At 46.6% G+C, this 55,245-nt stretch carries 54 protein-coding genes; 30 read left to right on the top strand and 24 right to left on the bottom strand.

The window, feature by feature from the left end:
* Positions 1–148 precede the first annotated feature (148 nt).
* From PMG71_RS05220 to PMG71_RS05235, 4 genes are all read right to left on the bottom strand, one after another.
* Positions 149–1,720, bottom strand: a complete 1,572-nt coding sequence (locus PMG71_RS05220; RefSeq protein ID WP_283752590.1) for a glycoside hydrolase family 3 protein — start codon at positions 1,718–1,720, stop codon at positions 149–151.
* Between the two features lie 17 nt (positions 1,721–1,737).
* On the bottom strand, positions 1,738–2,139 hold the full coding sequence (gene rbfA / locus PMG71_RS05225) for a 30S ribosome-binding factor RbfA (protein WP_283752591.1): 402 nt from the start codon (positions 2,137–2,139) through the stop codon (positions 1,738–1,740).
* Positions 2,140–2,186: 47 nt separating this feature from the next.
* On the bottom strand, positions 2,187–2,390 hold the full coding sequence (locus PMG71_RS05230; protein WP_283752592.1) for a DUF751 family protein: 204 nt from the start codon (positions 2,388–2,390) through the stop codon (positions 2,187–2,189).
* A 79-nt stretch (positions 2,391–2,469) separates the two neighbouring features.
* Positions 2,470–3,384 (bottom strand): metallophosphoesterase, encoded by a 915-nt coding sequence (locus tag PMG71_RS05235; RefSeq protein ID WP_283752593.1) that lies wholly within the window; start codon positions 3,382–3,384, stop codon positions 2,470–2,472.
* 140 nt (positions 3,385–3,524) lie between these two features.
* Between PMG71_RS05235 and leuB the strand changes: the two genes are divergently transcribed.
* The 6 genes from leuB to PMG71_RS05265 all read left to right on the top strand — a co-directional run bounded on the left by leuB (position 3,525) and on the right by PMG71_RS05265 (position 8,739).
* A complete protein-coding gene (leuB, locus tag PMG71_RS05240; protein WP_283752594.1) occupies positions 3,525–4,607 on the top strand; it encodes a 3-isopropylmalate dehydrogenase in 1,083 nt (360 codons plus the stop codon).
* Positions 4,608–4,733: 126 nt separating this feature from the next.
* A complete protein-coding gene (locus PMG71_RS05245) occupies positions 4,734–5,504 on the top strand; it encodes a Uma2 family endonuclease (RefSeq protein ID WP_283752595.1) in 771 nt (256 codons plus the stop codon).
* A 13-nt stretch (positions 5,505–5,517) separates the two neighbouring features.
* Positions 5,518–6,225, top strand: coding sequence for a Uma2 family endonuclease (locus PMG71_RS05250; protein WP_283752596.1), 708 nt, complete (start codon positions 5,518–5,520; stop codon positions 6,223–6,225).
* A 13-nt stretch (positions 6,226–6,238) separates the two neighbouring features.
* A complete protein-coding gene (locus PMG71_RS05255) occupies positions 6,239–8,008 on the top strand; it encodes an N-acetylmuramoyl-L-alanine amidase (protein WP_283752597.1) in 1,770 nt (589 codons plus the stop codon).
* Positions 8,009–8,153: 145 nt separating this feature from the next.
* The gene (locus PMG71_RS05260) at positions 8,154–8,405 is read left to right on the top strand and encodes a hypothetical protein (protein WP_283752598.1); all 252 of its coding nucleotides are present in this window, start codon (positions 8,154–8,156) and stop codon (positions 8,403–8,405) included.
* Entirely contained in the window at positions 8,380–8,739 is a 360-nt protein-coding gene (locus PMG71_RS05265; protein WP_283752599.1) for a type II toxin-antitoxin system PemK/MazF family toxin, read from the top strand. Before PMG71_RS05260 ends, PMG71_RS05265 begins: the two co-directional genes overlap by 26 nt.
* 360 nt (positions 8,740–9,099) lie before the next feature.
* On the opposite strand, the gene PMG71_RS05270 is transcribed toward PMG71_RS05265, so the two are convergent.
* From PMG71_RS05270 to PMG71_RS05280, 3 genes are all read right to left on the bottom strand, one after another.
* Positions 9,100–9,519, bottom strand: coding sequence for a hypothetical protein (locus tag PMG71_RS05270; protein WP_283752600.1), 420 nt, complete (start codon positions 9,517–9,519; stop codon positions 9,100–9,102).
* Positions 9,520–9,639: 120 nt separating this feature from the next.
* Positions 9,640–11,214, bottom strand: a complete 1,575-nt coding sequence (locus PMG71_RS05275) for an AAA-like domain-containing protein (RefSeq protein WP_283752601.1) — start codon at positions 11,212–11,214, stop codon at positions 9,640–9,642.
* Positions 11,215–11,218: 4 nt separating this feature from the next.
* On the bottom strand, positions 11,219–12,559 hold the full coding sequence (locus PMG71_RS05280; protein WP_283752602.1) for an AAA-like domain-containing protein: 1,341 nt from the start codon (positions 12,557–12,559) through the stop codon (positions 11,219–11,221).
* A 194-nt stretch (positions 12,560–12,753) separates the two neighbouring features.
* Here PMG71_RS05280 and PMG71_RS05285 point away from each other — a divergent pair, with 194 nt between their 5' ends.
* From PMG71_RS05285 to PMG71_RS05295, 3 genes are all read left to right on the top strand, one after another.
* Positions 12,754–12,948, top strand: a complete 195-nt coding sequence (locus tag PMG71_RS05285; RefSeq protein WP_283752603.1) for a hypothetical protein — start codon at positions 12,754–12,756, stop codon at positions 12,946–12,948.
* Positions 12,948–13,091, top strand: coding sequence for a hypothetical protein (locus PMG71_RS05290; protein ID WP_283752604.1), 144 nt, complete (start codon positions 12,948–12,950; stop codon positions 13,089–13,091). Before PMG71_RS05285 ends, PMG71_RS05290 begins: the two co-directional genes overlap by 1 nt.
* 89 nt (positions 13,092–13,180) lie before the next feature.
* The gene (locus PMG71_RS05295) at positions 13,181–13,441 is read left to right on the top strand and encodes a hypothetical protein (protein ID WP_283752605.1); all 261 of its coding nucleotides are present in this window, start codon (positions 13,181–13,183) and stop codon (positions 13,439–13,441) included.
* 44 nt (positions 13,442–13,485) lie between these two features.
* On the opposite strand, the gene PMG71_RS05300 is transcribed toward PMG71_RS05295, so the two are convergent.
* Genes PMG71_RS05300 through PMG71_RS24080 form a run of 3 tightly spaced genes read right to left on the bottom strand, consistent with a single transcriptional unit; the run spans position 13,486 to position 14,166 of the window.
* Positions 13,486–13,794 (bottom strand): PIN domain-containing protein, encoded by a 309-nt coding sequence (locus PMG71_RS05300; protein WP_283752606.1) that lies wholly within the window; start codon positions 13,792–13,794, stop codon positions 13,486–13,488.
* Positions 13,791–14,039 carry a UPF0175 family protein gene (locus PMG71_RS05305; protein WP_283752607.1) on the bottom strand — a complete coding sequence of 83 codons (249 nt, stop codon included), beginning with the start codon at positions 14,037–14,039 and terminating at the stop codon, positions 13,791–13,793. Before PMG71_RS05305 ends, PMG71_RS05300 begins: the two co-directional genes overlap by 4 nt.
* Positions 14,020–14,166 carry a DUF2281 domain-containing protein gene (locus PMG71_RS24080; protein ID WP_430540995.1) on the bottom strand — a complete coding sequence of 49 codons (147 nt, stop codon included), beginning with the start codon at positions 14,164–14,166 and terminating at the stop codon, positions 14,020–14,022. Before PMG71_RS24080 ends, PMG71_RS05305 begins: the two co-directional genes overlap by 20 nt.
* Before the next feature lie 426 nt (positions 14,167–14,592).
* Here PMG71_RS24080 and PMG71_RS05310 point away from each other — a divergent pair, with 426 nt between their 5' ends.
* Positions 14,593–15,747 (top strand): UDP-sulfoquinovose synthase, encoded by a 1,155-nt coding sequence (locus tag PMG71_RS05310; protein ID WP_283752608.1) that lies wholly within the window; start codon positions 14,593–14,595, stop codon positions 15,745–15,747.
* 176 nt (positions 15,748–15,923) lie between these two features.
* Positions 15,924–17,054, top strand: coding sequence for a glycosyltransferase (locus PMG71_RS05315; protein ID WP_347179207.1), 1,131 nt, complete (start codon positions 15,924–15,926; stop codon positions 17,052–17,054).
* Positions 17,055–17,570: 516 nt separating this feature from the next.
* Here the strand turns inward: PMG71_RS05315 and PMG71_RS05320 are convergent.
* The 5 genes from PMG71_RS05320 to lysA all read right to left on the bottom strand — a co-directional run bounded on the left by PMG71_RS05320 (position 17,571) and on the right by lysA (position 24,074).
* Positions 17,571–19,025: a M16 family metallopeptidase gene (locus tag PMG71_RS05320; RefSeq protein WP_283752610.1), complete on the bottom strand. Its 1,455-nt coding sequence runs from the start codon at positions 19,023–19,025 to the stop codon at positions 17,571–17,573.
* A 203-nt stretch (positions 19,026–19,228) separates the two neighbouring features.
* Positions 19,229–20,785 carry a M16 family metallopeptidase gene (locus PMG71_RS05325; RefSeq protein WP_283752611.1) on the bottom strand — a complete coding sequence of 519 codons (1,557 nt, stop codon included), beginning with the start codon at positions 20,783–20,785 and terminating at the stop codon, positions 19,229–19,231.
* A 59-nt stretch (positions 20,786–20,844) separates the two neighbouring features.
* On the bottom strand, positions 20,845–21,609 hold the full coding sequence (uppS, locus tag PMG71_RS05330) for an undecaprenyl pyrophosphate synthase (RefSeq protein WP_283752612.1): 765 nt from the start codon (positions 21,607–21,609) through the stop codon (positions 20,845–20,847).
* Positions 21,606–22,529 (bottom strand): diadenylate cyclase CdaA, encoded by a 924-nt coding sequence (cdaA, locus tag PMG71_RS05335; RefSeq protein ID WP_283752613.1) that lies wholly within the window; start codon positions 22,527–22,529, stop codon positions 21,606–21,608. The genes uppS and cdaA overlap by 4 nt, the downstream gene beginning before the upstream one ends.
* 138 nt (positions 22,530–22,667) lie before the next feature.
* Entirely contained in the window at positions 22,668–24,074 is a 1,407-nt protein-coding gene (gene lysA, locus PMG71_RS05340) for a diaminopimelate decarboxylase (protein WP_283752614.1), read from the bottom strand.
* A 111-nt stretch (positions 24,075–24,185) separates the two neighbouring features.
* Between lysA and rimI the strand changes: the two genes are divergently transcribed.
* Positions 24,186–24,713, top strand: a complete 528-nt coding sequence (gene rimI, locus PMG71_RS05345; RefSeq protein WP_283752615.1) for a ribosomal protein S18-alanine N-acetyltransferase — start codon at positions 24,186–24,188, stop codon at positions 24,711–24,713.
* An 83-nt stretch (positions 24,714–24,796) separates the two neighbouring features.
* Here the strand turns inward: rimI and ftsH3 are convergent, their stop codons facing one another.
* Positions 24,797–26,635 carry an ATP-dependent zinc metalloprotease FtsH3 gene (gene ftsH3 / locus PMG71_RS05350; protein WP_283752616.1) on the bottom strand — a complete coding sequence of 613 codons (1,839 nt, stop codon included), beginning with the start codon at positions 26,633–26,635 and terminating at the stop codon, positions 24,797–24,799.
* A gap of 273 nt (positions 26,636–26,908) precedes the next feature.
* Between ftsH3 and PMG71_RS05355 the strand changes: the two genes are divergently transcribed.
* From PMG71_RS05355 to cbiE, 3 genes are read left to right on the top strand one after another with little or no spacing between them, the layout of a single operon-like run.
* On the top strand, positions 26,909–32,188 hold the full coding sequence (locus PMG71_RS05355) for an AAA family ATPase (protein WP_283752617.1): 5,280 nt from the start codon (positions 26,909–26,911) through the stop codon (positions 32,186–32,188).
* Entirely contained in the window at positions 32,185–32,784 is a 600-nt protein-coding gene (locus PMG71_RS05360; protein ID WP_283752618.1) for a precorrin-8X methylmutase, read from the top strand. The genes PMG71_RS05355 and PMG71_RS05360 overlap by 4 nt, the downstream gene beginning before the upstream one ends.
* Before the next feature lie 8 nt (positions 32,785–32,792).
* Positions 32,793–34,052 carry a precorrin-6y C5,15-methyltransferase (decarboxylating) subunit CbiE gene (gene cbiE / locus PMG71_RS05365; RefSeq protein WP_283752642.1) on the top strand — a complete coding sequence of 420 codons (1,260 nt, stop codon included), beginning with the start codon at positions 32,793–32,795 and terminating at the stop codon, positions 34,050–34,052.
* Here cbiE and PMG71_RS05370 read toward each other — a convergent pair.
* Both PMG71_RS05370 and PMG71_RS05375 read right to left on the bottom strand, forming a co-directional pair.
* Positions 34,029–34,976 carry a CPBP family intramembrane glutamic endopeptidase gene (locus tag PMG71_RS05370; RefSeq protein ID WP_283752619.1) on the bottom strand — a complete coding sequence of 316 codons (948 nt, stop codon included), beginning with the start codon at positions 34,974–34,976 and terminating at the stop codon, positions 34,029–34,031. The two genes, cbiE and PMG71_RS05370, sit on opposite strands and share 24 nt — an antisense overlap.
* Positions 34,945–35,355, bottom strand: a complete 411-nt coding sequence (locus PMG71_RS05375) for an AbrB family transcriptional regulator (protein ID WP_283752620.1) — start codon at positions 35,353–35,355, stop codon at positions 34,945–34,947. The genes PMG71_RS05370 and PMG71_RS05375 overlap by 32 nt, the downstream gene beginning before the upstream one ends.
* Before the next feature lie 467 nt (positions 35,356–35,822).
* On the opposite strand from PMG71_RS05375, the gene PMG71_RS05380 reads away from it, so the two are divergent.
* Complete coding sequence (locus PMG71_RS05380; RefSeq protein WP_283752621.1) at positions 35,823–36,803, top strand: succinate dehydrogenase/fumarate reductase iron-sulfur subunit; 981 nt, start codon at positions 35,823–35,825, stop codon at positions 36,801–36,803.
* 19 nt (positions 36,804–36,822) lie between these two features.
* Positions 36,823–37,092: a hypothetical protein gene (locus PMG71_RS05385; protein ID WP_283752622.1), complete on the top strand. Its 270-nt coding sequence runs from the start codon at positions 36,823–36,825 to the stop codon at positions 37,090–37,092.
* Between the two features lie 84 nt (positions 37,093–37,176).
* Here the strand turns inward: PMG71_RS05385 and PMG71_RS05390 are convergent, their stop codons facing one another.
* The 5 genes from PMG71_RS05390 to PMG71_RS05410 all read right to left on the bottom strand — a co-directional run bounded on the left by PMG71_RS05390 (position 37,177) and on the right by PMG71_RS05410 (position 41,006).
* The gene (locus tag PMG71_RS05390; RefSeq protein ID WP_283752623.1) at positions 37,177–37,695 is read right to left on the bottom strand and encodes a TolB family protein; all 519 of its coding nucleotides are present in this window, start codon (positions 37,693–37,695) and stop codon (positions 37,177–37,179) included.
* A gap of 21 nt (positions 37,696–37,716) precedes the next feature.
* Positions 37,717–38,250, bottom strand: a complete 534-nt coding sequence (locus PMG71_RS05395) for a TolB family protein (RefSeq protein ID WP_283752624.1) — start codon at positions 38,248–38,250, stop codon at positions 37,717–37,719.
* Positions 38,251–38,264: 14 nt separating this feature from the next.
* Positions 38,265–39,113: a Ycf66 family protein gene (locus PMG71_RS05400; RefSeq protein WP_283752625.1), complete on the bottom strand. Its 849-nt coding sequence runs from the start codon at positions 39,111–39,113 to the stop codon at positions 38,265–38,267.
* 425 nt (positions 39,114–39,538) lie between these two features.
* Positions 39,539–39,658 (bottom strand): photosystem II reaction center X protein, encoded by a 120-nt coding sequence (psbX, locus tag PMG71_RS05405; protein ID WP_283752626.1) that lies wholly within the window; start codon positions 39,656–39,658, stop codon positions 39,539–39,541.
* An 88-nt stretch (positions 39,659–39,746) separates the two neighbouring features.
* Positions 39,747–41,006, bottom strand: a complete 1,260-nt coding sequence (locus tag PMG71_RS05410; RefSeq protein WP_430540996.1) for a PQQ-dependent sugar dehydrogenase — start codon at positions 41,004–41,006, stop codon at positions 39,747–39,749.
* 123 nt (positions 41,007–41,129) lie between these two features.
* On the opposite strand from PMG71_RS05410, the gene PMG71_RS05415 reads away from it, so the two are divergent.
* The 10 genes from PMG71_RS05415 (at position 41,130) to PMG71_RS05460 (ending at position 51,016) form a co-directional block, all read left to right on the top strand.
* Entirely contained in the window at positions 41,130–41,414 is a 285-nt protein-coding gene (locus PMG71_RS05415; protein WP_283752628.1) for a YggT family protein, read from the top strand.
* A gap of 44 nt (positions 41,415–41,458) precedes the next feature.
* Complete coding sequence (locus PMG71_RS05420; protein WP_283752629.1) at positions 41,459–42,313, top strand: alpha/beta hydrolase; 855 nt, start codon at positions 41,459–41,461, stop codon at positions 42,311–42,313.
* A gap of 54 nt (positions 42,314–42,367) precedes the next feature.
* Entirely contained in the window at positions 42,368–43,687 is a 1,320-nt protein-coding gene (locus tag PMG71_RS05425; RefSeq protein WP_283752630.1) for an adenylosuccinate synthase, read from the top strand.
* A 73-nt stretch (positions 43,688–43,760) separates the two neighbouring features.
* Positions 43,761–44,354 carry a 50S ribosomal protein L25/general stress protein Ctc gene (locus PMG71_RS05430; protein WP_283752631.1) on the top strand — a complete coding sequence of 198 codons (594 nt, stop codon included), beginning with the start codon at positions 43,761–43,763 and terminating at the stop codon, positions 44,352–44,354.
* 99 nt (positions 44,355–44,453) lie between these two features.
* Positions 44,454–45,452, top strand: a complete 999-nt coding sequence (locus tag PMG71_RS05435; RefSeq protein WP_283752632.1) for an adenosine kinase — start codon at positions 44,454–44,456, stop codon at positions 45,450–45,452.
* Between the two features lie 197 nt (positions 45,453–45,649).
* Positions 45,650–47,056, top strand: coding sequence for a cytochrome ubiquinol oxidase subunit I (locus PMG71_RS05440; protein WP_283752633.1), 1,407 nt, complete (start codon positions 45,650–45,652; stop codon positions 47,054–47,056).
* 27 nt (positions 47,057–47,083) lie between these two features.
* Complete coding sequence (cydB, locus tag PMG71_RS05445; protein WP_283752634.1) at positions 47,084–48,097, top strand: cytochrome d ubiquinol oxidase subunit II; 1,014 nt, start codon at positions 47,084–47,086, stop codon at positions 48,095–48,097.
* A gap of 216 nt (positions 48,098–48,313) precedes the next feature.
* Positions 48,314–49,096 carry a 30S ribosomal protein S2 gene (gene rpsB, locus PMG71_RS05450; protein ID WP_283752635.1) on the top strand — a complete coding sequence of 261 codons (783 nt, stop codon included), beginning with the start codon at positions 48,314–48,316 and terminating at the stop codon, positions 49,094–49,096.
* 80 nt (positions 49,097–49,176) lie between these two features.
* Entirely contained in the window at positions 49,177–49,836 is a 660-nt protein-coding gene (gene tsf / locus PMG71_RS05455; RefSeq protein ID WP_283752636.1) for a translation elongation factor Ts, read from the top strand.
* 139 nt (positions 49,837–49,975) lie between these two features.
* A complete protein-coding gene (locus PMG71_RS05460) occupies positions 49,976–51,016 on the top strand; it encodes a hypothetical protein (RefSeq protein WP_283752637.1) in 1,041 nt (346 codons plus the stop codon).
* Positions 51,017–51,273: 257 nt separating this feature from the next.
* Here the strand turns inward: PMG71_RS05460 and bchI are convergent, their stop codons facing one another.
* Positions 51,274–52,383, bottom strand: a complete 1,110-nt coding sequence (gene bchI, locus PMG71_RS05465) for a magnesium chelatase ATPase subunit I (RefSeq protein WP_283752638.1) — start codon at positions 52,381–52,383, stop codon at positions 51,274–51,276.
* 188 nt (positions 52,384–52,571) lie between these two features.
* Here bchI and PMG71_RS05470 point away from each other — a divergent pair, with 188 nt between their 5' ends.
* The 3 genes from PMG71_RS05470 to PMG71_RS05480 are packed head-to-tail and all read left to right on the top strand — an operon-like array spanning position 52,572 to position 55,070.
* Positions 52,572–52,811 carry a hypothetical protein gene (locus PMG71_RS05470; RefSeq protein WP_283752639.1) on the top strand — a complete coding sequence of 80 codons (240 nt, stop codon included), beginning with the start codon at positions 52,572–52,574 and terminating at the stop codon, positions 52,809–52,811.
* The gene (locus PMG71_RS05475) at positions 52,799–53,239 is read left to right on the top strand and encodes a type II toxin-antitoxin system VapC family toxin (protein WP_283752640.1); all 441 of its coding nucleotides are present in this window, start codon (positions 52,799–52,801) and stop codon (positions 53,237–53,239) included. Before PMG71_RS05470 ends, PMG71_RS05475 begins: the two co-directional genes overlap by 13 nt.
* A 37-nt stretch (positions 53,240–53,276) precedes the next feature.
* Positions 53,277–55,070 carry a DNA polymerase III subunit gamma/tau gene (locus PMG71_RS05480; protein ID WP_283752641.1) on the top strand — a complete coding sequence of 598 codons (1,794 nt, stop codon included), beginning with the start codon at positions 53,277–53,279 and terminating at the stop codon, positions 55,068–55,070.
* Positions 55,071–55,245: the final 175 nt, after the last annotated feature.

Below are 55,245 nucleotides of genomic sequence, written 5' to 3' on the forward strand. Positions count from 1 at the left end.
TGAAAATTTGTTAAGAAGCGGGCAAGATGCCCGCACTCCTCGAATTCTTTGATCTGACTGGAGTGGGAGCATCTTGCTCCCTGGATTTTTAATTAGGGTATTTCCGCTTCGCGGACATGAATAAGCGAACTTGATATAACAGGAACGTTCAAAACCCTAGGGTTTTCAGGGCGATCGCCTGAGCATCCGGCATTTGTCCGTAACTAAACACATAAGGCACATCCTTCGGCAGTTGGGGACGTAGCATTTCCAGGATATAGGGACTGCCATAAATCACCAAGGCTTGCAAACGATCGGCTTTGAGTAAGGCTTCAAACCAGGCGATCGCCGTTTCATTCAACGTGGAACTGCCCCGAAAGGGATGACCCCGAACGAACAATTGTAACAAAGTTGGCTCTTGACCTGGGCTGGCTGAACTGGGGGTATGACGGTCTACTAGCTTAAACTGATATCCCTGAGATTCGGGGATCGTAATTGCGGGCGCTGGTTTAGCCAATACGGAACAATCCAAAGCATCATCGACTACAATTAAATTACAGCCCCCTAGAGGATTAAGGGGGAGATTACCGCCCGTTTCCTGGGCATCCCGAAGAATAGATTGCACCACTTGGCGAGTTTCTGGGGTTGCCAAAGCCTGGGGAAATTGCGGAGAATTGGGTCTCGGTTTAACTTTTTGTTTCGCTTGAAAAATGCGTTCTACAGAAGCTTGAATGCTCTCTGGGGGGATGGTTCCCGCTCTGACGGCGGCACAAACGGCGGCGATCGCCCCTGGAGGATCTTGGGGCATCAAGAGGATATCTGCACCCGCTTGCACCGCTAAAACGGCGGCTTCGTTGCTGCCATAATGTTTGGCGATCGCTCCCATCACCAGAGCATCGGTAACAATTAAGCCCATAAATCCCAACTCTTGCCGCAATTTCTGGGTGAGGATTTTGGCCGATAATGTGGCTGGGTACTGCTCATCCCAAGCCGGAATCAGCAGATGGGCGCTCATAATGCTATCGACTCCAGAGGCGATCGCCCCCTGAAACGGCGGTAGCTCAATTTCCCCTAACCTCGCTGCTGAATGGGGAAGCACCGGCAACTCCAGATGGGAATCTACGGCTGTATCCCCATGGCCGGGAAAATGTTTGGCCGTGGTTAAAATCGGATAGGGTTTAGCCCCCTCAATATAAGCAGCCGTTAACTGACTCACCCGTTGCGGTGTCTCCCCAAATGCCCGCACATTAATCACGGGATTTTGAGCATTATTATTGACATCAACCACCGGTGCATAGAGCCAATTCAAACCGATCGCCACCGCTTCTTTCGCCGTCATTTCCCCCATCTGTTGAGCATAATGGCGAGCCGCTTGGGGGGATTTTTCGGCGATCGCCCCCAAAGCCATGGGGGGCGGGAAATGGGTAGCTCCACTAAAGCGTTGTCCTACCCCTTCCTCCACATCTGCCCCCACCAACAGGGGAAAGGTTGCCCAACTTTGCAAACTGTTAATGCGATCGTGGAGTTCTGCCGCACTCCCACCCACGAGGATGACTCCCCCCACCCCCCACTGGGCGATCCAACGTTTCAGCGTCTCATTCGGCGGTTCCCAGTCCGGATAACGAATTTGATAATCGAACAAATAACCACTCGCTCGAATCACCACCATTTGGGCAACCTGTTGTTCTAAGGACAGAGAAGCTGGATCGGGCAGAGGAGAAGCAGGGGTTGGATCTGACATAGCTCTACACCACAGTGTTACTCATTGTCTTCAGCGACCCTATTTTCCGAGTCTTCCTGGGGGGGATGCTCGTGGGAAATCTGGTTAATCAGATGCAACAGGCGATCGCCTCTTTCCAAAGATTTATCTTCCAAAAACACCACCTCTGGAGTCCGCCGTAACTGCATCCGATGGCCCAGTTCATATCGAACAAAGGAAGTTGCAGACTGTAAGCCTTCCATGGTTTCCGCTTTGGCTTCTTCCGTCCCGTAAATACTGACGAAAATTTTCGCATGTTGCAGATCTCCAGAGACATCCACATCCGTAACACTGACCATACCCGCCCCTACTCGGTCATCTTTAATGTCATGAAGCAACATTTGGCCGACTTCGCGTTTAATTTGGGAGGACACGCGAGACACACGACGACTGTTAGCCATAAGACTTCCTCCACACTTTAGGGTAATTAGGGGTTATCTTCTCTAGTTCACACCGGAGATAATCCTAGCATAGCCCGTAATGTCAGGGTTAGGAAAACAAAGCCAGAAACTAACAGTCCCAAAGTGGCGATCGCCGTTACCGGATTCTTAAACAGGGGTTGAATGGCTTTGAACAGAAAGAAGAAAATGCCAAGGGTAAAGGTAATCAAATACCGAGGATACCGTGATACGTTCTGAAAGAAATCTCCCATGGGATTAGTTAAATTGCCAAAATTGAACAGGTCTCTGGCTATTCTACCGTTGACAGGGAACACTCACCATCCCTTCTTCCTAGGAAACCGAAACCGCACCTCGATCGAACACTTGACCATCGGTTCCGATACCCTGGATAACCAGGCGATCGTCATACACAGTATGGGCCGCAAAACTCAGACGAGAAGCAGAATAGGCCGTCCATTCTGAATGTCCCACATCCCGCAAGCCTGCCCCTGCTCCACAAATCAGGTAAGTTGTACCATTAATCGCATAGGTGCGTTCATAGACATGATCGTGGCCATTGATATACAATTGCACCCCATATTTTTGAAACAAAGGCGTGAGGGTGGTAATCAACTTCCTATTTAAGCCATAGTGGGCAGAAGAATAGATTTGGTGATGGCCAAACACGATTTTCCAGAGGGCATCTGATTGTTTTAAGCCTTCCTCTAACCAAGCCAGTTGATTCACCCAATCTGCATTACCATTCGTATCTAAAGCCCAGAATTGCACCTTACCCCGACGGAAGCTATAGTAACGCTTTCCTCCCATATTGAAGAGAGGATATTGGGTTTGAGGCACACCATTATCCGTGCGAATATCATGGTTTCCCAAACAGGCATAAAAGGGAATTCCTTGTTGCAAGAGAGGGCTATAGGGGTCTTCAAAAACTGCTTTGATTTTCTCAATTTCGCCATTATTGTAAATATTATCACCAGCTAAAACCACTAATTCGCAGGGAAAATTCTGGCCATACTCAGTCATCGCTGAGGCCACTGCATATTGACCCCGGGCCCCGGTTCCCGTATCGGCAACAGAGAAAAATCGCAACAGGGGAGTTTGATCCGGAGTATTAGGGGGTAAGTTATTTTGGGCGATCGCTATTTCTAAGGGAGGTTGAGAGCGATTCAATACAATTTTTTTCCCGATTACCCATCCTAGGGCAATTCCAGCTCCCCAACGCAGCAGTTCACGACGTTTAATATTCATTAGGGTTTGGGTTAATTCACGATTGGTGATATTTAGACAGTATAACTTGACTTTCTTTTGTGCTTACGGCTAATTAGAGTCGAGATTAGCGCTATATTTAAACCTTGCAAACCTTCTGCAACAAATAAACCCATAAGGTTATGACTGAGCATTATCGGATTACACTCCTTCCAGGAGATGGCATTGGGCCGGAAATTATGGCGGTGATGGTGGATGTCTTAAAGACGATCGCCCCCAAGTTTGATTTAGAGTTTAGCTTTCAAGAAGCCCTGATCGGTGGAGCGGCGATCGATGCTACCGGTAGCCCCCTCCCGGAAGAAACCCTCAATACCTGTCGTCAAAGTGATGCGGTTTTGCTGGCAGCCATTGGGGGCTATAAATGGGATAATTTGCCTCGTCAGCAACGACCGGAAACAGGTTTATTGGGGTTGCGATCGGGGTTAGGATTATTTGCCAATTTGCGACCGGCAACCATTTTACCCCAACTGATTGATGCTTCTACCCTGAAACGGGAAGTGGTGGAAGGCGTTGATATTATGGTGGTGCGAGAATTGACCGGTGGGGTCTATTTTGGCGAACCGAAAGGCATTTTTGAGACCGAAACTGGGCAAAAACGGGGCGTGAATACCATGGCCTATACGGAAGGGGAAATCGATCGCATCGCCAAAGTTGCGTTTGAAATTGCCCAAAAGCGCAACAGTCAACTCTGTTCGGTGGATAAGGCCAATGTACTGGAAGTATCGCAACTTTGGCGCGATCGCGTCACCGCCATGGCCGATGATTATCCTGATGTGCAACTGTCCCATCTCTATGTGGATAATGCCGCCATGCAACTGGTGAGAGCGCCCAAACAATTTGATACCATCGTCACCGGTAACTTGTTTGGGGATATTCTCTCCGATGCTGCCGCCATGTTAACCGGCAGTATTGGCATGTTACCCTCAGCCAGTTTAGGCGCATCGGGCCCTGGAGTCTTTGAACCCGTCCATGGATCAGCCCCCGATATTGCCGGACAAGATAAGGCTAACCCCCTGGCTCAGGTTCTCAGTGGAGCGATGATGTTGCGCTATGCATTGAATCAGCCCCAAGCAGCGCAGGCGATCGAAGATGCAGTACAAACCGTTTTGAATCAAGGTTATCGCACAGGCGATATTATGTCTGAAGGACAGAAGTTAGTGGGATGTCGGGAAATGGGAGAAGCGCTACTAAAGGCTCTATCATGACAGGGGAGTAAGGGAACCTGGGCGCTCCCTGGAACAGCGAGCAAGAGGCTCGCACTCCCTAGTTCCCCCCATCCCCCCATCCAAACTTGATATAATAATCAACGACCCTTCCCAGTACCTGAAACCATGATAGCCACCTCCTCAGCCTATAAAATTACTTGGGAAAAACTACCGGAGGACTTTATACTCCCCGACGATCCCGTGGATAATATTCATCAACCCGCCCTAGCTGCTGCCCTCACTGAAAGCTTAGACCAAGCTGGAAAATTACCCGAAAAGGCCCTAACGCCCACCAACTATGGCATCTGTGCCACCGTCAATGGCAAAATGGTCGTTAAAGCTCCCGATTGGGCTTATATCCCCCAGATCAGCGTTGAGCGTCCAGAAGTAATCCGCAGTTATACGCCAAACCTACAAGGAGATCTGCCGGTTATTGTCCTAGAATTTTTATCGGATACTGACGGGGGGGAATATTCGACAAAAGCTACCTATCCCCCAGGCAAGTATTTCTATTACGAACAAATCTTGTGCGTGCCAAATTACGGCATTTTTGACCCGAAAACGGGAGAATTAGAACTCTATCGTTTAGGCAACCAGCAACGCTATACTCTGCAATCTCCGAATCCAGACGGACGATTTTGGATACCAGAAATGGGTTTATATCTGGGAGTGTGGCAAGGGAGTCGAGAAAATCTAGAGAGCTATTGGCTACGCTGGTGGGATGAACAGGGTAATCTCTTGCTGTGGGGTAAAGAGAAAGTCGAGCAAGAGCGATCGCGAGCCGATGCTGAACGGCAGCAAGCTGAAACTGAACGACAACGAGCCGAAACTGAACGACAACGAGCCGATCGCCTAGCCGCCCAATTGCGAGCCGCCGGTATTGAAATCAATGAATAATGAACCATAAACCATGATAGCCACCTCCTCAGCCTATAAAATTACTTGGGAAAAACTACCGGAGGACTTTATACTCCCCGACGATCCCGTGGATAATATTCATCAACCCGCTCTAGCTGCTGCCCTCACTGAAAGCTTAGACCAAGCTGGAAAATTACCCGAAAAGGCCCTAACGCCTACTAACTATGGCATCTGTGCCACAGTCAATGGCAAAATGGTCGTTAAAGCTCCCGATTGGGCTTATATCCCCCAGATCAGCGTTGAGCGTCCAGAGGTCATCCGCAGTTATACGCCAAACCTACAAGGAGATCTGCCGGTTATTGTCCTAGAATTTTTATCGGATACTGACGGGGGGGAATATTCGACAAAAGCCACCTATCCCCCAGGCAAGTATTTCTATTACGAACAAATCCTGCAAGTGCCAAATTACGGCATTTTTGACCCGAAAACGGGAGAATTAGAACTCTATCGTTTAGGCAACCAGCAACGCTACGATCGCCAGTCTCCGAATCCAGACGGGCGATTTTGGATACCAGAAATGGGTTTATATCTGGGAGTGTGGCAAGGGTGTCGAGAAAACCTAGAGAGCTATTGGCTACGCTGGTGGGATGAAGAGGGTAATCTTTTGCTGTGGGGTAAAGAGAAAGTCGAGCAAGAGCGGCAACGAGCCGATCGCCTAGCCGCCCAATTGCGAGCTGCTGGCATTGAAATTAATGAATAATATTGATAATCCTGTGAAATTTATTTTATCTTCTATTCTGGTTCTGAGTACGGTGGCGATCGCCGCTCCTGCTGTTGCCAATTCTGATATCTTTATTGCCTATCCTGGCGATCGCCATCAAACCACCGCCGATCGCATCTTCCTCATTGGCACAGCTCCCATTGGCGGCGAAGTTCGGGTCAATGGTGAGGTCATTTCCCGCTCCCCTGGAGGCCATTTTGCCCCCAGTTTCCCCCTGGACATGGGCGAGAATACCTTCACCCTGCGCCATGGGAACCAGGAAAAGCAGATTACCATTATCCGCAACTCTGCCCTTCCACCTGCTCCCGTTGGTCTCAACTTTGCCGAGCGATCGCTCACTCCCCAAGTGAACATCGCCAAACCCCCCGGAGAACAAGTTTGTTTTTCCGCCATTGCTCCTAACCAAGCCACCGTCACCGTTACCCTAGGGCAACAAACCCTACCCCTAACCCCCCTCTCCTCCCTAACCGAACTGCCCCCCAACTCTGCTGTCCTCACCGGAGAAAACCAACCCACCACCCTCGAAAGCACCACCTATAAAGGCTGTGCCACCCTTCCCCTCATCTCAGAGAGTCAAAACCTGGGCAAACCCCAATTTACCCTGACTCTGAACGGCCAAACCCTGAGCCAAAGCGCCCCAGGACAAATTTCTATCCTTTCCCCTGTCGAATTTCAAATTGCCGAAGTCACCGCCGAAAATGGAGTCGCTCGTACCGGCCCCAGTACCAACTATTCCCGGTTAACCCCCCTTCCCAAAGGAACCCGCGCCCAAATTACCGCCGAAGAAGGGGAATGGCTCAGATTAGACTATGGAGCCTGGATCAAGCGCGAAGAAACACGGATCTTTTCCAGTGCCGCCCCTCCTGTTTCCCTGATTCGCAGTATTCGCGCTCGTCAAATTCCTGGATGGACGGAAATTGTCTTTCCCCTGCAAGTAGCGGTTCCCGTCAGCATTCAGCAGCGCCAAAATAGTATCACCCTGAGTTTGTATAATACGACCGCCCAAACCGATACCATCTATCTCAATGATGACCCCCTGATTAAGCGCCTAGATTGGGAACAAGTTTCACCGACCCGCATCGACTATACATTTGCCCTCAAAACCGAGCAACAGTGGGGCTACAAGCTCCGTTATGAGGGCACAACCTTAATTTTGTCGTTACGCCATCCTCCCCAGGCTTCTGGCTCATCCTCGCAACCCTTGCAAGGGATGAGAATTTTGCTCGATCCGGGCCATGGGAGCGAGAATGATTTGGGCGCAAGGGGGCCAAACGGCTATCCAGAAAAAGATGTGAATTTGGTAGTCTCTAAGCTGTTGCGGGACGAGCTACGGAAGCGGGGAGCCACGGTATTAATGACCCGCGAAGGGGATGATGACCTCTGGCCCCATGACCGGGTAGAGATCATTGAAGCGCAAGAACCGGATCTCGCTCTGAGTATCCATTATAATGCCTTACCTGATGCCGGAGATGCGGAGAATACGGCGGGGGTGGGCATGTTTTGGTATCATCCCCAAGCTCATAGTTTGGCGGTATTTTTACATCAGTATTTGGTGGATGAGCTAAACCGGCCCTCCTATGGGGTATTTTGGAATAACTTAGCTCTGGCTCGTCCGGCGATCGCCCCTTCCGTTCTGTTAGAATTAGGCTTTATGATTAATCCCCTAGAATTCGAGTGGATCGTCGATCCCCAATCTCAACAAGAACTCGCCAACACTCTCGCTGATGCCATTGTTGTTTGGGTGAGTGAAAGTCAACAGTGAGATGACCGGGTGAGGGCAGGTTCAGGACATTGATGGGTTGGTATCCTAGATATGGGTAAAACCCGCCCCTACAAAACTTTTTATTTTTAATTGAGCAGTTGGATGGGTATACTTTTCCTAACATTTGCAGTTTTGAGAAGAGGCAATGGTTACTCAGGTTAAAGGGATTTATCACCAGGGATGGATAGAACTGATTGAACTGCCTGATGATTGGGTGGAAGGGAGTTCAGTTGTCGTGACGTTTGTAGGCTCCAATGACATTAACCTAGAGGCTCAGGGAATCACTCAGGAGGAAGCGGGACGTTTACGAGGAAGTCTAGCCTCATTTGCAGAAGATTGGGAGAGTCCAGAAATGAGTGTTTATGACAACTATGACGCAGCCAAAACCAACGGTTAGTCGGGGTGATATGGCCTTAGTGCTTTTCCCAAATTCTAATCTGACTTCTGCTAAAACTAGACCGGCTTTAATCGTGCAAGCGGATCATTTACAAACGGGGTTATCACAGATTATTGTGGCTATGGTGACTAGCCAAATGTTTCGAGCGGGTCATCCGAGTCGGGTGACTGTTTTACTCAATTCTCCTGTAGGAGGGCAGTCGGGTTTACTGACTGATTCGGTGATTATGACGGATAATTTAGCAACCATATCTCTGGCTGCGGTTTATCGCATTATTGGTGCGATTCCGACATCAGAAATTGATATAGCATTGAGGCATACACTGGGATTGTAAAGAGAGAAAACCGATGGACATAACATCAAAAGAATGATTCCCAATTCTTGTAGGGGCAGGTTTAACCATATTCCCCATATCCCATCCATAACTTCTGTAAACCTGCCCCACCCCTACCAAAATGGTGAGGGCGGGTTCAGGACCTTAATTTATGGGTTTCCTAAATGTTGGTATAACCCGCCCCTACAACATCGATAATTCCCCATTCTTGTAGGGGCAGGTTTAACGATATCCCCCATTTCCCATCCATAACTTCTGTAAACCTGCCCCACCCCTACCGAAATGGTGAGGGCGGGTTTAGGACATTGATTTATGGGTTTCCTAAATGTTGGTATAACCCGCCGCTACAACATCAATAACTTATGTAAACTCAATAAACTTTTTAGCTAATTCAATCAATTCATCCTTATATCCACTAATACAAGAGCGATGTAGGTTTAAGTTCATCTCATCGTCCTCAAGATCCCCTGAAAAAATTAGGGCAGTATTGTCTACCACATGCACGACAGTCCAAGCAATTAACTTGCCCTCTTCTTCAATCATGCAAGTGATATCCTTCAAATTTGAACTATCACCAAAGCTATTTTTTGCTGTTTGAAAAAAATTATTCGCCAATGTAGCAGCAATCCTTTGATCGATTTTCTGGTCTGATGTCAGCACCACTCCTCTATTATAAATCAAACCCACACTATCAATATTATTCCGATTTTTGGAACACTTATTGAATACTTTTTTCAGTGCGGCTTTGACATCATCAAGATCTTTGTATTCATTAGCCATGATCCCATCCTCATCTATGTACTTAAAATAAGACGCTTGTATTGTAATATTTGTAACAAATTTTTGTCAATAATCTTTGGGTTAACTTTTACATCTTCACACAAAAAACAGCAATTGAATTCACCTATGAGAAAACAAACTTGAAATTTGTTGATAGAGTTGATTCTTGTAGCTGAAATAAAGGGCGTGTTGACTATCATTGCCATCTTTTTCCGGTAGGTTAGACCAAAAAATAATTAAAACTTTATGCTGGTTCAGATCGAAAACATAAAAAGTTAATTGTTCAATAGTCGTTTTTCGATCTAACTGTATATCAAAATAACGAAGCCATGACTTATGCCAATCACTCCATATATCTGCGACTGTTTTCAAAACTCTATCTATAATTTTCTCAGTCTCATTGATGTCCTCTTTAAATAGCTGTTTCTTGACTTTGAGGTTGTCAATTCCCTCCGATTCAGAACACAGAGCAACAACCATCCCATCAATATATCTTGACTTTAAGCCCTTGAACAATATAGGATCGAGATCCTCTGGGATTTCTGGCTCAGACATGGGTTCTGAGATAAGAAAGCTCAGGGTTTCCTCTATCCATCTCTGATTAAACACCTTTTGATACAGCCGGTTGGAAACGTTAATATAATCTTCAGATTTGGCTGCTAAACCTGATACAATCAAGTTGATTTGCTCTTCACGACCTCCATCAAAGTAAATTTTATTGACTTGTTTTAACAATTGTTTATATAGCTCTAGAGCGCGGATTCGCTCCTCAACCGTAGTATACCCGATTCTATACCATCGTTCCACTTCTTGGAAATGCGAGAGGGTGTCATGACTGCGCCAATTATTAATCAGTTTCTGTTCAAGCAGCTCTTGCACGGCTGTAGAAATATTGTCATCTCCAGTAATGTTAAGTTCTTCAATACAGAGATTACAGACAAATTGAGTTAAAAATGGCTTACCACCTGTCCAGATGAGAATTTCTTGAAATAGCTGTTCAGGATCGCAATTTAATCCGGCTAATCCTTGAATTAAGGCGCTACAGTCCCCCTCATCTAACCGTCCTAATTCAATTCCTTTAGCTGTGTTGAACGCCACGGCCGGATCGGTTAGAATATCTGTAGGTTTGGCCACCCCCAAAAGCACAAACTTAACCGACTTCAAGGTTTCCTCTTGCCCTAAAGCTCTGAGCAAACCCAGAAAACTATTTTGCAGCTTCCAAGAGATCAAGTTCTGGATTTCATCCAAGAAAACAATCAGTTTTTCCGTCCCTTTGTCCCGCAGATACTCCATCAGGTATTTCAGGGATTCTCGAAATTGTAAAGCGGAAGGATAATTAGCCATCTCTTGCGAACGCTGCTCGATATTCTGAGTCAGCATTCGAGCTTCAGGTGCGGGAAATGTAGCCGCAATCTCCCAGAGTAAACTTTGGCAAAGTGAGGCTTCATTAACTGTTGAGCCAAACCCTTGTAAATTCATCGTCACGCAATGATAACCAGCATCTTGTAATTGGTCAGCAATGCGAATCATTAAGGAAGTTTTACCCGATTGTCGTGCGGCGAGAATATAACAACATTGTTGCGTCGTCTCTTGGGTTAAAAATTTATAGAGTGCCCAGTCAGCAAGACGCTTAATATAGGTTGATGCTTCTAAGGATAATGCTCCTCCTTTGACACCTTGATAGTATTGTCTCATTTCCTTAACCCTCATGATTAACCAGTGGATGTTCTTGGAAATATTCCTGATACAGCCTGCAACGCACCTGATATTGACCATTTTCCAGTTTAATTAACCCAGCTTTTTCCAGTTGAAACTTAGCAAATTGATTCACACAGGGTTGCTTTTGCAGAATTTGTTCAAAGCATTGAGCGAGGTTGGGGTGGTCTTGCAGTAATTTAAGTTTCTTTTGCAAATGCCCAATTAAAGGGCTATCCGGTTGTTTTACTTTGGCTAAAAAATCATTAAGGTTCAGTCCTTCTCGTTTAATATGATAAAAAGCATGATTGAGTAACTCTGGATATCCTCCTAGCCAGTCTTTGAGTTGAAGGACTTCCTGTTTTCTCCACCTCAGATCGTACTTTTGAGCTAGAGTTTCAATTTGATTATCTGTGAATTCATGAAGCTCTAAAGGCAAGCCTACATTGTCCAAAGGACTGCCAGATAACTCATATTGGGCATAGGGTTCTGTGCTATAAGCCAGCAATAGATTAGGGAAGACTAACTGCTGATCGCGACTATTTTTCTTCATGTGCTGTTCATGCCATGAGCGGAGAAGTTGAAGAAATGGAGATTGAATTAGTTTCAAACCAATGACTTTATCAAGTCCGTCAATAATTAGGGTTTTAGGATCGGGCACTTTAGAAAAAACAAAAGCTTCTAAGTAGTCCGTGCAACGAATGCCTACAGCGATTTTCTTTTGCCAAAATTCATCTAAACCATCGGACTTACATCTAAATGCTTGAGTGACTATATAAGTAAAATTATATAAGAATGTCTCCAAATCTTCAAAAACTGTATCCTCAAGATTCGATAAATCAATACGGGCAACTTGATGTTTACACTCAGTTGATAACCATTCTTCTATTCGCAGTAATAAACTTGACTTTCCTAAACCCTGTGCGCCCTTGATCCGTAATAATAATCGCTGATCCTCTGGAAGATTTCTAAACTCCAGCTCAATTCTACTTTGTATGTTTCGCTGTACATAACGAGGAGAATCAACAGTAACAACCCCAGTTAACAAAGGGATAGTTAGCTCTTGCTGTATCTTCGCCCTCAACGGATGATTCTCCGCCACCATATCGGGGCAATGTTGAAGAAAGAGATTCAGTAGCTTGGGTTGCTTGTTTCCCTTACCTAGGATCTGGAAATATTTGTACACCTCTGATAAGTGCTTTCTCACTGTTCCACCAGCGAGATGCTTGGCTTGAGCGATGTCTTTGGCTGACTGTCCGGCTAAAAAGCTCCGAAGGATCTCATACCGTTCTGGCGCTGAGTCCTCTAGCTGCTGGAGTAGTTTGTCAAATTGGCTTTTGTCCATACGCGGATTATATCATAATGTAAGATGCGTAGCTTATAAAATGAAGTGCGTCGTCAATCTCTTGACATGCGTAAGCCAGTACGATAGTCTTGAAATAAGACTAGACAACAAAAAAGCCCAAGACAATTGGGTTATTGTCTCAGGCCTTAAATTTTTATTACTTATCGACCATCATAGCATGATGGTCTCCAACTATGACACATATCAAGAAGGATCGGTATTTGAAGCTTCAGATTCCTTTCTGGACGCTTCCGCACGCTTTACCTGTACTGCGGCAAATTGGCCAAACTTTTGGGGGATTTACTCTTTACCTCTCCCTTGGAGGATGGCAAAATCCCGACGGTCTCCTGGTTTGGGATCTCAATTGGGTTGTGGAGGTCTACTATTAATGAACAATCTGTTTTCCTCCAATGAAGAGATTTTAGACCTGCTCTATCAACTCTTACAAGACTACGGAAATAAAGCACGGCAGGAAGCCATTTATCTAGAAGTGAATGGGGATGTTTTTATTGTCCTGATCGCTTCTAGCTAATCTAGTGCCTAATCCCTCTTCTCAAAGCCTTACCAGAAGAGGGGTTTCCCCAAGTTTTACCCTATCCATGAGCAAGGAAACAATCAATCATGTCTAATCACAATCAAGCTTGCTGCTGCCGTTGTCCCCATCAAACCCAGTGTTGTCCACAAGTTAAAAACCAACAAGCCATTTATCCCTTGTGGTTTTTCGGATTGGTAATCATGGTAACGATCATGAGCATCCGGGTTAATCCTGCTCCCCAAGTCCAAGAAACTCAACAGATGAGTCCGACTTGGATCAGCGATACCAAAGACAAAGAAGATGACGGTGGCTTAGTTCCCACGAACTACCCGCCCACCCAACGTTAGAGGAGGACTCACTTCAATACCATTGTCGGTTTTAAGAATAACGCTTATAAGGGCGATCGCGCGATCGCCCTTTCCCTTTGCCCTCTCTTTGTGGCGATCGCCTCAGATTCCCCAGCATCTAGCCTAACCTCATATTGCAGATGGTTAACTTGCTCCCGGTTCACAACAGAGCGAACCTGAAACCAAGAAACCGTTTGAACTTCAAGGGTTCCGGGAACCGGGGGATCGATATCTGCCAGTTCCCGATATACGGCTTCTGGAATAATGATGGGACTGTAGAGTTGAGGTAACAGGTGTAAATGGGCGATCGCTGCCAAATTCGTTATCACTGAAGTATCGCTAACAACAATCACAAGCGCCCCAACTCCCGCAGGTTTCTGACATCCAACTCAAAATCCTCCACATCATAGGAATAAAGCGGGATCTGGCGCTGCTCTAGAAGCTGACGGAACTGATGCAGTGACAAATTAGCCAACTGAGCTGCATAACCTACAGTTAAGCGTCCGCTTTCAAACAAATGCAACGCAATTTCCTGACGAAACTCATCAGGAGTCAGTCGAGAAGCTTGCAGGATTTCATCAGAAATAACAATACTCATAAGACAACATTTTCATCTCTTTATCTTGAGACTTGATTATCAAAAACTCAATAAAGTTATTAACTTCATGTACTAATTCTTCTGGTAGATTTTCAATATTATTAATCGCTTGCTCACGGAGGTTCATCGTTGTTTATCCCCAATTTCGACTAAACGCAATTAACTTTGTTTATATCTGTATTATACAAAATTATACAATGATAGGGTAAACTAAATTACTCGTGTGGCGATATCCGTAGAGCCATTTTCAGAGCGATCGCCCCTAACCACCCCAATCAACCCCCATTGCTTCTTGTAAATCCCCTTCAATCACAACCAACACCCCCCATTTGCCCAGATTTTGGGCGCACCTACCACTTGTTGAAGTCCCAAAAGCCCTTTGACCCCAATTACCCGATCGCCTCCCCGATCGCCTCTCCTTGACATCCCAGGCACTGTCTATGATGATCGAGAAACTACCAATAGCAATATTTCTTTAAGAAATGTGTCACAGGGGACACAAACCTGATACATTGACCGAGTATCGGTAAATGATTTTGAATCGAGTTACGTTATGAAAGTCCTGGTTATTGGTGGTGACGGCTATTGTGGGTGGGCTACCGCACTCTATCTGTCTGACCATGGTTATGAAGTAGGGATTCTGGATAATCTCGTGCGCCGTCATTGGGATCAACAACTCTGTGTTGAGACTCTGACACCGATCGCACCTATTCAGCAACGGTTACGCAAATGGCATGAATTAACTGGCAAAAAGATCGATCTGTTTATTGGCGATATCAATGATTATGACTTCTTGATTCGCTCCTTGCGTCAATTTGAACCAGAGGCGATCGTCCATTTCGGAGAACAGCGCTCTGCTCCGTTCTCCATGATCGATCGCGAACATGCGGTCATGACTCAAACCAATAATGTGGTTGGAAACCTGAATCTTTTATTTGCCATGAAAGAAGAGTTCCCAAACACCCATTTGGTGAAATTGGGAACCATGGGTGAATATGGAACCCCCAATATCGATATTGAAGAAGGATATATCGAGATTAACCACAATGGCCGTAAAGATCTACTTCCCTATCCGAAACAACCGGGAAGTTTCTATCATCTTTCTAAGGTTCATGATAGCCACAATATCCATTTTGCCTGCAAGATTTGGGGTTTGCGAGCCACGGATCTAAACCAAGGGGTAGTGTATGGCGTGCATACAGACCAAACCCGACGAGATGAAATGCTGATCAACCGCCTAGATTATGATGGGGTATTTGGAACAGCGCTCAACCGCTTCTGTATTCAAGCGGCGATCGGTCACCCCCTCACCGTTTATGGTAAAGGTGGACAAACCAGAGGATTTTTAGATATCCGCGATACGGTGCGCTGTATAGAAATTGCCGTGAATAATCCCGCCAATTCCGGTGAATTCAGAGTCTTTAACCAGTTCACTGAAATGTTTAGCATCAGTGATTTAGCGGTAATGGTAGAAAAAGCCGGTCGCCATTTGGGATTAAATGTGGAAATTAACCATTTAGATAATCCTCGTGTGGAATTGGAAGAGCATTATTTTAATGCTAAAAATACCAAACTCAAAGACCTGGGTTTAGAACCTCACAACTTGGAAGAATCCCTGCTCGATTCTTTGATTAATGTAGCCCAACAATACAAAGGGCGGGTGGACGAAAGTCAGATTCTTCCCAAAGTGTCTTGGCGGCGGAATTAGTTTTTTGACCCATTATTTCAGTCACCAGTTACCCGATTGATAGTTTTTCGATGTCCGGTTGAGATCAAATCCCTCTCCCCTGGGAGAGGGATTGAGGGAGAGGGCAAGAATTCCATGAAAATGCTATATAACGGGTGACTGTTCTTTATTTAATTACTTTAGGATTGCGCTTTTTTATGAGAATTGCTCTGTTTACAGAAACATTTCTACCCAAGATTGACGGGATTGTTACTCGTCTAACCCAGACCGTCGATCATCTGCAACGATTGGGCGATCGCGTGTTAATTGTTTGTCCGGAAGGGGGACTGACAGAATATAAGGGAGCTAAAATCTATGGGGTATCGGGAATGCCCCTACCCTGGTATCCTGAGCTAAAAATGGCGTTTCCGCGACCAGCCATTGGGGAGGCGATCGCCGATTTCGATCCCGATCTCATCCATGTGGCAAACCCTGCGATCCTGGGTTTAGCTGGACTCTATTATGGCAAGAAGTTTGATATTCCCCTAGTGGCTTCCTATCATACCCATCTGCCCCAATACCTACAACATTACGGGTTAGGGGTGTTGGAACCGGTGTTATGGGAGTTGCTTAAAGGGGCCCATAACCAAGCCGATCTCAACCTCTGTACCTCTAGTGTGATGGTACAAGAACTCATCAACCATGAGATTGAACGAGTGGATTTATGGCAGCGTGGAGTCGATACGGAATTATTCCACCCCAGTTTAGCCTCTAGAGAAATGCGCGATCGCCTCTCCCAAGGACATCCCGACAGTCCCCTGCTCCTCTACGTCGGACGCTTAGGTGCAGAAAAAGAAATCGATCGCATCAAACCCGTCCTCGAAAGCATCCCCGGTGCGAGATTGGCACTCGTGGGAGATGGCCCCAACCGCGCCGTTTTAGAAGAACATTTTGCTGGAACTCCCACCCATTTCGTCGGCTATCTGCGCGGTCAAACCCTAGCCTCCGCCTTCGCTTCCGCCGATGCCTTTGTCTTCCCCTCCAGCACCGAAACCCTAGGACTTGTTCTCCTCGAAGCCATGGCTGCGGGTTGTCCCGTCGTCGCTGCGGGAACCGGCGGCATCATCGATATTGTCACCGATGGCGTAAACGGCTACCTCTTCGATCCCAGCGATCCCCAGGGTGCAATTACCGCCACCCAAAAACTCCTCGATAACCAATCTGAGCGCGAAACCCTGCGCCAAAATGCCCGTCAAGAAGCGGAACGCTGGGGTTGGAGTGCGGCGACTCAACAACTGCGCCGCTATTATCAAGCTGTTGTCAGCACCCGACAACCCCTAGCCGCTTAGTCTGTCATATCCAGTCCGGTTTCCGCAAGCGGACATGAAAATTTGTTAAGAAACGGGCAAGATGCCCGCACTCCTCGAATTCTTTGATCTGACTGGAGTGGGAGCATCTTGCTCCCTAGGGCCGTGACTGGAATTCTTTGATCTGACTGGAGTGGGAGCATCTTGCTCCCTAGGGCCGTGACAATCCTAAAATGGTGGGTTATATCTAGTCCGGTTTCCGCAAGCGGACATGAAAATTTGTTAAGAAGCGGGCAAGATGCCCGCACTCCTCGAATTCTTTGATACAGCACTTGGCGCTCTCATGAGGTACAGTGCGATCCCCCCTGCTTAGAAAGGGGGGAACGAGGAAAGTCCCCCTTTTTAAGGGGGATTTAGGGGGATCGAGATGTATCGCATAGCAGAGGAAAATGCTGTATGACTGGAGTGGGAGCATCTTGCTCCCTGGATTTTTAATTAGGGTATTTCCGCTTCGCGGACATCAATAAGCGAACTTGATATTAAGCCTAAACTTCTGTCTTAACTTTGTCCCGGAATTGTAATATCGATCGCCGTTACCGTACCATCCTCACTTAAGGCGCTCAAAGGTGGATCGATCTGCTCTTGATTTCCCACCACCAGAGTTACCATCTGTTCCGGTTTCAGATACTCCTGAGCCACCCGTTGCACATCCTCAATGGTTGTTTCTTCCACACCCCGTTGATACTGGAAAATAAAATCTTTTGGATACCCATAATAGGTATAGCGCATCAAGCGAGAAAGGGTTTGGGAGGGCTTTTGGAAATTAAATACAAAAGAATTAAGTACCCCATCCTTAGCAGCCGTTAATTCTTGGGCCGTAATTGGGTTTTGGATGATGCGATCGAACTCTTGGCGCAGAGCGGTAATAAAGGGGACAGTCGCTTCTGAACGAGTTGAACCCCCAGCAATTAACATCCCTGGATAATCATAACGGGGACTCCAAACGCCATAAACCGAATAAGCCAATCCTTGACGCGATCGCACCTCATTAAATAAGCGCCCTCCCAACCCATTCAAAACTTCATTCATGACGGACAGGGTAAAAAAGTCAGGATTATCCAACTGTCCTCCTAAATGACCCATCAGTATATTACTCTGAGTCAGTTGGGGTTGATTAACCACAAAAATCCCCCCCGTTTGAGATTGGGAAACCTTGGGTAAAGAAGGCAACTTAAAATTAGGATCGCTTTGCCAATCTCCAAATGTGGCTTCTAGTTTTTCTCGCATCTGGGCCGGATCGAAATCTCCCACCAAACCCAACATCATATTATTGGGGACAAAATACTGTTGATAGAAGTCAATTAAATCCTGCCGTTCAATCCCGTCTAATGTCTCATATTCGACCGTCCGAGCATAGGGACTTTCTTGGCCATATATCAACTTTTGAAATTCCCGACGAGCGATCGCATCCGGGCTATCATTACGCCGGGCAATACTCCCTTGCACTTGGGTTTTGGCTAACTGTAATTGCTGCTCATCAAAAGCCGGTTGGCGCAAGACTTGGGCAAAGAGTCTTAACACTTCATCCGTATCCGGGGTGAGGGCGCTAAACTGGGCCGTAGCCGAAGCACTACCAATCGACGTTTCAATAGAAGCGGCTCGATCTTCAAGCGATCGGTTCAGTTCATCGGGGGAATAGGTTTGGGTTCCACCGCTACGCATCACTGTCCCCACCAAACCAGCCAACCCGACTTTTTCCTTGGGTTCCAGGCGATCGCCCGTGTGAAACATGGCAATTCCCGTCACTAGCGGTAAATCCCGGTCTTCCATCAAAAAGACCTCAATGCCATTGTCCATCGTAAATTGGGTATACTCTGGAACTGTCACCTCTGGAAGAGGCGGAAAGGTTAGCTGGTTATAGGGTTTAGCCTCAGCAGCAACTGCCGATTCATGCCATTGCAGGGTTAGGGCTAAACTTAGCACCATCAAAGCCAGCCACAGCCCCCGAACCATCTTTTTTGTCACTCGTCTTACTTGCATCATTGTTTTAGGTAATGGGTAATAGGTATTGCTTGCGTTCTACAGTAGATCTCGATCCCCCTAAATCCCCCTTAAAAAGGGGGACTTTCACTGCCCCCCTTTATCTAAGGGGGGTTGGGGGGATCTTTGCCTAACTGTAATTTTTGAAGAAAGTGAAGCGCTGTCAGTAATCAATGTTAATTACTCGCGGTTAATAATCGCCCAATGGTGCGATTTTCTGGGGTAAAGGTCGCCTTTGCCACCCGTTGGATATCTTGGGGAGTCACTGCTTCAATGGCTTCAATTTCTGCAAATAAATTGCGCCAAGATCCGGTTTTGGCTTCATAGTCTGCTAACAAATTGGCTAAACCCGAATTGGAGTCTAATGTACCGAGTAAACTGGCTTTGGCTTGGGTTTTCACCCGATTTAATTCGGCTTCGCTTACCGGTTCAGTTTTCATGCGTTCAATTTCCACAGCTAAAGCTTCTGCTACCCGATCGACTGTACTCCCCGGAGCAGTTAAACTGTAGAAGAGCATTAAATTGGGGTATTTATCGCCAGGAAAACCGCTAAATCCGGCCGCAGAGAGAGAGACTTGTTTCTCTTCGACTAAGGATTTATACAAGCGAGCGGTGCGTCCATCACTGAGAATAGACCCCATTAAATCATAGACAGCATGATCGGGATGATTTCCGGCTGGCCGGTGGTAGCCTTCGAGGTACATGGGTTGGGCGGGTAATTCTAGGGTGACTTCCCGCGTTTCGGTTTGTGGCGGTTCCACGGGCATATTCACCTTGGGAATGGGGCGATTGCGAAAGCGACCAAAATAGGTTTGGGCTAGTTTTTTGACTTCTGGGGTGTTGACATCCCCGACGATCGCCACAATCAGATTATGGGGGACATAATAGCTCTCGAAGAAGTCTTTGACATCTTGCCGTCTCAGGTTGCGTAAGTCTTCTTCATAGCCAATTACCGGTTGCCGATAGGGATGGACTTTGAAGGCGGCATCTTGGAAGGCTTCAATCATTTTGCCGATGGGGGAGTTATCGGTACGCATCCGTCGCTCTTCGAGGATGACTTCTTTTTCTTGGTAAAATTCCCGAAATACAGGGTTAAGGAAGCGATCGGACTCTAGGGACATCCACAACTCTAGTTTGTTGGATGGCAAGCTAAAAAAGTAACGAGTTTCATCTGTGGAAGTAGTGGCATTTAGTCCAACTCCCCCAAACTGTTCGACAATTTTGCCAAATTCATTTTGTTTGATGTATTGGGAGGCTTGTTTGTTGACTCCCTCGAATTCGGCTTGGAGTTGTTCGGCTTTTTCCTCTTCTCCATTGGCTTTAGCGGCTTGAATTTGATCGAAGAGGCGATCGAGTTGATCCATCAGGGGTTTTTCGGCAGCATAATTGGTTGTGCCAATCTGGGTTGTCCCCTTGAATGCTAAGTGTTCCAAGTAATGGGCTACACCGGTTTTGCCTACGGGTTCATTGGCTCCGCCAACATCTGCATAGAGCATAAAGGAGACTACAGGAGCTTGATGGCGTTCGAGGACAATGAATTTGATGCCATTATCAAGCGTAAAGGTTTTAACTTCTTTTTCAACTTTGTCTAAATAAGGTTGAATGGAAAACTCGCTCGAATCTTGGATTAAGGCGATCGCCGGTTGTACCCCCAAGACATAAACGCTCAGACATACACTCAGCAGGATTGCTCCTAGCATTTTGAGAGGCTCAATGGACAAGATTTTGTTCATAAGGATAGGACTAGAAATATACCCGTATTTTTCAGTATAGGAGAACAGAAAGAAGGAAATTAGGACTTAACTTTACCAAAGCGGCGATCGCGCTTTTGGAACTCCCACAGCGCTCGATGCATCTCCGCTCGGTCAAAATCTGGCCAGAGCGTATCGGTAATATAAATCTCTGAGTAAGCCAACTGCCACAACAAAAAATTACTAATTCGCATCTCTCCACTGGTGCGAATCAACAGATCTGGATCGCCAATATTCACCGTATATAGATGGCGCTCAAACAAAGCTTGATCGATATCTTCAGGGTTTAAATTTCCCTGCTGCACCTGTACGGCTAAAGCTTGACAGGCTTCTACAATTTCCTGCCGTCCCCCATAATTGGTCGCTACGGTCAACCGCATTCCTTGATTCTCAGCCGTTGCTGCTCTAGAGCGATCGATCTGTTGTTGGACGGAGGGGGGGAGATCTTGCAGTCCACCCATAAAATCTAAGCGAATTTTCCGCTCCATCAGTTCAGGTAATTCTCGTTGCAGGAGATACTCTAGTAAGGTCATAATCACCTTAACTTCTTGGGCAGGACGCTTCCAATTTTCAGTAGAAAATGAATAAAGGGTGAGGGCTTGGATACCCCAATCATCACAACAGCGCACCAACTCCCTAACTGTATCCCCTCCACGATTGTGCCCCATAATTCTAGGGAGTCCTCGCCTCTGGGCCCACCGACCATTACCATCCATAATTACTGCAACATGACGAGGAAGCTTTTGGGGATCGAGGTCACTAGGGAGAGTCTTCAAAGTATTGTCAATAATTTGCTTTGCAGTCATTTTTTCTTGTCAGAATCAGAAGAAGGTAAACGGAGTAGGCGTGCAACCATGGCTGCACCTTGAGTATTGATTTGGCGGCCCAAATTTCGCAAATCGGGGGCTACAGCCTCCCGTTCTACTGATTGAGAGAATTTGGCTTCCAGGAGTTCCTTTAGTTTACTGCTGGTTAAGGGACGATTCAGGAGACCCCGCTCGGCCAGAGAAATAGAGCCGGTTTCCTCAGAAACGACGACGCACAGACAGTTTTCTACCCGGTCAGTGATGCCCATGGCTGCTCGATGGCGAGTGCCGAGTTTACGGGAGGCGGTGCGGTCTGATAGGGGTAAAATTACTCCGGCAGCAATAATACGAGACATGCGAATCCAAACGGCTCCATCATGTAACAGGGTACTGGTTTGGAAAATAGTTTGTAATAACTCCTTCGAGACTTCTGCATTTAACCTTACACCAGGAACTGAAAAATCGCGTTCATCAATGGGCCCGGTGGTTTCTAAGATGAGTAGGGCCCCTGTCCGATTTTGAGAGAGGTCTTTAACGGCATCCACTATTTCATCAATCACGCTATCGGCTTTGGGGGGAGGTTCTGATGGGGGAAGAAATAAATCAATGATTTGTCCTTGGCCCAATTGTTCTAGAAAGCGACGGAATTCAGACTGCAAAATGACAGCCATGGCTACGGCAGAACCGATGACTAACTTGTTTAACACAAAACTCAGTAGGGTTAAGTTTATTACTGAACTAATGGCGGTGGCCAGCATGAGAATAATGAATCCTCGCACCATCCACAAGGTTCGACGTTCACCAATAATCATCAAGACCATGTAGGTCAAGATGAGAACAAAGATGAAGTCAACGGTATGCAGTAGGGTTTTTTGAGTATCAGTTAAGTTGGATAACCATTGTGTTAAAAAATCTCCCATAGCTAGGGAATAGGGAATAGGGAACAGGGAATGGGGAATAGGGAATAGGGAATAGGGAATACTGCTCTATCCTACCTTGGGCACTTGAGCCTAGGGACAGAGTGCAATCTGACCCCAGTTTCAAGTTGGGTGTCGCTGCTAAGAGGTGGTTTTGAGGCGATCGGGAAGCCGATCGCCTTTTACCAAGTCTTGATAGGTTTCCCGTTCGATAATCACTTCTCCTTGACCGTCTTTAACTAAGACGGCGGCCGGTCGGGTGATGCGGTTATAGTTGGAAGCCATACTATAGTTGTATGCTCCGGTGGCTAAAATGGCGATCGCCTCTCCGGGTTGCAAGGGGGGAAATTGGGCTTGTTGGATCAGGATATCACCGGATTCGCAATGTTTACCAGCAAGGGTTACGGTTTCCGTACAGGGTTGGGTCATACGATCGACAGCAACCGCCCGATAGAGGGCTTGATAGGTGATGGGGCGAGCATTGTCGGACATGCCCCCATCAACGGCGATATAGGTTCGCATGTCGGGAATGGCTTTACGGGAGCCGACGGTGTAAGCGGTGATACAGGATGAACCGACGAGGGAGCGTCCGGGTTCACAGATGATATGGGGGGGAGTAATTTGGGCGCGATCGCAAGCGGTTACCATGGCGCTACAGACTTGTTTTACCCAAGCTTCGATGGAGGGGGGATCGTCGCTTTCAGTATAGCGAATGCCTAAGCCACCTCCTACATTTAAGACAGAGGGAGATAAGCCCATATTCTTCGCTTTCAGGAACCATTGCACCATGACACCGGGGAGATCTTGGTGGGGTTCAAGTTCAAAGATTTGCGAGCCAATATGGGCATGGAATCCTTGGAAATTAAGACTCGGTTGTTGGGCAATCTCTGCCAGAACTGCTTCTATTTGATTGGGATCGAAGCCAAATTTACTGTCAATATGTCCGGTGCGAATATATTCATGGGTATGACATTCGATACCAGGGGTAATCCGAATCAGGATAGAGATGGTTTTGCCTCGATCTTGTGTAAGCTGGGCTAGGGTTTGCAGTTCTAGGCGGTTATCCACGACTACATTACAGCCGACTTGTAAGGCTTCTGCCAATTCGGTTGCGGATTTATTGTTGCCATGGAAGTAAATCCGATTGGCGGGAACTCCGGCTTGTAGGGCAGTGTAGAGTTCTCCACCGGAGGCGACATCAATGCCTAATCCTTCTGAAGCGGCGATCGCACAAATGGCTAAACAATTCCATGCTTTGGAGGCATACAGAACCGTAGCTTCTCCTGGATAGTAGCGCTTAAAGGCTTCTCGGTATTGGCGACAGGCAGCCCGTAAGCCCTCTTCATCGAGGATGTAGAGGGGAGATCCATAGGTTTTGACTAATTCAGAAACGGCTACACCCCCGATAGTTAATTGATCGTCGCTGTTGACTTGAGCGGTTAGGGGCAGTAAGTATTGATTGGGAGAGCGATCGCTGACTGGATCTGCTCCAGAGGAAAGATAATCTGTGCCACGGGGTGGAGTAATGCGGGAGGGTGTGGATACCATAATCTCAGGAAAGCAAGTTCGTTATTCATTATTAATGGGTTCTATACTCTATTGTCCATGGTGAACTGCAAATCACCAATAGTTATCTGTCAATCGGCTCAATACCTCCCTATGAACCTATCTGTTTCTGTACCCTTTGTTCTCCATGCGATCGCCCCTGAACACCTAAGCGCCGTTCTCACCCTCGATCGCCTCTGTTTTGGACAATTATGGAGTTTAGACGCTTATCAACGGGAACTCGATAGCCCGAATAGTGAGTTGTTGGGGATCAGTTGGAATCAGGAACTGGTGGGATTGGGCTGTTATTGGGCGATCGTTGAAGAAGCTCATCTGACTATTTTAGCGATTCATCCCCAGTATCAAAATCAAGGCTTAGGGCAATTTCTGCTCTGTGCTTTATTAGACTCTGCCCGCAAACGGGGCTTAGAACGAGCCACCCTAGAAGTGAAAGCCTCTAACCACAGTGCCCTAGGACTCTATCAAAAATTGGGTTTTCTCACGGCTGGAAGACGACGCAATTATTATCAAGAAACGGGAGAAGATGCCCTTGTTTTATGGCTCAATCATTTACAATCTCCCCAGTTTCCCGATCGGTTAATCCAGTGGCAACAGCAAGCCCAAGAAAAATGGACAGAATAGTTAAACGATCGCAAAAAGTAGGGGCGAAAAATTTTTCGCCCCTACTCTATTCTGTGCTATCAATCGGGCCAGTCGAGTGAAGGTTAGGCGATCGCCGCCATTTTCACTTCATTATTAGCTAATAACTCTTGCAGCTCCTCAGAATCCACGGTTTCCCGTTCCACCAGCATTTGAGCCAACTGGTCAAGGACAGCGCGATTATTGACTAAAACTGCCTTAGCTCGGCGATAGGCTTGGTCTACCAGATTCCGCACCTCATCATCAATTGCTGCTGCGGTTTCTTCCGAGAAATCCCGCTCGGCGGCAATATCGCGACCCAGGAACATATTCCCTTGCTGACGACCTAATGCCACAGGGCCGAGGCGATCGCTCATTCCGAAGCGAGTCACCATTTGCCGAGCCACCCGTGCCACCTGTTGCAAATCATTAGACGCACCCGTAGTCACTTCTTCCTCGCCAAAGATAATCTCCTCAGCCAAACGACCCCCCAGAGCCACCGCCATCTGATTTTGTAGATAAGAACGGCTGTATAATCCCGAATCCATGCGGTCTTCACTCGGTGTAAACCAAGTCAAACCTCCCGCACGGCCACGAGGAATAATACTGATCTTTTGCACCGGGTCATAATCCGGCATCAGAGCGCCCACCAAAGCATGGCCCGCCTCATGATAAGCCACCAACTGCTTGCGTTTTTCGCTCATCACCCGGTCTTTCTTCTCCGGCCCAGCCAGAACCCGGTCAATGGCATCATTAACTTCATCCATAGAAATCTCAGTCAGATTGCGACGAGCCGCCAGAATAGCTGCTTCATTCAACAAATTAGACAAATCTGCACCGGTAAATCCAGGAGTCCGACGAGCAATTTTTTCCAAATCCACATCCGGGGATAGGGTTTTGCCACGGGAGTGAACATTGAGAATTTCCAAGCGCCCTGCATAGTCGGGACGGTCTACCACCACTTGACGGTCAAAGCGACCGGGACGCATCAAGGCAGCATCTAGGACATCAGGACGGTTAGTCGCAGCAATAATGATAATGCCCGTATTGCCTTCAAACCCATCCATTTCGGTCAGCAATTGGTTTAGGGTTTGTTCCCGCTCATCATTGCCACCACCGAGACCTGCACCCCGTTGACGACCTACGGCATCAATTTCATCGATGAACACGATACAAGGAGCATTAGCTTTGGCTTGTTCAAACAAGTCGCGGACGCGGGAAGCACCAACCCCCACAAACATTTCTACAAACTCAGAGCCGGAGATGGAGAAAAAGGGAACACCGGCTTCACCCGCAACCGCTTTAGCCAGTAAGGTTTTACCCGTTCCAGGAGGGCCAACTAATAGCACACCTTTAGGGATTTTAGCGCCCACTGCCGTGAAGCGATCGGCATTTTTCAGGAAGTCTACTACCTCAGTTAACTCTAATTTGGCTTGTTCAATCCCAGCCACATCGCCAAAAGTCACTTGGGTTTGCGGTTCCATTTGCACTCTAGCTTTAGACTTGCCAAAGTTCATGGCCTGAGATCCAGGGCCATTTTGGGCCCGTCTCAGGAGGAAAAATACCCCAACCACCAGCAAAATGGGGATGAACAGACTACTTAAGGCCCGCACCCAAGCCCCATCATCACTGGGGGGTAAAACTGAGATATCAACATTATTTTGGGTGAGAATGTTGAGTAAGTCTGGATCGTTGGGGAGATTGACCAGAATTTTATCGCCATTTTCTGCGGTCACTAGCGCTCTGGTGCGGTCAGCACTCAGATTTACCCGCTCTACCTGTCCCGTTTCTACTTCGTCAATCAGTTGACTGTAAGGCCAGGTTTGGGTGGGTTGGGGCTGTTGGTCAAACAGCGCAGTCCCTAAAGCAATGACGACGATCGCCAGTAAAGCATACAGTCCCGCATTTCTCCATCGTTTGTTCACGCCGGTTTGATCCTCCTATGGTGTTCTAGGCTATTAGGACGGTTTTGCCTTTGATTATTAATCTTATATTAACTAATATTACGAAACTGTGAACGATCTGCACAAGAATCCAGACAGGCTATCCCTTCTAGGGAGTATAAGTGCTTCCCATCAGGGGGCGATCGGTGTGGAAAACCCTACCCCCATCCGAACGCCAAGGACTCTCCATTCCTCTTGATTAACTTTCAGAATAACAGTGATAAAATGGGCTAAAATTTCTGAGAACTCCAAACCATGCCCTCCATCTCCGGTTATCAAACTCTCCATCTCATTTATGAAAGCAGTAACTCGGAAGTTTATCGCGCTATCCGAGAAAGCGACCAACAAAGGGTAATTCTCAAACTCCTGAAAGAAGACTATCCCACCCCCTCAGAACTCAGACGCTACAAACAAGAATATAAACTCACCCACTCTAATGAATTAATCGGAGTGGTAAAAGCCTGCGACTTGCAACCCTACAAAAACACCCTAGTGATGATCCTCGAAGACTTCGGGGGAGAATCTCTTAAAACTCTTAACATTCAGCAAACCTTTAACCTCAATCAATACCTATCCCTATTCATAAAAATAGCCGACTGCCTAGGACAACTCCACTCAGCAAATATTATCCACAAAGACATTAATCCTGCCAATATTGTCTTCAACCCCCAAACCCAAGAACTGAAAATCATTGACCTCGGCATTTCTACTCAACTAAGCAAAGAAAATCCCACCCTCAAAAACCCCACCACCCTAGAAGGAACCCTTCCCTACATCTCCCCGGAACAAACCGGGAGAATGAACCGCTCCCTAGACTATCGCACTGACTTTTATTCTCTCGGTGTAACCTTTTACGAACTGCTCACCCACCAACTCCCCTTCACCACCCAAGACGAGCTAGAATTAGTCCACTGTCATATTGCCAGAGAACCGCGATCGGCCACAGAAATTAATCCCCAAATTCCCCCCATTCTCTCCGACATCATCAGCAAACTGATGGCTAAAAATGCCGAAGACCGGTATCAAAGTGCCTGGGGATTAAAAGCTGACTTAGAGACCTGTTTAGCTCAACTGGAACAAGAGGGAAAAATTGACCCATTCCCCTTAGCCAGCCAAGACCTATCCGATAAATTCCAAATTCCCCAAAAACTCTACGGCAGACAAAACGAAATCGAGCAACTGTTAAACACCTTTGAGCAAGTAGACCAGCACAGTCAAATGGTACTAGTTGCCGGTTACTCAGGCATCGGTAAATCGGCCCTAGTCCAAGAAATTTACAAACCCATCACCCAAAGAAAAGGCTACTTTATCTCTGGAAAATTCGACCAATTCCAGCGCAACGTGCCCTATTCAGCAATCGTATCAGCCTTCAAAGGATTTGTGCAACAACTGCTAACAGAAAGCCCAGAAAAATTAGAACAATGGAAAAGTAAGTTCTTAGATGCTCTGGGTGTAAATGGACAAGTAATCGTTGATGTGATCCCAGAAATGGAACTGATTATTGGCCCCCAATTGCCCGTAGGTGAACTGGAACCAATGGAATCCCAGAACCGGTTTAACTTAGTGTTTCAAAACTTTGTTCACTGCTGTTGTAGTCCGAAACATCCCCTAGCGATCTTTCTAGACGATCTCCAATGGACAGATAGAGCAACGTTAAAGTTAATCGAACTAATTGTGATGGATAAAAACCTAAAAAACTTATTGTTGATAGGAGCATATAGAGACAATGAAGTAAATGTGAACCATCCTTTTATCATGTTGGTTAATAAGCTCAAAGAAAATCAAATTGGTATTCATGAGTTGACCTTAAAAAATCTAGTTATAAATGACGTTAGACATCTAATCGAAGACACAGTGACGCAAGAGAGTGAAAACGTACAAGAACTGTCCAAGATTATCTTTAAGAAAACACAAGGGAACCCATTCTTTGTGAACCAGTTTTTAAGCAACTTATACTCTGAAAACCTGATTGAGTTTAATTATAAAAACCAAGTATGGGAATGGGATTTGTACAAAATCAAGTCTCAAAACATAACAGACAATGTGGTTGAGTTGATGATTGGTAAGTTAAGAAAACTGCCCTTGAGTACCCAGGAAGTTTTAAAGCTGGCAGCTTGTATTGGAGCAAACTTTGATTTGACCACGTTATCTATTGTATCAGAAGAGCCTGCGTCTGACCTATTCGATCACATCATTCCGGCAATTCAATCGGGGTTAGTTTTATCTTTATCAGAATTAGATCCAGAACTTTTGATTCAAGATTACAGGTTTGTACATGACCGAGTACAACAAGCTGCGTATGCTTTAATTGCTGAAGAGGATAAACCATCAATTCACCTAAAAATTGGACAACTCTTGCTCAAGAGTAGTTCTGAAGAAGAGCAATCAGAAAAATTATTTGAGATTGTCGGTCATTTGAATATTGGTTTTGATAGACTGACGAATGCTGAAGAAAAAAATAAAATTAGTCAGTTAAATCTTGAAGCAGGTAAAAAGGCGAAATCATCAGCCGCTTATATGGGTTCATTAGAATATCTGAAAGCGGGAATGGAGCAATTGAGTGATGACAGTTGGGAAAAGCATTATAAGTTAACCTTTGAATTCCATAAGGAGCGTTGTGAAGTTGAATACTTGAATTACAATTTTGATGAATCTGAAAGATGGGCTGATCTGACATTACAAAAAGCTCAATCAACGTTAGATAAATGTGAAATTCACAGGCTTCTATGCTTGCAAAATACTCTATCAAATAAGTATGAAAAAGCTTTTGCTAGTGTAATAATTGGTTTGGAATTATTGGAAATTGATTTTCCCAGTCCAACAGCAGATCAAACTGAACTACAAGCTTATCTTGAGGTTGAAGTAAAAAATCTTAAAAATGACTTAGAAGATCGCAAGTTTTCCGAGCTAGAACAGGCTGAAGAATGTACTGATCTAGAAAAACAAATGGCAATGAAATTGCTGCACTGTGGGACATCTTCGATGTTTTTGACCAACCCAACTATGTGGTGGATTGTTGTTATCAATTTGGTTCAAATGTCCTTGAAGTATGGGTTGGTCATTGACTCAATTTTTGGATTTTCTGCCTATGGCATGTTTTTGGCAAATATACAAGAAGAATATGCCCTTGCTTATGAATTTGGAACCTTAGCGATCAATCTTGCTGAACGATTTAATAATGGGGGATCAAAATGTCAAGTTCTTCATGTATTTGCCACTTATATTAATGGGTGGAATAAACACTTGAAATATGCCGATCCCATGAATAATGAAGGGTTTGCATTAGCCTTAGAGTTTGGCGATATTCACTATGCGGGATATACGATAATGGTGGGTTGCTATAACTTGTTTTATCAAGGTAAACCGCTTGAAGAGATGACAGAGCAAATCGAAAAATATCTCTTGTATACAGAGCAGAACAGTCATCAATTGGGAACTGATTTGTTATGGGCAGCTCATTTGGTCATTCTGAACTTAAGAGGTTTAACTTCAGATATTGATTCCTTTGATGATGGAGAAAAAGCCGAAGAAATTTATCTAAATAATTGGATAGAATGTCAGAATTTCATGGTGCTTTGTTATTATTACATTATCAAATCTAAAGCCTATTATCTGTATTGTAAACTGGATGAAGCCCTGGATTGTTTGTCAGAAGCGGAAAAATTACTCCCTTTTATCTCCATTAGCATTCCAGTTGCCCAACACAACTTCTATTCGTCTTTAACTCTTTTGCGTTTGTATCCTAATTCCGATCTGGAAAGTCAACAACAATCCATAGAAAAAGTCCGAAATAACCAAGTGAGAATGAAAAAGTGGGTGGATAATTGTCCCGAAAACTTTTTACATAAGTATTTATTAGTGGAAGCAGAATTGGCTCGGGTTTTAGGAAATACTTTAGAAGCCATGGATTTATATGACCGTGCGATTGAAGCGGCCCATGAAAATGATTATGTTCAGGAAGAAAGTTTAGCCAATGAACTGGCTGCTGAGTTTTATTTGAAATTCCAAAAGCCGAAGTTTGCTAAAATTTATATACAACAGGCTTATTATGGATATAGAGTTTGGGGAGCAATGGCTAAAACAGAGCAGTTGGAAAAACTCTATCCACAGTTATTAGGTCGATCGGCTAATCCGAAGCAAAGGAATATTTCTATTACTAAAATCTCGACGAGCAAAAACTCTACCGTGGCTTTAGATCTATCAACGGCGATTAAAGCAAACCAAGCGATTTCTGGTGAAATTGTATTGGAGAAGCTGTTGATTTCATTGATGAATATCATTATGCAAAATGCGGGAGCGCAGAGTGGCTATTTGCTGATGGCTTATCAAGATAAATTAATGATTGAAGCGTGCCAAACTTTAGATTCTGAAGAAATTGAAGTCTTACAATCTGTTCCTGTGGAAGACAATAGTTGTATTGCCCAGAGTCTAATTAATTATGTGCGTCGCACTCAAGAGAGTGTGGTGCTGAATGATGCGACAAATAGTGGCAATTTTGTTAATGATCCTTATATTAAACAATGTCAACCCAAATCTATTCTTTGTGTTCCTCTGATTAATCAAGGAAAGTTGGTGAGTATTGTTTATCTGGAAAATAATCTGACAACAGGTGCGTTTACAGAGGATCGAGTGGAGATGATTAAGCTATTGTCGGGACAAGCGGCGATCGCCCTAGAAAATGCGTATCTCTACCAAAACTTGGAACAAAAAGTACAACAGCGCACCGCAGAACTCGCATTAGCGAATCAGGAAATTGGCATCTTAAACGAGAAACTACAAGCAGAAAACCTACGGTTAAGCTCAGAATTAGATGTAGCCAAAAAGCTCCAGCAGATGGTGCTTCCCAAAGCGGAGGAGTTAGAAGATATCATCGGTTTGGACATTGCTGGATATATGGAACCGGCCGATGAAGTAGGGGGAGATTACTATGACGTTCTCAAGCAAGGAGAACGGCTGAAGATTGGGATTGGGGATGTGACGGGCCATGGCTTAGAAAGTGGGGTGCTGATGCTGATGGCTCAAACGGCAATTCGCACCCTGCAAAAAGTAGACGAAACCGATCCGGTTCGGTTTTTAGATATCCTCAATCAGACCCTCTATGATAATTTGCAACGGATGAATAGTGATAAAAATATGACATTGGCAATTTTGGATTATCACCAGGGAAGGGTGCAACTGAGCGGTCAACATGAGGAGGCGATTGTGGTGCGTTCTCATGGGGAAATCGAGTTAATTGATACTATGGATTTGGGTTTTCCGATTGGGTTAGATGACCCAATTACTGATTTTATTGGCCAACAGGATATACATTTAAATCCTGGAGATGTGATGATACTGTATACGGATGGGATTACGGAAGCGGAAAATCGGGAGAATTGTCAATATGGGTTAGAGCGTTTGTGTACGGTGGTGCAGGAATACCGGGAAAAGTCAGCCGATGAGATTCGGGAGAGGGCGATCGCGGATGTGCAAGAGTTTATTGGGGAGCAAAAAGTGTTTGATGATATTACTTTGGTGGTTTTGAAGCAACGATGAAGAAGTCTGAACATCCGATCGCCCTGGAAAGCTTTGCCCTGATCGATCGCGAAATTGGCTCCCATAATTTAAACACCGAAGAATATGCGATCGCCCGTCGCATTATCCATAGCACCGCCGACTTTGACTTCAAAGACTTACTCTCCTTTAGTTCCACAGCTATTCAATCCGGTATCGATGCCCTGCGCCAACAATATCCCATTATTACCGATGTCTCCATGGTCAATATGGGAATTCGCAATTTAGTCGCTCAAACCTTTAATAATCCTCTGTTTGTAGCCGTAGAAGCAGCCCCCCAAGCAGAACCGGGAAAAACCCGCACAGAGACCGGAATGATCCAGTTAGCGCATCAGTTGCCAAATGGCATTTTTGCGATCGGAAACGCCCCCACGGCTCTTTTAGCCCTGTGTGAGGAGATCGAACAGGGGAGGGTGCAGCCTAGCCTAGTCATTGGCGCTCCTGTGGGCTTTGTGTCGGTGGTGGAATCTAAATCCCGATTAGCTCAATTGGCGGTTCCCCAAATTATCGTCAAGGGGCGCAAGGGCGGATCGCCCGTTGCGGCAGCGATTGTCAATGCTTTGATCCATCTGGCTTAGGAGCAGTGATGAATCCAATTCATGTGGTGGGTATTGGCTTAGAGGGTGCGGCTGGACTATCGGCGGCTGTGCAAGAGATCGTCGATCGCGCCACACTATTGGTAGGAAGCGATCGCCACTTAGCCTATTTTCTCCAACACCCCGCCCAGCGTCTCACCTTAACCGATATTTCTCAAACCCTACGTCAGGTAAAAGAGCGTCTCAGTTCAGAAATCATTGTGATTTTGGTATCAGGTGACCCCCTATTTTTTGGTCTAGGGCGACTCCTCCTGAGCTATTTTCCCCCAGAGCAATTATGCTTTCATCCCCATGTGAGTTCGGTACAACTCGCCTTTAGTCGGGTGAAAGTCCCTTGGCAAGGGGCGACCATGGTTAGTATCCATGGTCGAGATTTCGATGAATTAGTGACTGCCCTACAAAAAGGCGCATCTCCTATTGCTGTATTAACCGATCCCCTCCATGCTCCCGGCGCGATCGCCCGTTTACTCTTAAATTTAGATTTACCTACCTCTTATCAATTCTGGGTGTGTGAAAACCTAGGGGGAACCGATGAACAGATCCAAAACTTATCCCCCCAAGAAGCCTTGATGCGGACATTTGCGCCCCTGAATATTGTGATCTTGGTACAGAAAACTGAAAATGACTCAGTGGATCTCGAAGATTTACCCGCTCTCGGTATCCCCGATCGCCACTTCCACAGTTTCGGCGATCGTCCCGGTTTAATCACCAAGCGGGAAATTCGCCTTCTCATCCTAGGAGAACTAGCCCTACAACCCAAGCAAACCATCTGGGATATCGGCGCGGGAACCGGTTCCGTCTCGATGGAAATCGGCCGGTTAGTCCCCACTGCCCACATTTATGCCATCGAAAAAACGGCGGCTGGAATTCAACTGATTCAAAAGAATGCACGGCGCTTTGGGGTTGCCAACGTAGTCTCCATTCAAGGCAAAGCACCCGATATTCTCCGTCAAATTCCTGCCCCCCATCGGGTATTTATTGGCGGCACTGGGGAGGATTTGCAGGGAATTTTAGCCTGTTGTTTAGCAACCTTGTTACCAGGGGGTAAAATAGTTATGGCTCTGGCCACATTAGAACATTGGCAACAGGCGATCGCCTGGATCGATCGCCATCAATTAACCTATCGGGTGCTACAAATTCAGGTCTCTCGCTCCCTTCCCGTGGGTCGATTTACCCGTTTTGCCCCCTTAAATCCGGTGACTCTCTTGACCATTGAACCCTTTGACTCAAGGGCCAAAAGAGCCTATTAATCCTAGAATTAAACCGGTCATCCCCAAAATCAAAACCCCCACCAGACCGCTTAAGGGTTGTCCGTTCATACCCGTTACCCATTCAGGCCACGAGCGATCGGATTTTGGCTCTAAAATTTGGGTCGTATCTAAACTGATTAACCCCCAGATCCAACCAGCATGAAGTCCCCAAGCTAATCCCAAACTTCCCCCATCCACCCAGCGAGCCAGCACTAAAATTAGGCCCATCAACGCCAGTCCCGGCAATTGGATTAAACCGCCCTTAAAATCCCAAATCAGATGGGAGAGGGCAAAAATTAAACTCGAAAGGATCGCTGCCCACACCCCACCCATATCCCCTTGTAGTTCAGTGAGTAAAAATCCCCGAAATACAACTTCTTCAATGCCACCGATCCACAAACTCAGGGCTAAAATTGAACCGACAACCAGCAGAAAAGAGGAGGTCATCCCTTCGGTTTTCCACACCAAGCTTCCCCAAATGACTTGTAAGCCATAGGCGATCGATAAGGTGAAAATCCCTAAAGCCAGACCTGCCATTAACGACAAGAAAATAGGCAGATCCAGACTCAGACCATAATCAGAAATGGGTCGCTCTTCAATCCAAACCACTGCCCCTAATAGTAGGGGAACCAAAAGGTATAGGGGCATCAGTAAGGACAGTTTTTGTTGCGGGGTTAAGGGTTGGGGAGGATGCCATTGCAGATGACGAGCCACAGGAATGGCGATCGGTAACCACAGGATGACCCACAGGATAAAAAAAGCAAGACTGTTGAGAATTCCTGAACTGGGGTGAACCTGAAATGACCACCTAGAAAGAGATAGAGAAAACAGAACCCCCGATCCAGACGCAGATTTTCTCATACTTAGTCTTTCGTCTGGACTTTGGCTAGGCTTAATCCGGTTCAGATCCATTTTTTTCATCATCCACTTGAATCAAGTGAATGTGTTTATAGCCCAATTTAATCTCAAATTCATCCCCTTTCTTTAGCCCCATGGCTTCAGTATAGGTAGAACCAATCACAATTTGGCCATTTTTATGGACACTCACACGGTAGGTGGGTTCCCGTCCCCGGCCATCCTTCGATTTACCCGGATCGAGATCGATACCTTTCGCTGCTAATACGGCATCATAGAATTCAGCTAAATTGACCCGGATATCGTCTCCCTCTTTTTTAGGGGCATTATAGTAGCCACAATATTTTGCCCTTTCTCGACGGGATAGACGGGAGAGTTCATTCACTTTTTGAAGCAGAGCTTTCCCCGTTAAGGGTGCTTCTGGAAGTTGTAAATCCTTTTCGCTCATTTGAATACCTTAATTTTAGGTGGGTTTGAACAACACAGACAAAAATTCAGAGCTATAACCGTACCACCCTGAAGAAAATTCCTTCAGAGTTGCTGAGATTCACTCTTGAGTTGGTCTGGGTCAGGTTTTTCCTGACAGACTTAACAAGTATCTTACACAATTTTAGTCAATTTTTGAAGTTTTTTCGTTTTTTTTTCAGGGTCTTGGTAAAGAATCCGTTTACTCTTTCTTGAACCTTTTAGGATCGGGGGGCCTAGCCCCGTTGGACAAGGAGGAAAAAGCCGGGTTCAATTATAAGAAGATTGAGTAAAACCGCAGTCGGATTAAAGGGATTCGCGGCCAATCAAGAGGAGTTGATCGCCAGGGTAGTCCTAAATTGCCCTCTCAATCTGTAGGTGAATCAGAATCGGTGACGAACGGTAGAATGATAGGGTCGCCTTGACATCCTCAATCAAACCTCTAAAGTCATGGAAGTTGTTTTTCAGATTATTCGCCAAGATCAAAAGATAGCACCCAGAGTTGAGCGCTACACTTTGGATGTCGATCCGAGTGAAACGATCTTAAGTTGCCTCAACCGCATTAAGTGGGAACTCGATGGTACTCTCGCCTTCCGCAAAAATTGCCGCAATACCATCTGTGGAAGCTGTGGAATGCGAATTAATGGCCGTTCGGCACTCGCTTGTAAAGAAAATGTGGCGGGTGAACTCCAAGCTCAAGGAGAGGGTTCTGCAACCATCACTATTGCTCCTTTGGGGAATTTCCCGGTAATTAAGGATTTGGTGGTGGACATGCAATCGTTTTGGGATAACTTAGAAAAGGTCGATCCCTATGTGAGTACGGCCTCAAGATCCCTTCCAGAACGGGAGTTTCTCCAATCCCCTGAAGTGCGATCGCAACTGGAGAAAACCGGTAACTGTATTCTCTGTGGCGCTTGCTATTCTGAATGCAATGCAGCAGAAGTCAACCCCGATTTTGTTGGCCCCCATGCCCTGGCAAAGGCCTATCGTATGGTAGCCGATACCCGCGATAGTCAAACTTCAGAGCGATTAGATCAGTATAATGATGCCACCAGTGGCGTTTGGGCCTGCACCCGTTGTCTCTATTGCGATACCGTTTGCCCCATGGAGGTGAATCCTTTAGAGCAAATTAGTAAAATTAAAGGGGAAATTCTCGATCGCCATACCGCCCAATCTAGCCGCCCCATTCGCCATCGTAAGGTTTTGGTGGATATGGTTAAAGATGGCGGTTGGGTCGATGAGCGGCAATTTGCTCTCAAAGTAGTTGGTAATGCTTTTCGAGATATTAAAGGCCTGTTGAGCCTTGCCCCCGTAGGCTTACGATTGTTAGCACGCAGTAAATTTCCCTTTACCTTTGAGCCTTCAGAAGGTACATCTGAAGTGCGATCGCTCATTGAAGCCGTTCAAAACCTAGAATCCTCAACAGATTAACCCCTTTTGGAGATCCCTTATGAATTCTGATGAAATGCCCGAATCTACCCCTGAATTCCCGTTTGAATCTACTCCTGAATTCGACTTTGAATCTACCCCCGAACCGACTCCAACCCCAGAATCTCCTACACCAGAGTCTAACCCCTCCGAACTTTCTGAACCTTCCTTTGGCTGGACAACCTATGCCGAACAACTCAACGGCCGCTTTGCCATGATCGGTATTATTCTCCTGTTAATTCTAGAATTCGTCAGTCAGCAAACCTTCTTTGAGTGGATTGGTTGGCAGTAACGTGGAGGGATAGGGGAGTAGGGTGATAGGGAGATAGGGTGACTAGAAACTCGGTTTCTCCCCATTCCCCCATTCCCCCATTCCCTACTCAATCCTCTCTCCCAGACGGTTATAGACGAAAATATCCCATTGCCCCTTGGCATTGGCTTCAAACACAATTCGAGAACCATCGGCATTTAACATCGGATTCTGAACTTGAGTATTTAAATTACCGGTAATGTTGCGTAATTGTCGCAGGGATCGATCGTAGAGATAAATATCGGTTTCGCCCTGACGGTTACCCGCAAAAACAATATAGCGACCATCTATAGAAACATCGGGATGGGAAGCAATCATATCTAAGGCATTAAGACCGGGTAGATCGATGAGGCGGCGCTCGACTAAATCATACAGATAAATATCTTGACTGAAGCCGCGATCGGAGGAAAAGACGAGATAGCGACCGGCTACATGGGGGTCAGATTCACTATAGGCGCTATTGAGGCTTTTACCATTCGGATCGTAGGGTTCGGCCAGCACTTGCGGATAGCTACACCCTATCAATTGAGTTAAAACCACCAGCATAGAGAACCAAACAACACTCGGCCCTTTCTTCTTACCCATTACTCATTACTCATGACTTAATTATACCGGCCCATCGGGAATATCAAGTTCAATATTGGGGCCGCGATCGATCACTTCAATATCCCATTGACCCCGACGGTCTGTTTCAAAGACCACATAACGACCATCTGGGCTAATACTCGGATTGCGTACCCAACCCGGATATGCCAAGGTTAAGGCTTCCTGTCGTTTAGTGACCCGATCGTAAAGAATAATTTCTGGTTTGCCGCGAATACTACTGAGATAGACAATGTAGCGGGCATTATGGCTAATACTAGGAGATTCGATGATGGCGTTGGGTTGATTGAGACGAGGCAGTGGGATAAATTGACGTTGACTGAGATGATAGAGATAAATTTGCTGACGGCGATCGCGGTTAGACACAAACGCCACATATTGACCACTGCCACTAACCGCCGGTTGCTCATCCCGATAGCGACTATTAATTGCCTGGGGGCCGAGGGGAACCTCTACCCGGTTACATCCCCCCAGAAGAACGACCCAGACTCCTAAACTCAGCAGGATGACTTGGCTTAACCGAGAGTCACTCCGCATAGTTAACTCACTCCCTAATAGTCAAAATTCCCCGGTCGATCGTTGGGGCGATCGCTACTTAAATCATCAAGTGGCTCAAAATCCACATAATCTTCCCTTGGCGGTTCCGGTTCTCGGCGATCGCGATACCCACCATTATCACTCTCTGGAGGTCGCGGACGACGGCTTTCAGATGGGGGACGGGACTCTCGCGACTCTGGAGGACGACCATAGGAGCGATCGTCATCATCCATCGGGCCATAGGGGTCTTCATACCCCGTTGACCGATAACTCGACGTTTCCCAATCCTCAGACCCTCGACTGGTTGTTGGTGAAGGACGGCGCGGGGGTCTGCTTCCTGAGCTAGAAGCAGGGGCTGAAGGGCGGGAACTACTGCGTCGGCGGCTCGATGAAGAGCGTCGGGGATAATCCTCCTCATAGCGATCGCCTTGAGGATAGCGGTCTTCCTTCGTGCCAATCATCCGTCGGGGGCGCGGTTCTTCCTCCGGCTCCAACCGATCTAAGCGAGGATCGTAATTATCATACCCATCATAAGTATATGCCCGGCTGACTGGGCGATCGTCATCCACAATCGGCGTATTTTGCTTCGCCCGCGAGGTCGCCAAACCCCTTAAGCGAATACTTTCCACGGCAAAAAAAATCGCCGATCCCGTCAACAGAAACTGACCAAACGTTAAAATCGGATCGAGTCGCCATCCTTGAAAAAATAGAATACCACCACTGAGAACGGCCACCGCCATGAAAAAAATATCATGATCCCGCGCCAATTCTGGGCGAACAGACCGGAGAAAATACAACCCAGCGCCGGCCCCAAACAGGACAACGCCCAACATTGCCCCTGGGTTGAGTCCAATATTGACCATGACTTGCCTACTCCACGAAACTGAACGATAGCGCTGTGCGCTGGTAATGGATCATCATTCACACTAATCGGTAAACGGTAGGGGCAGTTAAGCCTGAGCTTCGTGGGGAAGACCAGAGGAGTGGTTAACCCGCCCCTACTTGTCCACGGCTTATGCAATTGTAGATTACATCAATCCACTTTTGACCCTTGCTGAATCAGGATTTCTGATGTACTTACTTCAAAAATTTTACCGCAAATCCTTGAGCGTCAGTGACAGCACTTTCTATTGCGATCAAAATACGTTTTTATCCCCCTAAATCTCCTCTTCGACTGCACTCAGGGCCAGTCTTAGAAAGGGAAGGATGGTAACGTATCTCGTAGGATTGCCCAGGGCTGTATGCCAACTCTCCCAAGGATTTGCGGCTCCCAATTGGCTCGAATTCCTTAAGAGCGCTGGATTTTGTCCCGTTGACTAATAAAGATTAAAGCAACGGTTGCCGGAATGACGACAATTGCGCCACCCCAGACTAAGCTCCACAAAAAATTGGCTAAAGAAGGAGTCATAGATCCTCACGCAAGATTACTAAAAGATTTACATTTCGTTTAATTCTAACAGCAATGAGTTTACATTCGACAGAAAACAGAAGCGGCTCTAGCGGTTAACTGGCTCAAAGCGGATGAGCTGGCCGTTCGATGCATCGGTCAGCACATAGAGCATCCCATCTGGCCCTTGTCGAACATCCCGTACTCGCTGACCGATCGCGATCGACTCTTCATTTAACACCTTGCCCGACTCGTCTAGCTCGATACGGCGAACATCTTGAGACACTAAACCCCCAGCAAAGAGATTACCTTGCCATTGGGGAAAGAGGGTTCCCGAATAAACCGCCAAGCCAGAGGGAGCAATGGAGGGAGTCCAGATTAGTTTAGGGTCTACCATCCCCGGCAGGGAAGTTTCTGGAGCAATCATGCCGCCCGAATATTCTCGACTGTGGGTGGCTACGGGCCAGCCATAGTTTTTACCGGCTTCTACCCAATTGACTTCATCTCCTCCCCTAGCCCCATGCTCAGTCGCCCAAACCCGGTTGGCAGAGGCATCGAAGGCCAATCCTTGAATATTACGATGGCCATAGCTCCAAACTTCTGGTGCTGCCTCGGCATTGTTGAGAAAAGGGTTATCTGCTGGAATTGAACCATCGTCATTGATGCGGATAATTTTTCCCAGATGACTGCCAAGATTCTGGGCTTGTTGGCGGATGAATTGCCCCTCAAGTTCTACGGGAGGATTGCCCCCATCGCCAATGGAGGCTAACAGCGTGCCGTCGGGCAGCCATAAAAGACGGGAGCCGAAGTGCTGTCCTCTGGGTTTGGTTTGGGAGACTTCAAAAATGACTTGCCAATTGCTCAGGGAACTGCCATCAAAGGTGGCTCGCGCAATGCGCGTGCGGTTCTCTGAAGAGGTTCCATGAGCGTAGGTGAAATAAATCAGGCGGTTGTCTGCAAAGTCTGGATGCAGGACAATATCTAGAAGTCCCCCTTGGCTCTGGGCAAAAACTTCGGGGACTCCAGGAATTGGAGTGGGATCGAGGATACCTTCTCGGACAATACGCAAGCGTCCCGATCGCTCGGTAATCAGAATGGAACCTTCTGGCAGCCAGGTGAAACCCCATGGATGTTCTAGGTTTTCGACTACGGTGATGCTCTTAAGGTTTGGATTGCCAGCCGATGCCATTTCTGATGGAGCTGGGGCATCTGTGGCGGATTCTTCAAGGGGGATCTCAGTTGCAGGTTCTGATTGAACTTGCGTCGTACACCCCATGACTCCTAAAAAGGCGATCGCCGATCCGACGGCAAGAAAATTGCAGGCTTTTGTGAGGGTAGGACATTCTCGATTGCGATCGATGGGAAACATCATTATCTTCCACGAAACGGTTACTGGGTCGGAAGGATGGCTTACCTTGTTCTTCAGTCTAGCGCAACACCACAGTTGTACAATTCAATTAGATGTCACACCATAAGAGATAAAGCAAAGCCGATGACTACCCTGAGCCTAATCAGTTTAATCTTAGGAATTACCTTGGCAATCATGACCTTTTTGTTCATTTTCCGGATTGTCCTGACCTGGTATCCTCAAGTTAATCTTAATAGTTTTCCGTTTAATGTTGTCGCTTGGCCCACGGAACCCTTTTTAAGTCCCTTACGCAAAGTAATTCCTCCCCTAGGCGGTGTTGATATTACTCCTATTATTTGGGTGGGGATTTGCTCTTTGATCCGAGAATTGCTGATTGGCCAACAAGGGTTGTTGAAAATGATGCTCTAAGGGGCAGTTCTCCCTTGCATGTCCGCTTTTAATTTTTACTGAATATGACAATTCTCTTTCGGAATTCGCGAATTAAGCTCTCTGCTGGAATGCTGTTTTGGCGAGAAGTGGGTCAGGGAACCCCAATTATTTTTTTACATGGCTCCTGGGATGAGGGGGGGCAATGGGTGGGGGTGATGGAGCGGTTGGGGGCAGATTATCAGTGTTTTGCTCCTGATTTACTGGGATTTTCTGAGTCGGATCGGCCGAATGTCCATTATTCCTTGAATTTACAGGTCGAGTGTTTGCAGGAATATTTCCAGGCTCTGAAATTAGATGGGGTTTATCTGGTGGGCCATTCTCTGGGGGGATGGATTGCGACGCGCTATGGTTTGGCTCATCCAGAGCAGGTGAAAGGCTTGATTTTATTGGCTCCGGAAGGGGTGGATGTACCGGAGTTAAAAGACCGATGGAAATCAGCATCTTGGTTGGTGGGGCCGAAATCGTTTTGGGTGCAATTGCTGAAGGTGGTGTTACCTGTGGCTCGATGGATGGGCAAGGGGAAACCGATCGAGGCGCTGTTGGAGAGGCGATCGCATTTTCTGCAATTTTTCCCGGCTTGTCAGATGCTGTTTTTACGCAGGGCTAGGGAAATTCAGGCGGAATATGTGCAGGATGAGTTGCCTACTCTCAAGGTTCCGAGTTTACTGCTATCGGGTTTATCCAGCCATAGCGATCGCCCAGAAATTGACCGGCTTAACCAGGTGTATAGCGAGCGAGTGCCTAATCTAAAAGAACAAACCTTACCGACAGGCGATCCCGATTGGCCGCGCAGCCATTCGGATGCAGTGGCCCAGGCCATTCGCGAGTTTGTGCAGGCGATCGAAACTGACCAAAACCCCTCCAAGGGCTTGACATAAAAAAATGAAATCCACAATAATAGTAGATTGTGCGATCGCTTGAGAGAAAGACCCTTGGCTAACGTTATCGTAATAGGTGCCCAGTGGGGCGATGAAGGAAAAGGAAAAATCACAGATCTACTGAGTAAATCAGCAGATGTTGTTGTCCGCTATCAAGGCGGAGTCAATGCTGGACACACAGTGGTCGTCCAGGGACAAACCTTCAAGCTGCACCTGATTCCCTCTGGGATACTCTACCCTGATACCGCTTGTATCATCGGTGGGGGAACGGTAATTGATCCCAAGGTACTCATCGGAGAAATCGATCAACTCCATCAGCTCAATGTCTCCACCAATCAGTTGATGATTTCTGAAACGGCTCACATCACCATGCCTTACCATAGGCTCATTGATGAAGCTTCAGAAGAAAAACGGGGAGAACACAAAATTGGAACGACTAAACGCGGTATCGGCCCCACCTACAGCGATAAGTCGGAACGCACCGGTATTCGGATTGTTGACTTGATGCAACCGGATATTCTCCGCAAACAACTGCAATGGACGGTTGAATACAAAAATGCCCTGATCGAAAAACTCTATAATTTACCTCCCCTCGACCCTAAAGCTGTCATTGAGGAATACTTAGAATACGCCGAACGGTTACGACCCTATGTGGTGGATAGTTCCCTGAAAATCTATGAAGCGATTAAAAAACGCCACAATATCCTCTTTGAAGGGGCCCAAGGGACTCTCCTCGACTTAGACCATGGAACCTATCCCTATGTGACTTCCTCTAACCCCATTGCCGGGGGGGCTTGTGTGGGGGCGGGAGTGGGCCCGACGATGATTGACCGGGTGATTGGGGTGGCCAAAGCTTATACTACCCGTGTGGGAGAGGGCCCCTTCCCCACAGAACTTAAAGATGCAGTTGGCCAAGAATTAGGAGATGTGGGAGCTGAATTTGGCACAACTACAGGTCGCCCCCGGCGCTGTGGTTGGTTTGATGCGGTGATTGGTCGCTATGCAGTGCGGATTAATGGACTCGATTGTTTGGCAATTACCAAACTGGATGTCCTGGATAATCTGGATGAAATTAAGGTCTGTGTGGCTTATGATATTGAGGGCCAACGGTGCGAAAATTTCCCCACCAGCTCCCGGATTTTTGCCAAGTGTAAACCGATCTATGAAACGCTTCCAGGGTGGAAACAATCTACGGCTGAATGTCGCACCTTGGAGGATTTACCGAAAGCTGCCTTAGATTATCTTAAATTTCTAGCAGAACTGATGGATGTGCCGATCGCCATTGTCTCTCTAGGGGCAAGTCGCGATCGCACGATCATCGTTGAAGACCCCATCCACGGGCCCAAACGGGCCTTACCAAAAGATTGGGTTTAGAGCAATGTCCTTCTAGGACGGCTTTTCCTAATCTATAGCTAACTGAGTTAAAATCAACACTGAAACAGAGATTATGGAACTTACTATTGAGTGTCACCAAAGAGAAGCGGGAACTAAACCCAGAGCCTTACGCCGTTCTGGATTTATCCCAGCTAATTTGTATGGACACAAGGGCAATGAATCGATTTCTTTGACCGTGGATGATAAAACGGTACAGAATCTGCTCAAAAGTGCTGTGGTCAACAATACCCTGATTAATGTCAATATCCCGGAACTCTCTTGGAGCGGTAAAGCTCTTTTGCGGGAAGTGCAACGCCACCCCTGGAAAGGTTTCCCTTATCACCTGAGTTTCTTTTCTATTGCTTCTCAAAAGAGCGTGGAAGTGGATGTGCGCTTAAACTTTGTCGGAGAGGCGATCGGCGTGAAACAATCTGGTGGCTTACTCGATTCTCCCCTGAGTGAAGTTCGAGTGCAATGCCCTCCCGATCGAATTCCAGAAGCTATTGATGTGGATGTCAGCGATCTGCCCGTTGGCGGTTCTTTGGCTGTCAAAGATTTGAATATCCCCGAAGGAGTGAAAATTATGGCCGAACCGAAACAACTGGTGGTTACGGTATTGGCTTCTAGGGTGACCCGGAAAATGGCAGAAGAAGAGACTAAAGATTAGAGAGGTTTTTCTTACACTACCCTTTTGGGGGCGGATTTCGGTTCGCCCTTTTTTTTTGCGCTGTTCCGTTTTTGAATATCAGGAGGATTGAGAATTAGTATGAGTAATCAAGTGGATGTTTTTGGTGTGGGTAATGCGTTGGTCGATGTGTTGGCCTTTGTGGATGACTCCTTTATTGTGGAGCGGTCTTTGGAACGTGGGGTGATGACTCTGGTAGATGCCCAAGCTCAGGGTAAAATTTTGGGGGGACTCCAGCGAGATGACCTGAAATTAAGGTCTGGAGGTTCTGCGGCTAATACGATGATTGCGATCGCCCAAAGTGGCGGTACAGGATTTTATACCGGTAAAGTGGCCGCCGATACCAATGGCCAGTTTTATGCTCAGGATATGAACGCTGCCGGAATTAAGTTTGAAGTGGCTCCTGCGCCTCTAGAAAACGGCCCCACGGGGACTTGTGTGGTATTGACTACCCCAGATGCAGAACGCACTATGTGTACCAATTTAGGGGCTTCCACAACTCTTTCCCCCAGTGATATTGATGTGGAGAAGCTGAAACGTTGTCAATATAGCTATGTGGAAGGCTATCTTTGGACAGGGGATGATACCCGCAAAGCGAGTATTGAGACTATGGAGCAGTCTAAGCGCCATGGGGTGAAGGTTTCCTTTACTCTTTCTGACCCGTTTTTGTTGCACAGTTTCCGCGATGATTTTCGCCAAGTGGTGACAGATTATTGTGATGTGCTGTTTTGTAATGCGGATGAAGTGCGTCAATTTTTAGACCTCGAAGACCTAGATGCTTGTGCCCAAAAAGTCGGAGAAATGGTCGATCTTGCCTTTATTACGGATAGTAGTAAAGGGTGTTTAGTAGTACAAAACAAGGAAGTGATTACCGTAGAAGGTTTTCCGGTTAAGCCTTTAGATACGGTGGGTGCAGGGGATGCTTTTGCCGGTGGTGCATTGTATGGACTCACCCATGGCTATAGTGCGCCGCAAGCGGCTCGGTGGGGGAATTATCTGGGATCGGCGATCGTGCAGATTCAAGGGCCCCGGTTGGAAAAAGCACCTGTAGAGCAGATGGCAGCTATTCTCGGATCTTAACTGAAGTTGTTAGATTTTAAGGAGTGCGAGCATCTTGCTCGCTTGTTGTTTCTTCGGATCTGTTCGAGTGGCTCCGATTACTCATTACCGCCAAAATCTGTAAACTTTCTTAAAGTATCCTACTCAACCCTTGCCTAAATTACGAACTATCCGTTAAACCAAAAGAGCAAAAACTTATATCGTATGCAGAACAGTCCATGGATTGGCTTTCAGACCCGGTAACGCTCTCGCGCATTCAATTTGCTTTAACGGCAATTTTTCACATGCTTTGGCCCGTTCTCACTACAGGAATGGGCATTTTCTTAGTCATTCTGGAAGGACTCTGGCTGAAAACGGGCAACCCAGACTATTATCGTCATTGCCGATTCTGGGCCAGGATTTATGTCCTCAATTTTGGTATTGGTGTCGCTTCTGGACTGCCGATGGCCTTTCAGTTTGGCATGAACTGGGCCCCCTTTTCGGAAGCGGTGGGGGACTTTTTTGGTACAGTTCTCGGTTTTGAGGCAACGATGGCTTTTATGCTTGAAGCCAGTTTCTTGGGTATCATGCTGTTTGGTTGGGATAGAGTCCCCCCAGTGATTCACTATATTGCTACGATTTTGGTGGCCTTTGGGGCGAACTTATCCACGTTCTGGATTTTATCGGCTAATTCTTGGCTGCAAACTCCCGCAGGTGGCGAGTTTATTGATGGCAAGTTTGTGGTACATGACTTTTTTGCAGCGATTGCTAACCCGTTTATGGTGAATAGTTTCCTGCATATGTTTTTTGCTACGTTAGAAACTTCCCTATTTGTGATTGGGGGGATTAGTGCTTGGTATCTGATTAATGGCCGTAATGTGGGCTTTTTTAGCAAATCCCTGAAAATTATTTTAGCAGTGGCGATCGCCGTTGCTCCCCTACAAATCTTCATCGGTCACCTGAGCGCCGAACAAGTGTATCACCATCAGCCCACCAAACTCGCTGCCATGGAAGGTCAATGGGAAACTGTCCCCGCAGGAGAAACAGCCGGATGGAGCATGGTAGCGCTTCCCAATGGAGAAACCGAAACCAATGATTGGGAAATCAAAGTTCCCTATGCTCTCGGTTATCTCCTAGAGCTAAAACCTAAGCTCTCTGAACCCGTGTATGGACTCAAAGAATGGCCCTATGAAGACCGTCCCCATATGGTGGGATTAGTGTATTACTCTTTCCGCATTATGATTGCGATCGGCTTATTTCTAGCCGCTTTAGCCGCAGTCACCCTCCTACAATGGCTCCGAGGGCAACTTTCAGAAGCAAAAATTGTCGCCCAAAAATGGCTCCTACGAGCCTGGATTTTTGCCGCTCCCTTGGGCTATCTAGCCGTAGAAACCGGCTGGATAGTGCGTTGTGTGGGACGACAACCCTGGACTGTTTATGGCCAAATTCGCACCGTAGACGCTGCCTCTAACCTCCCTCCCGGAGAAATTTTGACTTCTCTAGTGGGCATTACCAGTATTTACATCTTTTTCCTCGGATCTGCACTCTATTTTGGCAGTCGCATTATTCGCAAAGGCCCCAATTTAGAAATTGCTTTACCCAGCAATGTTCAGGTTAAGGATGACCAGTTAACCGCCACCAGTTAGCTATTAGCCCATTACCCCTTACCCACTATGGAATCTCTAGAATATTTTTTGCCTCAACTGTGGTTTTTCATTCTGGGACTGTTTCTGTTCCTCTATGTTCTATTAGACGGCTTCGATCTCGGTGTCGGTATTCTTTCGATCACCTCATCTTCCGAAGAAAAGCGATCGTTCCTAATGACCAGTCTAGGGAATGTCTGGGATGCCAACGAAACCTGGTTAGTTCTCATGGGTGGCTCCCTCTTTGGGGCCTTTCCCCTCGCCTATGGAACCGTCTTAAACGCCCTCTATCTCCCCGCAGTCATCATGGTTGTCGGCTTGCTCTTCCGGGCCGTTTCCTTTGAATTTCGGGAAAATTCAGAAAGCAAATGGTTCTGGAATTACGCCTTTGGTATCGGTAGTTTCCTCGCTGCTCTCGGCCAAGGATTTGCCCTCGGAACCGTGTTTGAAGGCATTGCTGTGGATGAAGCCGGCCATTTTATCGGCGGCCCTTTTGACTGGTTAACCTGGCGATCCATCTTAGTCGCCTTAACCCTCATTCAAGCCTATGTTTTAATTGGCTCCACCTACCTAATCATGAAAACCACAGGAGAACTCCAACAAACCCACTTCAAAACCGCTAAAATTGCCACCCTAACCACCTTTGTCGGCGCACTCTTTATCACCATTAGCACTCCCATATTCTATAATTCTGTGCGCTCTCGGCTCTTTGAAGCACCTCAAATTTACCTGTTCTCCCTAATTCCATTAGCTTGTGTTCTGCTGGTGTTCTTGCTTTACCGTAGCCTGAGCAACAAAGAAGACTTTACCCCATTTTTATGGACAGTTTTACTCTTCTTTACCTCTTTTCTCGGCTTAGGTTTCTTGATTTTTCCCTACATCATCCCCCCTAGCATCACCATTTATCAAGCAGCATCAGATACCAGCTCTCTGGTATTCATGATCATCTTTGTGGGCTTCCTGATTCCCATTCTCTTAGCCTACAACCTTTACAACTACGTGGTCTTTCGAGGGAAAATCACCACAGAATCTTACGGAGAATAATCCGTAAGAATTTGAATCTGGGACAGGGAAAGAGCAGTATTTTTACTCACCTCTTCCCCTGTCCCTAAAATTTAGCTCTTTTCCTAGCAAAAACACGCCAATTGTGCTTTAATAGTAAGGTTGTCTAAACACGCACATCTAGGCGGTTCGGGTGTTTCCCTCGTGGAAATCAATCCACCTAGATGGAGGATAAACCCGAAAGGAGAAGAAAAATCTATGCCCGTTGTTTCACTCGCTCAGTTATTAGAATCTGGCGTTCATTTCGGACACCAAACCCGTCGCTGGAATCCCAAGATGTCGCAGTACATCTACACCTCCCGCAACGGGGTACATATCATTGACCTGGTGCAAACTGCCCAGAAAATTGAAGAAGCCTATCAGTACATGCGTACCATGTCTGAGCAAGGTAGAAAAGTCTTATTTGTAGGAACCAAACGGCAAGCGGCTGGCATTATTGCCCAAGAAGCCTCTCGCTGTGGTGCATACTATATCAATCAGCGCTGGTTGGGGGGAATGCTTACCAACTGGGCAACGATCAAAAATCGGGTAGAACGCTTAAAAGAACTCGAACGCTTAGAAAATAGCGGAGCGTTGGACTTACGCCCGAAAAAAGAAGCTTCGGTATTGCGTCGGGAAATGGGTAAACTGCAAAAATACCTCGGCGGCATTAAAACCATGCGTAAAGTTCCCGATATCGTCGTGGTGATTGACCAACGGCGAGAGTATAATGCGGTTCAGGAGTGTCTTAAGCTCAATATTCCGATTGTGGCTCTGCTGGATACCAATTGCGATCCGGATACGGTGGATTATCCCATTCCAGCCAATGATGATGCCATTCGTTCCATTAAGCTGATTGTCGGTAAACTGGCAGACGCGATTTATGAAGGTCATCATGGTGAAGTGTATGTAGACGACTCCGATGATTATCCGGATGCGGAAGAAGACTTCGATGATGAAGACTTTGACGAGGATGAAGATGAGGAAGAGAGCGAAAACTAGAGATCTGTTTCAAGCCTTATCATGTAAAGAGTAATCATCTGTGCGTAAGCACTTTGGTGTAATCAAGAATCTGAATTAACATGGCAGAAATTTCAGCAAAACTGGTTAAAGAGCTACGGGAAAAAACGGGCGCTGGCATGATGGATTGCAAAAAAGCGCTCAAAGAAACCGATGGCGATATTGAAAAAGCCTCAGAATGGCTGCGTCAAAAGGGTATTGCCTCGGCAGGTAAAAAGTCCTCTCGTGTAGCTGCTGAGGGTTTGGTGGATAGTTATATCCATACCGGAGGTCGAATTGGGGTTCTGGTAGAAGTCAACTGTGAAACGGATTTTGTGGCTCGTGGGGAAGCTTTCCAAGGCTTGGTTCGCGATATTGCTATGCAAATTGCTGCTTGTCCGAATGTTGAGTATATCAGTGTAGACCAAATTCCGGTGGAGATGGTCGAGAAAGAAAAAGCGATTGAGATGGGACGGGATGATTTAGGTAATAAACCCGATAACATCAAGGAAAAAATCGTGGCTGGACGGATTGAAAAGCGCTTGAAGGAGTTAACTTTACTCGATCAAGTGTATATTAAGGATCAGACGAAGACGGTCGCCGAATTGGTGAAAGAAAAGATCGCTCAGTTAGGCGAGAATATTCAGATTCGTCGCTTCGCTCGATTTGTTTTGGGTGAAGGGATTGAGAAGGAAGAAAGCAACTTTGCTGAGGAAGTGGCTGCACAGGTGGCTGGTAAATAAGGGGTTTAAGGGGGGGCTAAGTCCTCCCTACCCCATTGGCTAGTGGTGAATGCTGGCTGAGGGAGGGGCGTAGGATTATTGCGCTCCTTTACTATCTCAAGGTTTAATCTATCGAAAACCCTAGAGTAAATGTGGAATTATGGCTAGACCCCTACAGCGAATCGAAGGAGAGATCGAGGAGTTGGAAAGTGCGATCGCCGCTTTAGCAGAAGAATTTTATCAAATCTATGGCAAATATACCCGACATTTGGGGCCGGCAGTGCGGCAACAGTTGATTTTAGCCAGTTATCAAATTTGTACCCAAGGATATCCTCACGAATTTCTGGAGCTTTCGTTAACTGGAAGACAGCAGTTACAGGAAAGGATTAAAGATGTCGCTCAACGAGCAGAACGAGACATTCGGGAAATGGTCACTCGCCCCCTAGAAGCTACTTTGGCTCTGCCTTCAGAAGCAGAGGAGGACGAGAACGAAGAAGAGGAAGATGATTCCCAAGAGAGTGAAGACTTCTCTTTAAACTCAGGGGTTGATGAATCTGAGGAAGAGCAGCCGTTGATTAAGAACCCGGAAGCTTTAGCCGAATGGCAGCACAAGCTAGAAAAACAGATTTTCAAGTGGTTAGAATCCTTCTCCCATGAAGTGAATCAACTCTTGAGAAAAGCGAGGATTTTTACTGAAGATGTACCGGAACCCTTAATCGAATTGGCTAAACAGGTGATGGGCACTCAAGAGATGATCGCGCCGAGTTTACCGAATATTTTAAACATAGCGATTGAGGCCGAAACCTTTCTCAATCCGAGGAGAAAAGGAGACTTTAAGGGTCAAATTGAACTGCCTGAACGGTTACTCAAACAACATCAAGATGCAATTACGCCGGTGATTATTGGCTTGCAGAAGGGAGATTTTGATGAAGACGAGGATGAGGATGAGGATGAGGATGACGATCGCGATCCGATCGCCATTCTACCCTTTTCTCTGCCTCTCAAGATCATGCTCATTAACCTGCGCCTCTCGGATATCGAGTTTAGTGATGCTAGGGTAACGAGCTACCGCAATCAAATTAGACATTTACAAGATCGCTTGCGCTCTAGGGGACAAGAGTATCAGCGTAAACAAAAGGAATATGCGATCGCCCAAGCAGAGTCTGCCTGGCGATCGAGTTGGATTGAGGAGAGGGAATAGGATGGGGAGATGGGGAGATGGGGAGATGGGGAGATAGGGGTATCCTGATTAAAAATCCAGGGAGCGAGACGCTCCCACTCCAGTAACATCAAGGGATTAGAGGAGTGCGGGCATCTTGCCCGCTTCTTCACCCTTTATCCGGACTTGATATAACATCAAGGGATTAGAGGAATGCGGGCATCTTGCCCGCTTTTCCCATTTTCATGTCCGCTTGCGGAAACCGGACTTGATATCACCCTTCTGCTGCATGAAGCGCTTTATGCTTCCGGTTCGGCTAACCCAAACACCCGGCAAAAGACCTTCTGCACCTTATATCCCGAATCAATAGACTCTAGGGGATCTTTCCGCAGACGGTGGCGCAAACAGAGGGTAACCACTTGTTGAATATCCTCTAGGGTAACTTCCGTGCGTCCCTCAAAAGCCGCCAAGGCTTTAGCCGCACGGTTAGTAACAATATCGCCGCGCAAACCATCCACATCTAATTCCGAACAAACTTGGGAAATTTGCACCCGCAATTCATAATCAATGGTGACCGAAGAAAGACGCTCTCTAGCTTGTACCAATCTTTCTTGCAGAGCTTCCTGTTCCGTTTGACAGCGTTGTAAAAACTCCCTAGGATTCCCATCAAAGTCAGAGCGCTCTTCCACAATTTTCACCCGTAGGGCTGGATCTTTGACGGTGCGAATTTCGGCGTGCATTCCAAACCGGTCTAATAACTGGGGTCTGAGTTCCCCTTCTTCTGGGTTGCCGGAACCCACGAGGACAAACCGAGCGGGGTGACGGATGGAAATGCCTTCCCGTTCTACCGTATTCCAACCACTAGCAGCAGAGTCGAGCAAAACATCGACTAAATGATCGTCGAGAAGGTTAACTTCATCTACATAGAGAATTCCTCGGTTGGCTTTTGCTAGAAGTCCCGGTTCAAAGGCTTTTACCCCTTCAGAGAGTGCCTTTTCAATATCAATGGTTCCACATACCCGGTCTTCTGTTGCTCCCAGGGGCAGATCCACCATCATCACTTTGCGGCGGGCAATGGGGAGGTTTTCTTGGTAGTTCACCCGTTGTCTGACTTCATCACTCATCAGTTCTTGATCGTGGGGATCGCTGTTAAAGGGATCATCGGCAACGATTTCAATTTCGGGTAATAAATCTGCTAAGGCGCGGATAGTGGTCGATTTACCTGTACCGCGATCGCCCATAATCATCACTCCCCCAATTTTCGGGTCAATCACATTCAGCAGCAGGGCGAGTTTCATCTCTTCCTGTCCCACAATTGCCGTAAAGGGAAACACGGGACGACTCTGCTGCACAGGAGATAAGGGAGTTTCAGGGGTTGAGTTCTGCTCAGGGGCGAGGACTGAATTCATAGGGTTACTTAGTCTATTAGGTTCATTGGATCGCATCAGGAGGGCATAAACCCCCCTACTTATCTTCCCTGAAAAGGGCACGGTTTTGAAGAGCAGGGGAAAACTCAGGGTGACCGGCCGATCGCGGGAGGATTACGATAGAGTGGTTTTGACGCTCTATGGTGTACCCAACCATGAATCCTCCCATAATGCAATCTGCACTTCGGATCACCACTAAGGTTTTGCCGGGCGATAAAGTGGAAATTCAAGTTCCCTCTGGTTCTGAAGGTCAAGAGGTGGAAGTTTTTGTCGTGTTTCCTCCTCCCGCTTCTATCAACCGGTCTTCATTTGTGGCGTTTATCGAACAATTACAGAATCAGCATCCTAAGCGTTCGGTGGAAGAGATTAATCATGATTTGATGATGGAAAGGAACTCATGGGACAGTTAAATCTGGATATTTACCAACGAGTTTACCTAGATACAGCAATTGTCATTTATGTTGTTGAGTCTCATGTTTCTTATTCTGCTCGCCTACAACCCCTTTGGCACAAGTTTCAAGCTGGCGATATTGAATTAGTTACCAGTCAACTGACATTAATGGAAACTTTAGTGAAACCGATCAAAGAAAATAATCAGACGTTAGTTGGTAATTATAGAACTTTCCTAGAAGGGACGGGAATTCAATTGATTGCTATTGATAAAAAAATTATCCTCAATGCTAGTCAATTGAGAGCAACTACCGGCTTGAAAACACCGGATGCAATTCACGCAGCAACTGCTATGTCAGCTCGTTGTGATTTGTTTTTAACCAATGACCGTGCATTTGAACATTTTTCAGGATTATCTTCAGTCGTAATTCTTGATGATGTTATTTGACGCTCAATGAAGAAAAGTTCATTATCGATGATTGGCCGTGACTTACGAACCGCTCCATCATAAATATCGACCCCAAATGTTTTCCCAGTTAGTGGGACAGGAGGCGATCGCGCAAACGCTCTCGAATGCGCTAAACCGGAATAAGATCGCCCCCGCATACCTGTTTACCGGGCCAAGGGGAACGGGGAAAACCTCTAGTGCGCGGATTTTGGCTAAGTCTCTCAATTGTATTCAGGCTCAGGGGCCGACGGCGACTCCCTGCGGTCAATGTGATATTTGTGTTTCAATTACGAAGGGTTCATCCTTGGATGTGATGGAACTCGATGCAGCCAGTCATACCGGGGTGGATAATATTCGGGAAATTATTGAGCGATCGCAGTTTGCCCCGGTGCAATGTCGGTATAAAGTCTATGTAATTGATGAGTGTCATATGCTCAGTACGGCGGCCTTTAATTCGTTGCTGAAAACCTTGGAAGAACCGCCCGATCGCGTTGTTTTTGTCCTCGCCACCACCGATCCGCAACGGGTGTTACCTACGATTATTTCCCGGTGTCAACGGTTCGATTTTCGACGCATTCCTTTAGAGTCTATGGTGGCTCACTTAAAACATATTGCCAGAAAAGAGGCGATCGCCATTACCGACGAAGCCATCACCCTAGTGGCGCAAATTTCCCAAGGAGGACTCCGGGATGCCGAAAGTTTACTCGATCAACTCAGCTTATTAGTCGGTTCCGATGACTTAACCGAAGTCGGATCGGAACAGGTTTGGGACTTAGTAGGTTCAGTTCCAGAGCGCGATTTATTACAATTATTAGCCGCCATTAGCCAACAAAATCCCCCCGACATTCTCGACTTAGCCAAAAGCATCCTAGATCGAGGTCGAGAACCCTTAACCCTCCTGCATAATTTAACCACTTTTTACCGCGATTTACTGATTGCAAAAACTGCACCCAAACGGCAAGATTTAGTCGCCCTCACCGCTTCCACTTGGCAGCAATTGATCGACTTATCCCAACACTTTAGCGTCCCCCAAATTTTAGCTGCTCAAACTCATCTTCAAGAGAGCGAAAGCCAACTGAAAAATACCACCCAACCGCGACTGTGGTTAGAAGTCACATTATTAGGCTTACTTTCAGCCAACCAACCCCCTGTTCAAGCCACTCCTGCACCCGTGGTTAGCACTCCTGCTCCTAACCCTGCACCCAAACCCGCCATTTCTCCAGCACCCAAACCCGTTGAACCCCCCCCATCTCATGCCCAACCCACACAACAGACTCAACCCCCTCAACCGGTTACTTCGGTTAATTCTGACAATTTAGAACAACTTTGGCAAAGGGTGATTGATAACTTAGAATTGCAGGGCACTAAAGTTTTAATTTCCAATTACTGTGTTTTATTGAAATTACAAGACCATACGGCTCAGATTGGCATCAATAAAAAAGGAGCGCAAAATTTAGTTAAAGGCGTTCAACCTCAACTGCAAGAAGCCTTCAAAAAAAGCTTTAATCATCCCTTTAATTTAAAGTTTGAGTTACTCGATGGCACAGAAAAAAAAACGCCCCTGACTCAGCCGCCTCCAGTCCAAAACCCACCAGTTGAGCAAACACCAGTTACCCGGAGATCGCCAGCACCTCCACCTGCACCCAGTGTAGAACAAGAAAAACAGCGAGAACAGCAGAAAGTAAGACAAGCTGCCCAACAATTCGCCCACTTTTTTCGGGGAGAACTGATTGATATACCGGATAAAATATCCTTGCCTCAACCTGAAAATTTTGAGACTGATGCTTCCTATTTAGAATCAGCAGATGAGGATGACGAAATTGAATTTTAGTCAAATGTAGGGAGCAAGATGCTCCCACTCCAGTAATACAGCAGTTTTCGCTGTTATGTGGGACATCTTGATCCCCCTAAATCCCCCTTAAAAAGGGGGACTTTCCTATTCCCCCCTTTTTAAGGGGGGCAAGGGGGGATCTTTTCCTACTGTCCACCGATACAGCGCAAAGCGC

It is taken from the genome of Roseofilum acuticapitatum BLCC-M154 (assembly GCF_030068475.1).
Lineage (GTDB): Bacteria > Cyanobacteriota > Cyanobacteriia > Cyanobacteriales > Desertifilaceae > Roseofilum > Roseofilum acuticapitatum.

Excerpts from the sequence above, each read along its gene's own strand:
- tsf (WP_283752636.1), top strand. The coding sequence starts at position 49,177 with ATGGCAGAAATTTCAGCAAAACTGGTTAAAGAGCTACGGGAAAAAACG.
- PMG71_RS05295 (WP_283752605.1), top strand. The coding sequence starts at position 13,181 with ATGTCTAATCACAATCAAGCTTGCTGCTGCCGTTGTCCCCATCAAACC.
- PMG71_RS05235 (WP_283752593.1), bottom strand. The coding sequence starts at position 3,384 with ATGAATATTAAACGTCGTGAACTGCTGCGTTGGGGAGCTGGAATTGCC.
- PMG71_RS05420 (WP_283752629.1), top strand. The coding sequence starts at position 41,459 with ATGACAATTCTCTTTCGGAATTCGCGAATTAAGCTCTCTGCTGGAATG.
- PMG71_RS05440 (WP_283752633.1), top strand. The coding sequence starts at position 45,650 with ATGGATTGGCTTTCAGACCCGGTAACGCTCTCGCGCATTCAATTTGCT.
- PMG71_RS05370 (WP_283752619.1), bottom strand. The coding sequence starts at position 34,976 with ATGATGAAAAAAATGGATCTGAACCGGATTAAGCCTAGCCAAAGTCCA.
- PMG71_RS05250 (WP_283752596.1), top strand. The coding sequence starts at position 5,518 with ATGATAGCCACCTCCTCAGCCTATAAAATTACTTGGGAAAAACTACCG.
- uppS (WP_283752612.1), bottom strand. The coding sequence starts at position 21,609 with ATGACTGCAAAGCAAATTATTGACAATACTTTGAAGACTCTCCCTAGT.
- PMG71_RS05220 (WP_283752590.1), bottom strand. The coding sequence starts at position 1,720 with ATGTCAGATCCAACCCCTGCTTCTCCTCTGCCCGATCCAGCTTCTCTG.
- rbfA (WP_283752591.1), bottom strand. The coding sequence starts at position 2,139 with ATGGCTAACAGTCGTCGTGTGTCTCGCGTGTCCTCCCAAATTAAACGC.
- PMG71_RS05355 (WP_283752617.1), top strand. The coding sequence starts at position 26,909 with ATGCCCTCCATCTCCGGTTATCAAACTCTCCATCTCATTTATGAAAGC.
- rpsB (WP_283752635.1), top strand. The coding sequence starts at position 48,314 with ATGCCCGTTGTTTCACTCGCTCAGTTATTAGAATCTGGCGTTCATTTC.
- PMG71_RS05275 (WP_283752601.1), bottom strand. The coding sequence starts at position 11,214 with ATGAGACAATACTATCAAGGTGTCAAAGGAGGAGCATTATCCTTAGAA.
- cydB (WP_283752634.1), top strand. The coding sequence starts at position 47,084 with ATGGAATCTCTAGAATATTTTTTGCCTCAACTGTGGTTTTTCATTCTG.
- PMG71_RS05265 (WP_283752599.1), top strand. The coding sequence starts at position 8,380 with ATGACGCAGCCAAAACCAACGGTTAGTCGGGGTGATATGGCCTTAGTG.
- PMG71_RS05460 (WP_283752637.1), top strand. The coding sequence starts at position 49,976 with ATGGCTAGACCCCTACAGCGAATCGAAGGAGAGATCGAGGAGTTGGAA.
- PMG71_RS05385 (WP_283752622.1), top strand. The coding sequence starts at position 36,823 with ATGAATTCTGATGAAATGCCCGAATCTACCCCTGAATTCCCGTTTGAA.
- PMG71_RS05280 (WP_283752602.1), bottom strand. The coding sequence starts at position 12,559 with ATGGACAAAAGCCAATTTGACAAACTACTCCAGCAGCTAGAGGACTCA.
- PMG71_RS05415 (WP_283752628.1), top strand. The coding sequence starts at position 41,130 with ATGACTACCCTGAGCCTAATCAGTTTAATCTTAGGAATTACCTTGGCA.
- cbiE (WP_283752642.1), top strand. The coding sequence starts at position 32,793 with ATGAATCCAATTCATGTGGTGGGTATTGGCTTAGAGGGTGCGGCTGGA.
- PMG71_RS05230 (WP_283752592.1), bottom strand. The coding sequence starts at position 2,390 with ATGGGAGATTTCTTTCAGAACGTATCACGGTATCCTCGGTATTTGATT.
- psbX (WP_283752626.1), bottom strand. The coding sequence starts at position 39,658 with ATGACTCCTTCTTTAGCCAATTTTTTGTGGAGCTTAGTCTGGGGTGGC.
- PMG71_RS05360 (WP_283752618.1), top strand. The coding sequence starts at position 32,185 with ATGAAGAAGTCTGAACATCCGATCGCCCTGGAAAGCTTTGCCCTGATC.
- leuB (WP_283752594.1), top strand. The coding sequence starts at position 3,525 with ATGACTGAGCATTATCGGATTACACTCCTTCCAGGAGATGGCATTGGG.
- PMG71_RS05380 (WP_283752621.1), top strand. The coding sequence starts at position 35,823 with ATGGAAGTTGTTTTTCAGATTATTCGCCAAGATCAAAAGATAGCACCC.
- bchI (WP_283752638.1), bottom strand. The coding sequence starts at position 52,383 with ATGAATTCAGTCCTCGCCCCTGAGCAGAACTCAACCCCTGAAACTCCC.
- PMG71_RS05305 (WP_283752607.1), bottom strand. The coding sequence starts at position 14,039 with ATGAGTATTGTTATTTCTGATGAAATCCTGCAAGCTTCTCGACTGACT.
- PMG71_RS05245 (WP_283752595.1), top strand. The coding sequence starts at position 4,734 with ATGATAGCCACCTCCTCAGCCTATAAAATTACTTGGGAAAAACTACCG.
- PMG71_RS05260 (WP_283752598.1), top strand. The coding sequence starts at position 8,154 with ATGGTTACTCAGGTTAAAGGGATTTATCACCAGGGATGGATAGAACTG.
- PMG71_RS05290 (WP_283752604.1), top strand. The coding sequence starts at position 12,948 with ATGAACAATCTGTTTTCCTCCAATGAAGAGATTTTAGACCTGCTCTAT.
- lysA (WP_283752614.1), bottom strand. The coding sequence starts at position 24,074 with ATGGTATCCACACCCTCCCGCATTACTCCACCCCGTGGCACAGATTAT.
- PMG71_RS05285 (WP_283752603.1), top strand. The coding sequence starts at position 12,754 with ATGACACATATCAAGAAGGATCGGTATTTGAAGCTTCAGATTCCTTTC.
- PMG71_RS05435 (WP_283752632.1), top strand. The coding sequence starts at position 44,454 with ATGAGTAATCAAGTGGATGTTTTTGGTGTGGGTAATGCGTTGGTCGAT.
- PMG71_RS05310 (WP_283752608.1), top strand. The coding sequence starts at position 14,593 with ATGAAAGTCCTGGTTATTGGTGGTGACGGCTATTGTGGGTGGGCTACC.
- PMG71_RS05475 (WP_283752640.1), top strand. The coding sequence starts at position 52,799 with ATGGGACAGTTAAATCTGGATATTTACCAACGAGTTTACCTAGATACA.
- PMG71_RS05410 (WP_430540996.1), bottom strand. The coding sequence starts at position 41,006 with ATGTTTCCCATCGATCGCAATCGAGAATGTCCTACCCTCACAAAAGCC.
- PMG71_RS05320 (WP_283752610.1), bottom strand. The coding sequence starts at position 19,025 with ATGGTTCGGGGGCTGTGGCTGGCTTTGATGGTGCTAAGTTTAGCCCTA.
- PMG71_RS05375 (WP_283752620.1), bottom strand. The coding sequence starts at position 35,355 with ATGAGCGAAAAGGATTTACAACTTCCAGAAGCACCCTTAACGGGGAAA.
- rimI (WP_283752615.1), top strand. The coding sequence starts at position 24,186 with ATGAACCTATCTGTTTCTGTACCCTTTGTTCTCCATGCGATCGCCCCT.
- PMG71_RS05400 (WP_283752625.1), bottom strand. The coding sequence starts at position 39,113 with ATGGTCAATATTGGACTCAACCCAGGGGCAATGTTGGGCGTTGTCCTG.
- PMG71_RS05270 (WP_283752600.1), bottom strand. The coding sequence starts at position 9,519 with ATGGCTAATGAATACAAAGATCTTGATGATGTCAAAGCCGCACTGAAA.
- PMG71_RS24080 (WP_430540995.1), bottom strand. The coding sequence starts at position 14,166 with ATGAACCTCCGTGAGCAAGCGATTAATAATATTGAAAATCTACCAGAA.
- PMG71_RS05430 (WP_283752631.1), top strand. The coding sequence starts at position 43,761 with ATGGAACTTACTATTGAGTGTCACCAAAGAGAAGCGGGAACTAAACCC.
- PMG71_RS05325 (WP_283752611.1), bottom strand. The coding sequence starts at position 20,785 with ATGAACAAAATCTTGTCCATTGAGCCTCTCAAAATGCTAGGAGCAATC.
- PMG71_RS05390 (WP_283752623.1), bottom strand. The coding sequence starts at position 37,695 with ATGGGTAAGAAGAAAGGGCCGAGTGTTGTTTGGTTCTCTATGCTGGTG.
- PMG71_RS05395 (WP_283752624.1), bottom strand. The coding sequence starts at position 38,250 with ATGCGGAGTGACTCTCGGTTAAGCCAAGTCATCCTGCTGAGTTTAGGA.
- cdaA (WP_283752613.1), bottom strand. The coding sequence starts at position 22,529 with ATGGGAGATTTTTTAACACAATGGTTATCCAACTTAACTGATACTCAA.
- PMG71_RS05470 (WP_283752639.1), top strand. The coding sequence starts at position 52,572 with ATGCAATCTGCACTTCGGATCACCACTAAGGTTTTGCCGGGCGATAAA.
- PMG71_RS05315 (WP_347179207.1), top strand. The coding sequence starts at position 15,924 with ATGAGAATTGCTCTGTTTACAGAAACATTTCTACCCAAGATTGACGGG.